We start from the raw sequence: 57,671 nt of genomic DNA on the forward strand, positions 1-57,671 counted from the left end.
CCCTCGCTGGAGGTGACGCCGCTGCCGAGGCTGAGCACGTCCAGCACCCGGGCCACGCCGCCGTGCCCGAACTTCGACGCGTGCGCGGCCCGTTCCAGGGTGCGCCGCGCCTGCCGGGCCGCCTCCGGATCGGCAGGATCGCCGACCAGCAGCGTCAGTGCGACGTCTCGTTTGAGCTGTCCGTCCCGTGCGCGCCAGAGGTGCGCGGCGGCTCGCTCGTCTACCCCGAACTGGGCAAGCAGGCGATACCGGCCGTCCCCTACGACGCGCCCGGGCGCGAGCGATCCGCCCCGGGCGCGTATGCCCGCGGCGTCCCCCGCCTGCTCGCTTCGTCTCGTGTCCACGCTCTCTCCCGCTTCGCTCCCGGCACCGAGGGTACCCGGATCATCAGCCGTAGAAGCGTCGCGAGTCGTGAATCAATCGTTACCCGCGCTTGATCAATCGGGTGAATCTCGATGTTACGGGCTTCAGCTCCTCCACCTTGAGGGCCATGAGCACGCCGAACGAGACCACGATTCCGACGATTCCCTGCAGGACAAGCTTGATCCAGGCGTGCGGAACCGGACTGAGCGACGAGGGCACGATGAGCCCGACGACCCACGCGGCGGCGACCCCGAGGACGCTCGCCACGACCGTGAACAGGATCACCCCGATCACCCGCTTGCTGCGCAGGTTGCCGAGCGTCACCCACAGCCAGACCTGGCCGAGCATCGCGCCGATGACGTAGGTCAGCGCGTTCACCATCATCACGCCGAGCACGATGTTCTCCGGGTTCAGCAGCACCGGGCACAGGAACAGCAGCGGCACCTTGACCAGCGTCATCACGATCATGATCAACGTCGGCGTGCGGGCGTCCTTCATCGCGTAGAACACCCGCATCTGGAGCATCACCAGCGCGTACGGCAGCAGCGCGAACGCCGTGATCGCCAGCGCCTGGCCCATCCGCTCGGCACCTCCCAGGGAGCCCTTGCCCAGCGCGAACAGCGCGACGCCCATCGACGAGCCAACGATGGTCATCACCGCGGAGATCGGCACGAGGGTCACCGTCGAGATCCGAGACGCGTAGGACAGGTCGCTGACCAGCTTCTTCGTGTCGCCATCGGCGGCGGCGCGGCTCAGCCGCGGCATGATCGCGGTCAGCAGCGAAACCCCGAGCACGCCGTAGGGAAGCTGGAACAGCAGCCACGCGTAGTTGTAAGCGGTGACCCCGCCCGAGGTGCCCTTGGTGAGCACGCGGGTCGTGATCGTGAGGCCGACCTGGCTGACCGCGACGTAGCCGACGACCCACAGCGCCAGACCACCGAATTCCTTCATCCGGCTGTCGAGGCCCCACCGCCAGCGGGGGCGGAAGCCCGACCGCAGCAGCGGCGGGATCAGCATGAGCGCCTGCGCGGCGATGCCGCCGGTGACGCCGAGGCCGAGCGTGAGCACCTTCGGGTCGGTGATCGACGGATGGCCGGTGTCGATCGAACCGGGCATCAGCCACACCACGAGGATGGTGAAGATGACCACCAGGTTGTTGATCACCGGGGCCCAGGCGGTCGGCCCGAACACATGCTTGGCGTTCAGCATCGCCGAGACCAGCGCGAACACGCCGTAGAAGAAGATCTCCGGCAGCAGCAGGTAGGCGAACGCCGTGGTCAGGCCCGCGCTCGCCTGTCCGGACGAATCGATGTACAGCGAAGTGAACGCCGGTGCCGCGAGCACCGCGATCACCGTGCCGATGAGCAGGACGGTGATGCCGGTGGTCAGCAGCCGTTGCGCGTAGGCCTGGCCGTGGTCCGGATCGTCCTGCGAACGCACCAGGAGCGGAACCACCACACTGGTGAGCACGCCGCCGAGCAGCAGTTCGAAGATGATGTTCGGCATCGTGTTCGCGACGTTGAACGAGTCGGTCGCGATCCCGTCGCCGATCGCCGCGACCAGCAGCACCTTCCACAGGAACCCGGTGATCCGGCTGATCAGCGACGCGATCGCCATCCGGCCGGACGCCTTGGCGACCGAGGGACCCTCGTCCTTCGGCTGCTCGGGAGCCTCGGCCGGACGCGCGAGCGGCGCGTCCTTGATCCGCGGCATGACCTGGGTGGCCAGCGCGTCGTACGGGCGCAGCACGTCCGGGTCGGCGGTCGGCCAGCGCGAGGGAGCCGCCAGCGGGACGCCCGCGGTGCGCGGGATGAACCGGGTGGCGTCCGGATCCCGCATCGCTTCTTCCTGCCACGGCCGGATCGGCGCGCCCGGACGCGGGCCGCGGCCGCGGTGCACCGGCGGCTGCGGCCCCGGCACGTTCGCGGGCGGCGGCGTCGGCTGCGGAAGCTGGCCGCGGTTGGGCGGCTGGTTCACCGGCGGGAGCGGCTGCGGACCTGACGGCGGAAGCGGTTGTGGACCCGAAGGCGGGAGTTGCTGTGGTCCGGACGGCGGCCCGGACGGCCTCGGCGGAGGCGGCCTGCGCACTGGCGGCATGGCAGCCCTGGTCGGGGCCGGACGCTGCTGGCCGTTCGGCGGCGGCACGCGGCGTGGCGCGCGCTCCCGGGGATCGCGAGGTTCCCCGCCGCGCGGATCGATCCGGCGCGGCTGGGCTCGATCGGCAGGCGCCCGGTCGGCGGGCGGCCGGTCGTCCGGCAACGGCATCCGGCGGGTGCCGTTGGGCGTGGGCGGCGGCTGCCTGCGGTCGGCGGGCGGCGGCGGAGGGGGCGGCTGCCGGCGGGCGTCCCGAACCGCGCGACGAGGCTGGTCGTTCCGCCTCGGCGCCGAGCCGTCCCGCCGAGGACGCCCCGCACGCTCGGGTGGTTGACCCGGCTCTTTGTCCAACGCGTGCCCAATCCTCAGCGGTCCCCTGGTCCCTGCCATTGTGGCAGCGCCGACCTAGGGTAATCGGGAACGGGCGCGAGCACCCGGCCCCTCGAGGATGTCAGGGCGTGCCGCCCCGGCTTTCCTTGATCCTCCGGTAGATCCGCCGGGACGCGAGCAGCAGCAGCGCGCAACCAGCGACGACGGTGATGATGATGGTGATCGGGCCGTATTCGGTCGAGGTCAGCTCGAATCGCGCGGTCGCGCCGAGATCAGTACCCGACGGGGTGGTCAACGACACATCGACCGACAGCCGTCCGGCCCGCAGCGCCTCGATCTGCACGTACCGGGTCTGCCCGCCCTTCGCCGAGAAGAGGTAGTTCTTGGCCTGTTCTCCCCGGATCCCCATGTTGTTCTTGAGCGCGATCTGCGCGGTGACCCCGACCGGCAGGTCGTTGTGCACGTACACCGGCAGCGGTGACGACCCGGATGCGAGCGCAATCGTTTGCTTCGGCTGTTCGACGGTCACCTGATCGCGGATCGCGGCGAGTTCGGCGGTCGCGTTCGCCGAGGCGGACGAGGGGGCCGAGGACGGTCCGAACGCGGTCGAGCTGCCGCGGACCACCGCGTCGCGGACCGGCCCGACGATCGCCTTCGGTTCGACCCGGTTCCTGGGGTCGATCTGCATCGCGGACAGCAGGCTGGCGGCGTCCTGGTCGAGACCGGACAGCTGGTCGGCGACCGCCGCGCCGCCGTCCGAGCGGGTGTTCGCGACGAGGGAAGCGCTGCCTTCGGGGGTGCTGGTCAGCAGGTCGTCGAGCGTCGAACCGGCCGTCACCCCGGCGTTGGTGAGCTTGCCGAGCCCGGACAGGAAGGCGTTCAGCTCGTCGGTGGTGGCGTCCCAGCGCCGCGGCGGAGCGACGAGCAGCGGCCCGCCGGTGGCTCCCTCGGTGCGGCCGAGTCCGGCCTCGAAGGCGATCGCGGCGAGGCCGTTCTGCGTGGAGACCGCGCGCTGCGACGCACCGCTGTAGGTGGTGGGCGTCTGCGGGCCCGGCACGAAGCCGGTGAGACCGGCGGTGGCCATGGAGTTGGTCGGCTGTGCGCGCAGGCCGTCGGAAAGCGTGGCCGCGCCGGTGACGGTCTCGTCGTCACCGCCCGCCCGCAGTTTCGCGCTGTCAGTGAGCACGGTCTGGAAGCCGCCCGACGAAATCGCCGACAGCGCCTTGTCGTCCGGCGTTCCGCCCGGCCACAACACGCCGCTCTTCGACTCGACGCCGAGCACCTGGCGGATCGTCGCGGTGCCGGTCAGCGCCGTGGTCATGAGACCGGCGTCGGGATTGCCGTCGGCGCCGCGGACCTTGCCCAGCGTGGTGAGGTCGGCGTCGGCGAACGGCATCGGGACCACGCATCGGCCGGTGACCAGCGCGCGCAGCGCCGCCAGCCAGTTCGACGCGGCGTCTGCGCCCTTGCCGGTGACCCCGCCGCTGACGCGGTAACCGTCCCGCATCGCGTCGACGGTGCGCAGCAGGTCCGGATCGAGGGCGAAGCACAGCGAGCCGCCGACCTTCGGATTCGTCTCCTGCGCCGCTCGCGCCGCCGAGACCAGGGAGTAAAGCCGTCCGCCCGGGCTCAGCTCGTCGGCGAGCGAATCGTCGGTGAGCGTCATCGGCACGCCGAACGGCGCGGACTGGATGTGCGGAGTGCTGTCGGTGATCGGCCACAGCACGGCCAGTTTCGAATGCCGCGGCGTCGCCTGGTTGCTCGCGTGTCCCGGCGTCGACAGCACCGGCATGAGCAAGCTCACCGCGGCGAGCCGGGCCGGGCCGCCGTACTCCGGGGTGCCGTTCACGTTCACCAGCAGCGGGTACACGCCCGGCCGCAGCGCCGAACCGCGCGATCCGGTCAGCGGCACCGTGATGTCCAGCCGCGCGCTCTGGCCTGGCTCCAGGTCTTCGGCGAGCAGCGTGAAGTCGGTGAGCGGGCTGTCCTGCACCGGGTTCCCGGCGAGCACCGCGTCCATCGCGCGCGGACTGGCGAGGCGTTCGCCGATCTGCAGCCGGGCCATCGGCTTGACGATCCGCCGGGACCCGGTGTTGGTCACCGTCCCGGTCACCGTGATCGCCTGGTCCGAGCTGGTGACCACACGCGGGGCCAGCTGGCCGAGGTCGAGCCGCAAGCGGGCCGGTTCCGGCGACGGGTTCTCCTGCGCGTCTGCCGGCGCACCGAACAACGCGGTGGCGGCGACGATCAGCAAGGACAGCAAGAAGGCGGCGGGCCGCTTCACTCGGGTGCTCCCTCTCAGCCGCGCTCGTCGGGCGCGAAAAGTTCCGCTGCCCCGCGAACCAGCTTGCGCTCGTCCGCGTAGGCGAGGGTGGTCTCCAGCTCGGCCAGCGGAACCCAGGCGACCTCGGTCACCTCGACGTCCTCGTCCGACAGTTCGCCGCCGGTGGCTTCGAGCAGGAAATGGTGCACGGTCTTGTGCACCCGGCGCTGCTGCGCGACGAACCAGTAGTCGATGGTGCCCAGCGGGTGCAGCACGCGCGCGGAGATGCCGGTTTCCTCCTTCACCTCGCGCACCGCGGTCTGCTCCACCGTTTCCCCGTCCTCGATGTGGCCCTTCGGCAACGACCACAGCAGTCTGCCGTGTCGGTCGAGCCGCCCGATCAGCACCGCGCGTTCCCGCTCCGGGTCGACGACCAGTCCGCCGGCCGAGGTCTCGTCGACCGTGGTCAGCCGCCTGCCGCGGTGGCGCCGTCGCCGCCGGCGCGGCGTCGGCGGTCCGGCGCGACCGGCAGATCCAGACATGCTGCGATGCTAGAGCAAACGGCCGCCCGGGTACTCTGGCTCTCCGTGTCCGTGTCCGTGTCCGGCGGCGCCGGCAGCGTTGGCGTCATTCTCGTGGTGGGATTCGAGTGAACAACCTGGTCGCCCAGCAGAACGCGGTGACGGAATTGATGCGAGTGTCCCCGCTGGCCGACGAGCTGGCCGAGCGCTTCGCGCGCGCTGGCCACAGCTTGTACCTGGTCGGCGGCAGCGTGCGAGACGCGCTGCTCGGCAGGCTGTCGAACGACCTCGACTTCACCACCGACGCGCGCCCGGACCGGGTGCTGCAGATCGTCAGCGAATGGGGCGACGCGGTCTGGGACGTCGGCATCGCGTTCGGCACCGTCGGCGTCACCAAGAACGGCACGACGCTGGAGATCACCACGTTCAGGGCGGACAGCTACGACCGCGTCGGCCGCAACCCCGAGGTCACCTTCGGCGACACCATCGAGGGCGACCTGCTGCGCCGTGACTTCACCGTCAACGCGATGGCGATCGACCTGGTCGGGAAGACGTTCATCGACCCGCACGACGGCATGGACGCGCTGCGGTTGAAGGTGCTCGACACCCCGGCGCTGCCGCAGGAGTCGTTCGCCGACGATCCGCTGCGGATGATGCGCGCGGCCCGGTTCTCCGCGCAGCTCGGCTTCACCGCCGCGCCGCGCGTGGTCGAGGCGATGACGTCGATGGCCGAGGAGATCGACCGGATCACCGCCGAGCGGGTGCAGACCGAGCTGTCGAAGCTGATGCTCGCCGCCGATCCGCGACCGGGCCTTGAGCTGCTGGTCGACACCGGGCTGGCCGACCGGGTGCTGCCGGAGCTGCCCGGGATGCGGCTGGCGATCGACGAGCACCACCAGCACAAGGACGTCTACCAGCATTCGCTCACCGTGCTCGAGCAGGCGATCGCACTGGAGAAGTCGCACGAACCGACCAGTGAGCCGGATCTCGTGCTGCGGCTGGCCGCGCTGCTGCACGACATCGGCAAGCCGGCCACCCGGGAGTTCCAGCCCGGCGGCGGGGTGAGCTTCCACCACCACGAGGTGGTCGGCGCGCGGATGGCCCGCAAGCGTTTGCGGGCGTTGAAGTACTCGAAGGAGATCGTCGAGCAGGTCTCCCAGCTAGTGTTCCTCCACCTGCGGTTTCACGGGTACGGCGGCGGCGAGTGGACCGATTCGGCGGTCCGCCGCTACGTCACCGACGCCGGCGACCTGCTGACCCGGCTGCACAAGCTCGTCCGCGCCGATTCGACCACGCGCAACAAGCGCAAGGCGGCCGCGCTGCAGGCGACCTACGACGATCTCGAGGCCCGCATCGCGCGGATCAAGGAGCAGGAGGACCTCGACCGCGTCCGGCCGGACCTCGACGGCAACGAGATCATGCGGCTGCTCGGCCTCCCGCCGGGCCCGCAGGTCGGCCGGGCCTGGAAGTTCCTCAAGGAACTGCGGCTCGACCGCGGTCCGCTGGAGCACGACGAGGCGGTCGCCGAGCTCAAGAAGTGGGCGGCGGCGGAGGGCCTCGGCTCGGGCGGATAGTCCCGGGAAGTGAACTCAGGATCGCGGGTTCGCCACGATCCCCCTTTGGCCTCTGGATCATCGACCGGGCAGCCGAGATACTCCCTTTCTTGAACGAACAGGGGGATCGATGACGCGGCAGCAGGACGGGGACCGGCGCGGCGCCAGCTTTCTCGTCATGTTGCTGCGGCGCGGCACGCCCGCGCTGGCCACCGCGACGACCGGGCTGACCGACGAGATCGCCGATCCCACCCCGGTGCGCGCGCTGCAGCGGATCTCGCGGATGGCCGGTCCGGTCGACGACCGCCACCACGACGGACTGCTGCTGCGCGCGGCCCGGTACGTGGTGCTGGTCCCGCTCGTCTACCGGCTGCTGGTGGTGCCGGCGACGTTCGGGTCGTACGCGGTCAAGCACGGTCCGGCCGGGCTGGCGTCGGTCGCGATCGTCACCGTGTGCTCGGTGGCGCTGAGCGCGTTCGGACTGTTCTGGATGATGCGCCGGGCGCCCTTCCGCAGTGACCTCGCGGGGCGGCTGCTGCTGGTCGACCTCGTGGCGACGATCGCGTTCGAGCTGTTCCTGGGCGCGACAGTGTCGCCCACGGTGTTCCACGACGCGGTCGGCGTCGCGGACAAACACCTGCTCGGCAGCGTCGCCCTGCTCACGCTCGCCGTCGGCATTCCGTCCGGGCTCGGCCTGGCGGTGCTCAGCCTGCCGGTGCGGCTGCTGTCCGACCTGCTCAACCACGGCACGGTCGATTTCGAACAGGCCGCGTCGCTGTATCCGACGATGTTCGGCGTCTTGTTCACCGCCGTCGGCGCGCTGATCCTGCTCGGGCTCGGCATCCGGCTGGCGCTGGCGTACGGGATCCGCAACGGTCGGCTCGCCGAACGCGCGCGGCAGCACCGGATGCTGCACGACACGGTGCTGCAGACGCTGGAAGCGATCGCGCTCGGCGGTCCCGGCGATTCGGATCAGCGGCTGGTCGAGGTGCAGCGGCTGGCCCGCGCGCAGGCGATCGAGCTGCGGCAGACGATAGAGACCGCCGCGGCGCAGCGGGCCGAGGAAGGCGCGCGGCCGCTCGGCGAAAAGCTCGCCGCGCTGGCCGCGGAGATGGCGCGCGACGGTCTGCGCGCGCAGCTGGTGATCGCCGAGCTGGACAACGACACGCTGTCGGAGGTCCGGCAGATCGCGATCCGCGACGCGGTGCGGGAAGCGATGCGCAACACGATGAAGCACGCGGAGACGGACAAGGTCGTGGTGCGGGTGGAGGAACGCAACGGCGGGATCGCGGTGATCACGCGGGACCACGGCACCGGGTTCAGTCCGCACGATCGGCCGGCCGGGTTCGGCATCAGCGAGTCAATCACCGCGCGACTGGCCGAGGTCGGCGGGACTTCGCTGGTGGAATCGAGTCCGGGAAGCGGGACGAGGGTGACGTTGTGGGTGCCGCTGTGAGCGGGGTGGCCGGTGCGCTGGCGGCGTATCGGGACGGCGATGCCGAACGGGCGGGTGCGCTCGCCGCCGAGGCGGGGACTCCGTTGGGTGCTGAGCTGGCGAGGTATCTCGCGGCGGGACCGAGCGGTCCGGTGTACGACCAGCCGGCCGCGTTCACGGCGTTCATTCGCGGCGGCGGGAACGTCGAGTTGTACCGGCGGTTGAGCGAAGAACTGGCGGTGCGGTACGACTCCTGGCGTCCGGCGGCGTTGCTGGATCTCGGCTGTGGCGACGGGTTGGCGATCGAACCGGCATTGGCGCGGGCCTCGTTCCAGCCGGAGCGGATCGACCTCGTGGAGCCGTCGGAGGCGTTGCTCGCGGACGTCGAAGTCCCTGACGCGCGCCGGTTTTCGTTGACCGCACAGGACTTTCTCGCCACGGATGGTTCCACGTGGAACCTGACACAGTCGACATTCGCGCTGCAGTCGATCGAGCCCGCCGCTCGGGCCGAAGTGCTGAAAGCGTTGCGGCCGCGGACGGAGCGGTTGGTGCTGGCCGAATTCGACGTGCCGGACACCGCCGACCTGGAGTCGCTCGCGCAGCGGTACGAACGGGGCGTCGCGGAGTATGGCGAGCAGGCTTCCCTGGTGGCGCAAGGGTTTCTACTGCCGGTGCTGCTCGGTGTCGCAGCCGGGACGGCGCGGACGAACTGGGAACATCCGGCCGCGCAGTGGACCCGGCAGCTCGAAGCCGCCGGGTTCGCCGACGTGACTGTGGAACCGCTCGCGGACTACTGGTGGTCGCCCGCCGTGCTGATCACCGCTTCACAACCGGGATAGCGCTCCCTGCTCGAGGTGCTGCGCGATCGGCCTCGGCAGCAGGTACGCGGTGGCTCCGCCCGGTTGTTGCCCCCACGGCGCGGTGACGCCGGTCAGCACCCGGATCGTGCGCTGCACGCGGTACTCGTGCCGGTCGCGTTCGCGGTCCGGCGTCAGCGAGGTTTCGAGGAACCGCACCGAATTCTGGTGCACCAGATTCCCGGCCTCGGGACCGAACCGGACCACCGTCGTGCCGGCGGGCAGCGCGACGATCCGCTTGCCGCGGAAGAACGACAGCGGCGGCTCGCCACGCATCGGCAGGATCGGCCAGTCCGCGGGCTGATCGGATTCGTCCGGGGCCTGCGGCGGCAGCATCAGCAGCGTGCCCAGGAGGAACCGGGCCGCGTCGGCGAGGTTGGCGAACGCCACCGGCTCGACCGACGGCGGACGCGACACCTCCCAGCGGTTTTCCGTGCGGCGCAACGTCCACACGCCTTCGGTGGGCACCTCGTCCGCGCCGATCCGGTACGCCGAAGACGGCACGCCGTGCTCGACGAGCCGTTGCTGCAGCAGCGCCAACGTCTCAGCCGCGCGCAGCCCGAGGATCGGCTCGCCGCGGATCGCGCGGGCGAGCGAACTGTCGTCCGGGATATCGGCCTCGGTACGCCCCGGGCGCGGTTTGCCGAGCACGTCGGCCTCGGCGGTCGCGCGCACCAGATCGCGCACGATCGGCGGCCGGAACCCGGCGGCGCGGATGTGCTCGACCAGCTCCGGCTCCGGCGGAACACCGTATTTGCGCAGGTAGTGCGGCACGGCGGCGGGCCAGATCCAGGTGCCGTCGGTGTGGAACGCCTGCGGCACGTCCGGCGGCGCGCCGGGCGCGAAGATGTCCGGCTGCGGCACCGGCCGATGGAGCACGACTGGCGAGCGGAACAGGTAGTCGAGCACGCCGCGGACCTGGTCCGGCGGCACCGGCGGGCGGTTCACCACGGGCCGCTCGCCCTCGTTGTGCATGTCGACCGGCCGCGCCTGGCGGAACCCGACGCTCAGCGGCAGCCCGGCTTTCGCGCCGAGCCAGTCCGGAAGATGCTTGTCCGGCCTCGGGAAACGGGTCAGCTCGACGAGGTAGGACTCGCGGGCGGGCTCGCCGGCGACGTTGGGCGGGAGCCGCCAGTCCGGCTCCTGGTCGGCGTCGAAGTCGAAATCGAACTGCGAATCGGCGTCGAGCGTGAAGGTGCCTTGGAACCAGGTGCCGGTCTCCGGGTGGTACATCGCCGCGCGCAGCTGGGAGAACAAAGTGCTCAGCTGCGGCGTGCCGGGCAGCGACACCGAAACCGGGCCGTTCTCGTCGCCGACCGCGCGGACCTCCAGCTCGGCGTAGTCGCCGACCTGCCGGAACTGCGCCGCGACCCGCGTCCAGCCGCCGGGCACCTGGCGCAGCGTGCGGCCGATCCCCCGCAGGATCCGGGTCTGGTCGCCGCCGTCGACCTCGGCCTTCGGCTCGCCGTAGTCGTGCCGGGTCAGCCACAGCCCGGTCAGCTGCTTGCCCGGGACGGTCACCGAGAAATCGGTGAGCCCGAGCTGGGCGGCGCGCACCGGATCGTGCCGCGTCCAGCGCAGGGTCAGGTTCGGCTGGTCTCCTGGCGCGACCTCGAACAGCTCGTCGTCGTATTCGACGTAGGTGCGCAGGTCGAACGTCGCGGGCACCTCGTTCGCGAGCACGACCCTCGCGGGTTTGCCCTCGTGCTCGCGGTCGAAGCCTTCGGGCGCTTCCTCGTCGCCGACGACCGTCAGCAGCAGCGTGCCGTCGGTGGTGGAGCGCTGTGCCGCGAAAGTCCGATCGTCGAGCGTCGCGTACAGGCCGTCTGGGCGTTCTCCCGATTCCACCCGATACCGCACGTCTGGTTCCTCCCCGAAATCCCCCGTGTAGCCGCCACGAACTTAGCCGACCGTGTCACGACCCGACCATCGGTCACCGGAGACGGGAGAAGATGCGCCCACAAATACCTGCTCGGGTGACCGATCAGTGCCGCGGGTAGCGCCGCACCCAGGCGTCGCCGAGTGCGTTCCGCGCGGAATGGCGGTCGAAATGCCACAGCGCGTCGGTCGCCACCTGTTCGATCAGGTGGTGCAATTCGAGCTGTTCGACCCACTTTCGGGGCAGTCCCGGAACACCCACCCGAGCGCCGAGCAGCGCACCGGTCAACGCGCCGGTGAGCGCGCTGCGCCCGGAGTGGTTGACCGCGCGCAGCATCGCCTGTTCCGGGTAGTTCTCGAATCCCGACAGCGCGGCGAACGAACGGCCGAGGACGGACAGCGTGCTGTGCCCGTCGCCGATCAGCTCCGGCATCCGCAGGTCGGGCAGGCCGTGCTCGCCGAAGAACGGCACCGATTCAGCCACGAGGTCGCGAACCGGTCCCCACTCCGGGCCGTCGTGCTCGTCGAGCACCTCGCGGGAGAGGTTCCACACCGGATAGCTGAACGAGTCCTTCGTGAGCGCCTTTTCGAACACCCACGCCAGGTAGGTCGCCGCGGCCACGTCGTCCGGCTGGTGCGTCACGCCGGCCAGATCGCGCACAACCTGGCCGATGCCGCCGCTGAACCCGGTGCCTGGTCCGGCCTCGGTCAGCACCGCGGGCAGCGCACCGAGCAGCGCGGCCGGACCCGACATCGGCGCGGCGTGCGGATCGCCGGTGACCAGCGCGAGATAGGCGTTGAGCTCGGCGTCCTCAATGGCGCGGCGGGCGTGCAGTTCGGGCACCTTGACGAGGAAACCGTCGGCGTTCTGGATCGCCGCGCCCTGCGTGTGCAGCCAGCGGCCCAGCGCGCCGCGGACGACGCCGGGGAACAGTTTTTCGACGTCGCGCGACTCCGGCTGTTCGCGATGCGGGCTGCGGATCACCGCCTCGGTCAGGAAAAGCAGCCGCTGCGTCATCGAGCCGATCCGGCCCGGCTGGTCGAACGCGAGCGGCAGGTCGCGGACCCCGTCCGGACCGTAGGTCGAGACGATCTCGTCCAGCCGCATCCGGTCGACGGCCGAGCCGAGCGCCTCGCCGAGCGCGAACCCGACCCACGCGCCGACGACCCGTTGCCAGCCGTACCGGAAGTTCTCCAGGCTGATCTCGGGGTACTTGCCGAAGGTGTCGAGCTTGGGGACGATCCGCCCGTCGTTGTCCCAGGAGGGCACGAGACCGTTGGCGCGCAAGTCGTTCGGCCGCGACCGGCTCGGCTCCGGCTGCTCGAACCGGCGCAGCCACGACCGGCCGAGGACGGTTTTGCGGCATTCGTCGGAGGTCAGCTCGAACCCGTGCCGCCGCGCGCGTTCCGCCGCCGCCTTCGGCACGTCGACCGGCTTCTCCAAGCCGATCCGGGCGGCGGTTTCGACGGCGAACTTCTCGAGGTCTTCTTCGATTTCCGGGCAGCGGCCGTTCTCGTCGACCCGCGGCTCGTGGCGGGGAAACCGCTTCGCGATCGCGGTCAGCTCGGCGCCGGCCACGTCCTCGAAGGTCGCCGGACCGCCGTTGATCACCAGGTTCGGCGGGTGCTCGAATTCGGCGAGGGTCGCCAGGTCGACCCGCCACCAAGCGTGTTCGCGGGCGGGCAGATGCCGGGTCGAGCTGAAAACGCGCAGCTCGTTGCGTTCCTCGGAGAAGTAGAAGCGGTCGGTCGCGCCGGTTTTGAGATCGAACGGCACGAAGACTTCGCAGCGCAGCAGCCCGATGAGCAGCTGTTCGCGCGAGAGCCAGCCGACGCTCGCGAAGGCGAGGAGTGTTTCCAGCGGGTTTTCCGGCTTGGGGTAGCCGCGGCGGATCGGACCGGCCTTGTACTCGGGGTTTTCGCGTTCGTCACCGGTCTGGTGGCCGTCGTTGTCGACCTTCACCCAGCCCGCGACCGCGGGCAGCGGCACGCCCAGTTCGCCCAGCCCGGCCTTCGCGTACTCCGGATCGACTACCTCGCGCCAGCTTTCCTGGCCCGGGTACGCGACCGGCGTGCTGAGCCCGCCCGGATGCGGATGCGCCTGGCGCAGCTCCCCGTCCGGCTCGCGCACGAGCACCGACGGGGCGGGGAACAGCTCTTTGTCCGGACGGCCGTCGTCGAGGAACGCGATGGTGTTGTACGGGATCGACCAGCCTTCGGGGACCCGCAGCACGCGGTCGTGGTCGACCCGGAGGCCGCCCGGTCCGGAGACCTCGGGGCCGTGCACGGCGCGCAACCACTTCCCGACCTTCTCCACCGCTTCCGCCGCTTCCACCTACTCGATCCTCTCCAGGCTTCCGTCGGACTCGTGTTCCGCGATCGGCTTGGGCAAGACGTACGCCACCGCGCCCCCGGGAAGGTTCGCCCAGGGCACCGTCACCCCGGTGATCACGTGGAGTGATCTTCGGAGGCGGAAAGTGCTGGTCGTCCCCTCCCGTTCGAGTGGCAGAGACGTCGTCGGGAACCGTACCGCCTGGTGGTGGACCAGGTTGCCGGGTTCTTCGCCGAACCGCAGAACGACGGTACCGTCCGCCAACCGAGTGAGTCTCTTGTTCCGCAGCAGCGTGAGGGGAGGGTCACCCGGTACCGGCTGGACCGGCCAGTCGGCGACCTCCCGCGCCGTTTCCAGCGGGGTTTCGCGGCCGCCGGTGGCGCGGGCGGGGTGCAGCAGCAACGCGCCGAGCAGCTGGTGAGCGGCGTCCTCGAGACGGCCGAAGGTCTGCTCGTGCCCGTCCGGCGCGACCACCACCCAACCGGATCTGACCTGGTAGAGGCTCCATTTCCCGGCTTCCCGGCCGCCGAGGCAACGGACGTCGGGCCATACGCCGAAGGAATCGAGCCGGTGGCCGAGGTGGGTCAGGAGTTCGGCGTCGGACAGGACCGGGTCCGGGTTGGTTTCCCGCTCGGCGGCGACGTCGGCTGCAGTTCGCTGGAGGTCGTCCGGCCTCGGTCGCGGACGAGGTTGCCCGGCGAGGTCGGCTTCCGCCGTACGGCGCACCAGATGGTCGACGTACGGCGGGTGAAAGCCCAGGTCGCGGATGTGCTGGAGCAGTTCCGGCTCGGGTGCGATTCCGAGTTCGCGCAGCTGCTCGGCCACCTCGACCGGCCAGATCCAAGTGCCGTCCGTGCGGTGCTTCGGGCCAGCCGCGGCCTCGCGTTCGAGGTATCGCAGCACGAGCGGCAGCTCTTCTTCTGACAGCGTTTCGCGGTTTTCGGGGTCGGCGGTGGCGTGCCGGAACACCACGCCGAGCGGGAGGCCGACGTGCAGCCGCCACCAGTCGGGGAGGTGCTCGTCGTCGCGGGGGAAGGTGGCGAGTTCGGCGAGGTAGGCGGACGAATCGGGCGGCGTCGTCCACGGGGGCTCGTCGTCGGTGAAGTAGTCGAAGTCGAAGGCACCGTCCGGGGTGAGGACGTAGCGCGCTTGGATCCAGGTGCCCCGGCCCTCGTGGTACATCTCGGCCCGCAACGCGGTGAGCCGCTGGACGATCTCGGAGGTGGCGACGGTATTGCGCGCCTGCACCTCGAAATGGTCGCCGAGCTGGGCGAATCCGAGGCCGGCCAGCGCGTCCGGATCGGCCCGGTGCGCCCGGATCAGGCGGCCGATCTCGACGAGTGCCTGCTGACCGGTACTCGTTGGTTCCACGTGAATCATTTCGTCCGGAGCGGACGACATCAGGACCCGCGACGGCGGTTCTGCGGCACGGGTCCGCGCGGACGGACCCGGCGTGGGGTCGGCCGCGGGGCGGGCATTTGCGCGGCGTGCGGCGGTTCAGGCGCGTCGGCCAGGTGCTGCACGAGTGCCTGGACGGTCGACGCGAGCTGTGCGGGCGTCGTGCGTTCGAAGGTGTCCGGGGCGAATTCGAGCCGACCGAGCGTGCCGGCCGGTCCGGCGGTCGCGCGGACGAGACCGTCGGGCGAGGTCAGGACTGCTGGAGCGGCGTCGAGACGGGCACGGTCGTCGCCGATGGTGCTCACGGTGGCCCCCCGTGTCGGTTGCGCGGGCCGAGATTAACTCGACCGGGTCACAAGTCACCCTAATGCCAGACGGTGAGTAACTACCCCCGTTTGGGTTCAACGGTTTGCGGCAGCGAATCGCCGCGCCGTCGGCCGGCCAGCAGATATCCGGCCCCGCCCAGCAGGTAGAGCACGGTCGCGCCGACCACCAGCTCAGGCGAGTACCCGTTGTCCTTGACGAAGATCGCCCCGATCGAGACCGCCACCACCTGGGTGATGTTGAACAGCGTGTCGTAAAGCGCGAAGACCCGGCCGCGAGCCTCGTCCGCGACATCGAGCTGCACCGAGGAATCCACAGACAGTTTCAGCACCTGCCCCGTCCCCATGACCAGGAACGACGCGACCAACGCCAACGGCAGCACCATCGGCAACCCCAGCCCGGCCTGCGCGACCGCGGCGAGCACCAATGTCGACAAAACCACTCGCGTCCGCCCGAACGCCCGAATCAGCCGAGCCGTCGCCAGCCCCGCGACGAGAATGCCCGCCCCCGCACATGCGACCAGCTGCCCCAGTCCGGGCAATCCGGCGCGGAAAATCCCGTCGTCGGTGAAGTAATTGCGCATCAGCAACACGCTGACCAGCAACGAAATCCCGAACGCCGCTCGATGCGCGAACAACGCGACGAACCCAGCCGTAACGCTAGGCGCCCGCCACGCATGCCGAGCCCCGTCGGCAAGCCCCCGCGCAACCGCCACCACCGGATTAACCGGCTCGTCAACCACAGCGGGTCCCAACGCCCCCTTGGCGAACCGATGCGCCAGAAACGCCGACAACAACGCCCCCGCCGCCGCAAACGCCGTGGTCTCCGCCGACCCGATGTTCCCAGGCCCGAACACCGCTCGAAGCCCGATCGCGCACCCGCCCCCGACCACCGCGATCGCCGACCCCAGCGTCGCCACCACCGCGTTGGCCGAAACCACTGACTGCGCTTCCACGACGTGCGGCAACGCAGCCGACAACCCAGACCCAATGAACCGGCTGATCCCCTCCGCAAGCAACGCGAGCGAAAACAACCCCATCCCGCCCGCGCCGGCAGCTACCGCCCCCACCGACGCCACGATCGCCACCGCCCGCACCAGATTCGCGAACACCAGCACGCGGCGCCGATCCCACCGATCAAGCAACGCCCCCGCGAACGGCCCCACCAGCGAATACGGCAGCAACAACGCGGCAAACCCCTCGGCAATAGCCAACGGATCCGCCGCCCGCTCCGGATTGAACAAAACGGCCCCAGCGAGCCCGGCCCGGAAAACCCCGTCCCCCCACTGCGCCGCGAACCGCGTGAACAGCAGCCGCCGAAACAACCGATCCCGAAAGACCAGCCCGAGAACCCCGCCCCGCTCCCCCGCACTCACCCAGCAACCCTACCGACCCCCCACGACAAAACGCCCCAAACAACCACCACCCACCCCGAACCACGCGGGGCAGCCCCACCAACGCCGCGCAACAACGCCGCAGCGAACACGCGCCAACCACCCTGCAGAACGCCAAGCCCCTCGCGAACGAACGAAGGCCGCAGAAACACCGGCAATGCCGCTGCGGCCTGCCAAGCGCGGAGCCGCAGGAATCCAAGCAAAGAACGCCGCAGCCCAGTCGAGCGCCGAAGTCGCGGCTACACCGACCAAGAAACCCGCAAAAACTCCAAGCGTGAAGACCGCAAGAACACCAGCCAAGAAGGCCTGCGACGCCCCCGAACGCCAAGGACCCAGCGAACGCCGAGCAAGGAAACCCAAGCCACCAGCCAAGAAGCCCGCAGACGGCTGAGCGCGGACCCCGAGGCAGCGGCCAAAGGTCTCCAGCAACCCCGCGCGAGAAAGCCCAGCGGATGCTGAACAAGGGGCTCGCGAGGAAACCGAGCGTGGAGATCACGCAGACGCCGAGCAAGGAAGCCGCAACAACACCGAGCGCGAAATCCCCGTGGACGCAGGGCGCTGAGCGTGGGGACAGGGACGCCGGACAAGGGTCCTCGGCAACGCCAGGTGTGAAAAGCCCCGCGGACGCTGGGCAATGGGCTCGCGGGGTGACTGAGCGTGGGGGGCGGGGACGCCGGACAAGGATCCTCGGCAACGCCGAGTGTGAAAAGCCCCGTGGATGGTGGGCAAGGGGTCTGCGGGGTGGCTGAGCGTGGGGGCGGGGACGCCGGACAAGGGTCTTCGGCAACGCCGAGAGGGAAAAGCCCTGTAGGCCGAGTGGGAAAAGCCCTGTGGATGGTGAGCAATGGCTCGCGGGGCGGCTGAGCGTGGGGCGCGGGGACGCCGAGCAAGGATCTCCGGCAACGCCGAGTGTGAAAAGCCCCGTGGATGGTGGGCAAGGGGCTTGGGGGTGGCTGACCGTGGGGCGCGGGGACGCCGGACAAGGGTCTTCGGCAACGCCGAGCGAGAAAGCTCCGTGGATGCTGGGCAAGAGGGCTGCGACGAAGCTGAGAGTGGAGGTCGCGGGACGCTAACCAAGGAAGCCGCGGCAACACCGAGTGCGAAAGCCCTGTGGATGCTGGACAAAGGGCCTACGAGGAAGCTGAGCGTGGTGCCCGCGGACGCCGAGCAAGGTCTTCGGCAACACCGCGCGTGAAAGCCCAAGGATGTTGGACAAGAAAGCCCGCTGGAAAAGAGGGCTGCGCGGAAGCCCCGAGAACCTGCGCGAGAAACCGACGCAACCGCCGAGAACGCACGGCAGGCCCCCGACCTCAAGTCGACAACCAAGAACGCACGCGCTACACACTCAACGCAAACAACCCCGGTACCAAACCCACACCAGCAAGCACCGACGCATCCCAAGACCCGCGCCCCACCCCCCAACCGCCACCCCCAAGCACCGCGGGGGTCCGGGGGGCTCGGCCCCCCGGGTACACGGCGCCGGTGACCCGAGGGAGGGTGCCGCCAGGCACCGAACAGGAGAAGCCGACACCGGCGCACTCGTTTCGCCTCTCGGCGGCTTGGCGCAGTGTGGCTCCGGCCGGGCCGGTATTCCACAAAGGCGGTTCTTCAGTGAGCCCGGGGGACACGAGTGCGCCGGCTCATTGTTCTCAACGGGGCGGGTGGTGCTGGTGTTCCCGTGCCGGGGGGATTTCCCGCGGCGGGTGATGGGATCATGGGTGGCGTGCCAGCGGACGCCGAGGTTGAACCGGGAACGCTCCTGGTCGCCGCACCCACGATGTTCGATCCGAACTTCAAGCGGACGGTGGTGTTCGTGATCGATCATCGGGCGGAGGGCACGCTCGGGGTGGTCTTGAACCGGCCGTCCGATGTTCCGGTGGACGACGTCCTGCCGGGGTGGGGTGCGCATGTCGCGGAGCCGCAGTCGGTCTTCGTCGGCGGGCCGGTGGACAAGAAGACCGCGTTGTGTCTCGCGGCGTTGCGGACTGGGGAGTCCGCTTCCAGCGTCCCGGGGGTCGTCGCGGTGCGGGGGCCGGTGGCGCTAGTCGATTTGGACAGCGATCCCGAGGTGCTGGTGTCGAAGGTGCGGGGCGTGCGCGTCTTCGCGGGCTACGCCGGGTGGGATTCGGGGCAGCTCGCGGGCGAGATCGAGCGCGAGGATTGGGTCATCGTCCCCGCGTTGCCCAGTGACATCCTCGCGCCGCCGAGCCGCGATCTGTGGGGGCAGGTGCTGCGCCGCCAGGGGGTGCCGCTCGCGTTGCTGGCCACCCATCCTGGCGATTTGCAGCGAAACTAGGCGTCGCTGGACTTCTGCAGGACTCCGCAGCCTCCGGCGCCGCACGCGCAGCCGCTGCAGCCGGCCGGGACCGGGGCCGGGGCGGGCACCGAGAGCGCGGCTCGCGCGCCCATCCGGGCTCCGGCGACGACCATCACCAGCAGGCCGAGCAGCCCGACGATCGCGGCGGCCACCAGGCCGGCGGTGGCGGGGATCGCGAGACCGGCGAGTCCGCAGACGACCGCGGCCGCGCCTCCGGCCAGGGTGGGGATTCCGGCCACCCGGTTGGCCAGCTGGAACGCCTCTTCGCTGCGCATCGAGGCTTCGGTCCGGACTCCGGCCCCGCCTGCCCTGGTCAGCCGTCCTCGCACGCCGAGGAAACCACCCCAGCCGACGACGACACCAAGGACGATCGGGACGAGCGCGATAGCGAACACCCCTTGAGGATAAGCGTGACCTCGCGGCAATGTCCCGGATACCCTCGTCGGCTGTGCTACGGGCCATGTCTTCGTCCACGCGACACCGGCTGCTCGCTGCCGCCGGGATCGTCACCTTGTCCTTGCTCGTCCCCGGCGCCGGGACTGCCACTGCCGCCGCGCCTCGGCCGGTCCGGCTGCTCGGCGAGCAGCTCGTACCGCACAACCTGCAGTTCCAGGGCACCACGGTCGGCGGGCTGTCGTCGGTCGACTTCGATCAGCGTGCCGGTGGTTACGTCTTCATCAGCGACGACCGGTCCGCGATCAACCCGGCCCGCTTCTACACCGCGAAGTTCGACGTCAGCGCCAACGGCGTGGGGCCGATCACCTTCACCGGCACGCATCCGCTGCTGCGCCCGGACGGCACGCCGTACCCGCCGCTCGCGAAGAACGATCCGGCCGCTCCGCAGAACGAGCAGACCATCGACCCCGAGGAACTGCGTGTCGACCCGTGGACCGGGCGTTACGTCTGGTCGCAGGAAGGCGACCGGCTCCCTGACCAGCACCTGATCCAGCCGTCGATCCGCGAAGCCACCCGCGACGGGCATTACGTCCGCGATCTGCCGCTGCCCGCCAACGAGCGGATGACGCCGGACGCCGGTCCGCGTCGCAACTACGTTCTCGAAGGCCTCGCCTACACCGGGTTCGGCACGCTGCTGGCCAGCGAGGTCGAGGCACCGCTGCTGCAGGACGGTCCGCCGCCCACGCCGACGTCGGGTGCGTTGTCGCGGATCACTCTGCAGAGCCGGTTCGGGCCGGTGCTCGCGCAGTACGCGTACCCGCAGGAGAAGCTTTTCGCCACACCGAAGCCCGCTACCGGATTCGCCGACACCGGTGTCTCGTCGATGCTCGCGGTGAACCAGGCGGATCCGACGAAATTCCTGATGATGGAACGGTCCTTCGTCACCGGGGTCGGCAACAAGGTGCGCATCTTCGAGATCGACACCACGGGCGCGACGAACGTCCTCCACACCCCGTCCCTGGCGGCCGCGAAGCACGTCAAACCGGTGAAGAAAAAGCTCCTCGCCGACCTTTCCGACCTCCCGCTTTCCACTGTGGACAACATCGAGGGAATGACCTGGGGCCCGGCGCTGCCCTCCGGCGAGCACAGCCTCGTGCTCGTGAGCGACAACAACTTCTCCGCGTCGCAGGTGACCCAGGTCGTCGCTTTGGCGGTCCCGTCGGAACGGCTTTGACCAGGGCGTTACGATGAGTGTATGAACACGGCTCGGCTGCTCCTTGGCCTGCCGCGCTGACCTGGCCCGATGACCGGCTCGGCGCGGCGACCCCTCATGCCTTCTGGCTGGGGGGTCGAGTTGTTTCTGGAGTGGCTCGACACGGAGGAAGACGGCGATGACAGGGTCTGACGAGGCCACCGGGGCCGCGGCGAAGAACGCCGCGGACGCTGAGCACGCCCCGCCGTTCCGCTACACCGCGGAGCTGGCCGGGCAGATCGAGCAGCGCTGGCAGGACCACTGGTCCGACCACGGCACCTACCACGCGCCGAACCCGGTCGGCCCGCTCGCGGAAGCGGGCGAGCCGGTGCCCTCGGACAAGCTGTTCGTGCAGGACATGTTCCCGTACCCGTCCGGTTCCGGCCTGCACGTCGGGCACCCGCTGGGCTACATCGGCACCGACGTCTACGCGCGGTATCACCGGATGATCGGCCGGAACGTGCTGCACACGCTGGGTTACGACGCGTTCGGCCTGCCCGCCGAGCAGTACGCGGTGCAGACCGGCACGCATCCGCGCATCACGACCGAGCAGAACATCGCCACGATGCGCCGCCAGCTGAAGCGGCTGGGGCTGGGCCACGACGAGCGCCGGTCGATCGAGACGATCGACCCGGACTACTACAAGTGGACCCAGTGGATCTTCCTGCAGATCTTCAACTCCTACTACGACGAGGACGCCCGCAAGGCGCGGCCGATCGAGGAGCTGGAGAAGGCCTACGCCGCGGGTGAGCGCGCGACGCCGGACGGCCGTCCGTGGGCAGAGCTGAGCACTGTCGAGCAGCGCAAGATCATCGACGACCACCGGCTGGTCTACATCTCCGAGGCTCCGGTGAACTGGGCCCCGGGCCTGGGCACCGTCGTGGCGAACGAGGAGGTGACCGCGGACGGCCGCAGCGACCGCGGCAACTTCCCGGTGTTCCGCAAGAGCCTGCGCCAGTGGATGATGCGGATCACCGCGTACGCCGACCGCCTGGTCGACGACCTGGATCTGCTGGACTGGCCGGAGAAGGTCAAGTCCATGCAGCGCAACTGGGTCGGCCGCTCGCAGGGCGCGCGGGTCTCGTTCGCCGCGGGTGACGAGAAAATCGAGGTCTTCACCACCCGTCCGGACACTCTGTTCGGGGCCACCTACATGGTGATCGCGCCGGAGCACCCGCTGGTCGAGAAGCTGACCGCGGCGCAGTGGCCGGGCGAGCACCCGGAGAGCTGGACCGGCGGCGCGAAGACGCCTGCCGAAGCCGTGGCCGCGTACCGGGCCGCCGCCTCCCGCAAGTCCGATCTGGACCGGCAGGAGAACAAGGAGAAGACCGGCGTCTTCACCGGCACCTACGCGGTGAACCCGGTCAACGGCAAGGAAATCCCGGTCTTCGTCGGCGACTACGTGCTGATGGGCTACGGCACCGGCGCGATCATGGCCGTGCCCGCGCAGGACCAGCGCGACTACGACTTCGCGAAGAAGTTCGAGCTGGAGATCGTCCGCACGGTCGACCCGGGCGAGGGCTTCGAGGGCGAGGCGTTCACCGGCGACGGTCCGGCGATCAACTCCGCCAACGACACCGTCGACCTGAACGGCATGGGCGTCGCGGACGCCAAGAAGACGATCATCGCCTGGCTGGAGGACCGCGGCGCGGGCGAGGGCACCGTGCAGTACAAGCTGCGCGACTGGCTGTTCGCCCGCCAGCGCTACTGGGGCGAGCCGTTCCCGATCGTCTACGACGAGAACAACCTGCCGATCGCGCTGCCCGAGGACCAGCTGCCGGTCGTGCTGCCGGAGGTCGACGACTACTCGCCGAAGACCTTCGACCCGGACGATGCCGACTCCGAGCCGTCGCCGCCGCTGTCGCGCGCGAAGGACTGGGTCGAGGTCACCCTGGACCTGGGCGACGGGCCGAAGAAGTACCGCCGCGACACCAACGTCATGCCGCAGTGGGCCGGTTCCTGCTGGTACCAGCTGCGTTATGTCGACCCGGCGAGCCAGGACGTGTTCTGCGCGCCGGAGAACGAGGCGTACTGGCTGGGCCCGCGCCCGGCCGAGCACGGCGTGGACGACCCGGGCGGCGTCGACCTGTATGTCGGCGGCGTCGAGCACGCGGTGCTGCACCTGCTGTACTCGCGCTTCTGGCACAAGGTGCTGTACGACCTGGGCCACGTCTCGTCGAAGGAGCCGTACCGCCGCCTGTTCAACCAGGGCTACATCGAGGCGTTCGCCTACACCGACAAGCGCGGTGTGTACGTGCCTGCTGAGGACGTCGTCGAGCGCGACGGCAAGTTCTTCTTCGGCGACGAAGAGGTCAAGCAGGAATACGGCAAGATGGGCAAGAGCCTGAAAAACGCCGTGACGCCGGACGAAATGTCGGACAGCTACGGCGCGGACACCTTCCGCGTGTACGAGATGTCGATGGGTCCGCTGGACATGTCGCGGCCGTGGGCGACCAAGGACGTCGTCGGCGCGCACCGGTTCCTGCAGCGGCTGTGGCGGCTGGTGGTCGACGAGCAGACCGGCGAGCTGCGGGTTTCGGCCGACGAGGCGACCGAGGCGGACCGGAAACTGTTGCACCGCACCATCGCCGGGGTTCGCGAGGACTACGCGGAGATGCGGTTTAACACCGCGGGCGCGAAGCTGATCGAGCTGAACAACCACCTGACCAAGGTGTACGGCTCGGCCGCGGCGACCCCGCGCGAACTGGCCGAACCGCTGGTGCTGCTGCTGGCTCCGCTGGCCCCGCACATCGCCGAGGAGCTGTGGCACCGGATGGGCCACGCCGACTCGCTGGTGCACGGGCCGTTCCCGGTCGTGGACGAGAAGTACCTGGTCGAGGACTCGGTCGAGTACCCGATCCAGGTCAACGGCAAGGTCCGCTCGCGGATCACCGTGCCCGCGGACGCGAAGAACGACGCGGTGCAGGCGGCCGCCTTGGCCGACGAGAAGATCGCCGCGCTGGTCGGCGGCAAGACGCCGCGCAAGGTGATCGTGGTGCCGGGCCGTCTGGTCAACATCGTGCTCTGAGCCAACGCCCTGAAACCGGCCCGGGAACTTCTCCCGGGCCGGTTTTTCGTTGTCCGCCAGCTCGCGGATCGTCACGACCGAAAGACGCCAGCTTCGTCCTCCTTCGCCCGCTTTTATTGGGGGGCAAGGGAAACACACCGGAAGGACGGACATGAACCTCGACGGCAAAGTGGCGCTGGTGACTGGCGGGAGCCGCGGAATCGGTGCGGCGACGGCACTGCGGCTCGCCGAGGCTGGGGCGGATGTGGTGCTCACCTACGCGGTGAACGCCGAGCAGGCGGCGGGAGTGGTCGACCGGATCAAGGCGCTCGGGCGGCGTGCGCTCGCGGTCGGTGCGGACAACGCGGATTCGGCCGCCGTGGAAGCCGCGGTGGAAGCGGCGGTCGCCGAGTTCGGGCGGCTGGACGTGCTGGTCAACAACGCGGGCGTCGGTTTCGTCGGGCCGCTGGAGCAGACCGGGATGGACGACGTCGACCGCGTGCTCGCGGTGAACGTGCGCGGCGTGCTGGCCGCGACCAAGGCGGCGGCCAAGCACCTCGGCGAAGGCGGCCGCGTGATCACGATCGGCAGCTGCGTGACCGATCGCGTGCCGGGCCCGGGAATGGTGCTGTACGCGGTCAGCAAGTCCGCGATGGTCGGGCTGACCAAGGCACTGGCCCGCGAATTGGCTCCGAACGGCGTGACGGTGAACCTGGTGCACCCGGGACCCACCGACACCGAGATGAACCCGGCCGATGGCCCGTACGCCGCGGACCAGGCGTCGGTGACCGCGGTCGGCCGGTACGGCAATCCGGCGGAAGTGGCGGACGCGGTGGCCTTCCTGGCGTCGCCGGACAGCGCGTACATCACCGCCGCGACCCTCTCGGTCGACGGCGGGCACGCGGCCTAATCGGAATACAGGCCGACGTCGCGGGCGAGGTCGGTCAGCATGGCCTCGAACAGCACGTCCGGTTTGGACACCGGGATCGGGTAGTTGCCGAACACCTCGAGGGTGACGTGGCCGTAGAGCCGCGCCCAGAAGGTGATCATCAGGTAGGTGAGCCCGAGGTCCAGCTTCTCCGGCGGGATTTCCCGCCCGGACTCCTTGAGCACCGTCAGCAGGTCCTGCTGGAACGCGGTGAGGTCGTCGCGGAGTTCGGGCGGGACCACGTCGTTCGGCGGCATGACCAGGTCGTGCTGGGCGAGCACGTGGCCCGCCGCGGCGAGGAAGATCCGGCCGAACGGCTCGTCGAGCCTGCGCAGCGCACTCCCGGTCGCGGTGCCGGTGGCCCCGGTCGGCGACGCGAACACCAGGGTGAATTCCTTGGTGTGGGTCAGTGCCCAGCGGCGGAACCCTTTGCAGATCTGGAACAGCTGCAGCAGGCCCTCGTCTTTCAGTTCCGCGATGTCCTCGGCGATTTCGGCGGCGAGGTCGGTGCAGACGTCGAGGCGGAGGTTTTCCAGCAGGTCGTCGCGGGATTCGTAGTAGCGGTACAGAGCCGGTGCGGTGATCCCCAGCTCCCGGGCGATGGCCCGCAGCGTGACGGCTTCCGGGCCCTGGCCGACCAGCAGGTTCCGCGCGGTCCGGCGGATGTCCGCTTCGGTAGCCGCTCGCGCGCGACCCCTGCGTGTGGGGCTGCTCATCTGGGCAGTCTAGGTGGTCTGGACACCGATTTCGCCGCCAGTCGCGCGAATCGGGGCGCCGCCGACGCCGATCACTCGGGGGGCTACGTGATCGGCGCCGGCGACCCGATGCCCTCTCCGGTGCGCTTCCGGTCGGGGCAACGTCATCGGCTCGAGGCCAGTGACGCTCGAAGAAGAGCGAAGCCCGGCGCAGAAGTGACGCCCGGGGGATACGGATCCCCCGATCGAGTGACGGGCTGACGCTGTTCCGCCTGATTGTCGCACTGAGCGCGGGGAAAGTTACAAAGGCTTTCACTTTCGGGCACGGATGGCGGAAAGGACGGGTCGTGGCAGAGTGGCGGCCATGAGTGCTGCGGTACTGGTGGTCGGGTCCGCGAATGCCGATTTGGTGGTGCCGGTCGACCGGCGTCCCGGCGGCGGCGAGACGGTGCTGGGCGGCGACACCGCGTTGTCCCCCGGCGGCAAGGGCGCGAATACCGCGGTCGCGGCGGGAAAACTCGGCGCGGACGTCGCGTTGCTCGGTGCGGTCGGCGATGATCCTTACGGTCGAATGCTGCGGGATTCGCTGGCTAATGCCGGTGTTGATACGCAATTCGTTCGCACTGTCGATCGGCCTACCGGAATCGCCTACATCACCGTGACGCCGGACGGGGAAAACTCGATCCTCGTCTCCCCCGGCGCGAACTCCGCGCTGGAACCCGGGGACGTCACCGACGAGGCGCTGGACGGGGTGCGCGTGCTCGTCGCTTCGCTGGAAGTGCCGCTGCCGACGATCGAACGCGCGGTGGTGCGGGCGCACGCGAACGGCGTGCGGGTGCTGCTCAACCTCTCCCCGGCGGCCGAGGTGTCGCCGGAAACGCTGGCCGCACTGGACGTCCTGCTGGTCAACGAGCACGAGGCCGCGTACCTGCTCGGTTCGGAAGGCGCGGATCCGCGCAAGCTGCTCGACCTCGGCCCGCGCGCGGCGGTCGTCACGCTCGGAGCCAAGGGCGCGGCGGTCATCGAGGGAGACAAGTCGACAACGGTCGAGTCGCCCAAGGTGAAGGCGGTCGACACCACCGGTGCGGGCGACGCGTTCGCCGGTGCGCTGGCGGCGGCCCTCGCTGACGGCGCTGACCTGGTCGAAGCCGCCGAACGGGCGGTGAAGGTGGCCGCGGTGACCGTGACCCGTCATGGTGCCCAGCCGTCGTATCCGACGGCCGCTGAACTGGAATGAGCCACGTCCGGCCGTGTTGCGGGTCGCGTGGGTAACGCGCTGCCCGGCGCTGGTGGACCTGCCGTCGGATTCGGGCTCGCGGACTCGGCGGAGACCTGGGGTTTCCGGCAGACTTTGCGGGGCCGGGTGCTGCGGAACTGGCCCGCGCGTGGTGGCACGAGGAGGTAGGTCCGGTGGTCGAACGGATGCGAAATCGGGAAAGGGACGCGGCGCCCCGGCGGAACGCCCTCTCCGTGAGCTATGGTCTAGACCATGTCTGAGAGTGCTGCCGCTCCGGCCGAGTCCGCTGTCGGTTCCTCGCTGACCGGGGTCGCGGTGAGCCCCGGACGCGCGAGCGGACCCGTCGTGCGGGTCGCCGAGCCGCTCGGGGAACCCGCCAGCACGCCCGCGCCGGAGGATCCGGCGGCGGAGGCGGCGCGGATCGAACCCGCTGCCCGCGCGGTCGCCGCCCGCCTGGAAGCGCAGGCCGAGGCCGCGACCGGCGAGGCGGCGACGATCCTCGTCACGACCGCCGCGATGGCCGCCGACCCGGCGCTGGCGGCTCAGGCTCAACAGCTGGTGACGGCGCGGAACCTACCCGCGGCCCGCGCCGTCTACCAGGCCGCCGAAGGATTCGCGGAAGCGCTCGCGGCCGCGGGCGGATACATGGCCGAGCGGGTCCGCGACGTCCGGGACGTGCGCGACCGGCTCGTCGCCGAACTGCTCGGCGTCGCCCCGCCCGGGGTGCCGGAGCTGGCGTCGCCGAGCGTGCTCGTCGCCCGCGACCTCGCGCCCGCCGACACCGCGGGGCTCGACCCGGCGAAGGTGCTCGCGCTGGTCACCGAGGAGGGCGGCCCGACGAGCCATACCGCGATTCTCGCGCGGGCGCTGGGAATTCCGGCGGTCGTCGCGGTGCGCGGGCTGCTGGCGTCCGACGCCAAGGCGTTGTCGGTCGACGGCGACACCGGCGTGATCGAGGCGGTCGACGCGTCCGCGCCGATCGTCACCGCGGCTGCTTCCGGTCCGGCCGAATGGAACGGCGTCGGCGAGCTGTCCGACGGACACCGGGTGAAGGTGTACGGCAACGTCGGCTCGCCAGCCGACGCGCAGGCCGCCGCGGACGCGGGCTCCGAGGGCGTCGGGCTGTTCCGCACCGAGTTCTGCTACCTCGACGCTCCGGCCGAGCCGTCCGTCGACGAACAGCGAAAAGCTTATGCCGCAGTGCTTTCGCCGTTCCGCGGCAAGCCGGTCATCGTGCGCACGCTGGACGCGGGCGCGGACAAACCGCTCGCGTTCCTGTCCCCGGACGACGAGCCCAACCCGGCACTCGGCGTCCGCGGCCTGCGGATCGCGTTCGACCGGCCGGAGGTGCTCGACCGGCAGCTCGAAGCCATCGCGGGCGCGGCGGAGGATTCCGGCGCGGAAGTTTCGGTGATGGCCCCGATGGTCGGCACCGTCGAGGAAGCCGCCTGGTTCGCCGAGCGCGTTCGCGCCGCCGGAATCGCGCGGGCGGGCGTGATGATCGAGATTCCCGCTGCCGCGTTGCTGGCGCGGGAAATCCTGGGAGTGGTCGACTTCGTGTCCGTCGGCACCAACGACCTCGCCCAGTACACCTTCGCCGCCGACCGCCAGCTCGGCGCAGTCGCGAAGCTGAACGACCCGTGGCAGCCCGGTTTGCTGCGCCTGCTGAAACTGATCGGCGACGCGGCGGAAGCGACCGGCAAACCGGCGGGCGTGTGCGGCGAGGCCGCGGCCGACCCGCGGCTCGCGCTGGTGCTGGCCGGCCTCGGCCTGACGAGTCTGTCGATGAACGCCCCGGCGGTGCGGGCGGTCGGCGCGAGCCTGGCGACCGTGTCGCGGGAACAGGCGCGCGAAATCGCGGCGGCGGCGCTGGCCACCGCCGATCCGGTCGCGGCCCGCAAGGCAGTCGCGGACGCGGTCTCCCGGTAAGGGGACGCCGGATCCGGGTGAGAGATGGGGTAACCGGATCCGGCGCCGGACGCTGGTCAGCCGAAAATGCCCCGCCGAGGGTGGCGGATGACCAGCGAGCCTCCATGGACACGGCCGGTCAGCACGTAGCGCGGGGTGCCCGCGCGGCCGTTGCTGCCGGTCTTGTCGTCGAGCGAGCCGAACTTGATCTCGGTGATCGAGTTGTAGTCCACCGCCGCGTGCGGCGGGATGATCAGCTCGACCGAACCCCACTTCGCGTCGAGTTCGATCTGCACCACCGGGGTGGCGACGCGGGCCTCGGTGAAGTCGAGCCTGGTGCTGCCGTACTTGTTGCGCACCACCATCGCGGCCGGGACCTGCCACGGGCCGCTGCGCTGCAGTGACGAGTACTTGGCGTTGAGTTCGAGCCGCTGGCCCAGCCCGTAGTTCGGCCCGTAGCCGGGCGGTTCAGGCAGCGGCGCGTACTGCGGAGCCGCGCCGGGGTGCACCAGCCCGGGCAGGTCGGCGAGGACGGCGTTGAGATCGCCCCGGGTGCGCGCCGCGAGCGCCTGGTCGGTGCGTTCAGTGAACTCGTCGAGGGTGAGCATCCCCTGCCCGATGGCTTTCTGCAGCACGCCGACGACGTGCTCGCGTTCGTCGTCGGACACCCGGATGTCGCGCGCGGTCAACGGCTTGGTCTCGGTCGCGGGCTGCGCACCGGTCGTCTCTTCCTCGGCCATGGCATCGATGGTAGAACTCGATTTCCGCTGGCAGATCGGGGAAAAACCCTGAACGGACCCGTACTCCGCGCAACAGTCGCGCTAGCCGCGGCCTGGTGCCTGCTGACCTCCTGCACGGCGAGCGCTCCGGTGCCCGCCCCGGTGAGTTCGGCACGCCCGACGCCCACCACGCCACCGCCGACCGGCCTCGACGGACAGGTTGCCACCGGTGGCATCGGCGTCGAGTTGCTGCTGGCCAGCTCGCCGCCGACGGTGTTCGACGCCGACTCAGGCGTGCGCGGCACCCTGCCCGGCGTGCCCGGCGGACAGCGGGTGGTGTCGGTGCTGCGGGCTGGCCACACCCCGGTCGTGCTGACCGCGCCAACCTGTCAGCAGGACAGTTGCGCCCCCGCCGATGTGTACGTCTACCTGGGACTTTCGCGCCCGCGGTCGCTCGGCAAAGCGGTGAGCGCGGCCCCGGGCGCGGACGGCACCAGCCTGTGGCTGATCCGCGAGGACAGTCCGGACGTCTGCCGGTTGGAACACGTCGCGCTCACCGGTGTCTCCTTCGGCCAGGGCACGGTGGCGTCCTGCCGCACGCTCGTCCGGGTGGAGACGGCGCACGGGTTGCTGATCACCGTCGGCAGCGGCACCGCGGAGACAGTCGACGTCCTGATCGACCCGGCCACCGGACGCACCGTGCAGCAGTCGCCGCGCATCCTCGCCGCGGCCGGCGACCGGCTCGTCCTCGGCGGCCTCACCGACCTGGCCGTGCTCGACCTGCGCACCGGAGCACGGAAACCGGTGCCACTGCCGGTGCCGCGGCCGAATCCGTCCGTGCTGCCCAGCCGGGACGGCACCGTCGCCGCGGTCGATTTCGGCACCCCGTCGTTTCCCGGAACCGGCACGCAGACCCGGGACCTGTGGCTGCTGAACCTGCGCGACGGCACCTGGCAGCAAGCGCCGTCGATGCCGTACTCGACGGAGAACCTGAAACGCTCCGGCCTGGAGTGGACGGAGGCCGGCGACCTGATCGTGGCCGACGGGGTGGTCGCGGCGTGGCATCCGGGCGAACCGGCTTGGCGGCTGGGAAAGGCGAAACTCGCCGCGGCGCAGCAGGCCGCCGGGGTCGCGACCTCCTGAACTCAGTCCTCGTCCAGCCCGTGTTCGATCGCGTACCGCGCCAGCTCGACCCGGTTGTGCAGCTGCAGCTTCCGCAACGTCGACTGCACGTGGTTTTCGACCGTCCGATGCGACAGCACGAGCCGCTCCGCGATCTGCCGCGCGGTCAGCCCCTTCGCGACCAGCCGGAGCACGTCGGTCTCCCGGTCGGTGAGCCGCGGCGGTTCCGGCACGCCGTCCGGGGCGTCGGCCATCCGCCGGTATTCGCCGAGCACCAGGCCCGCCAGACCGGCGGTGAACACCGGATCGCCGTCGGCCGTACGCCGCACCGCGTCCACCAGTTCTGCCGCGGACGCCGATTTCACCAGGTAGCCCGACGCGCCCGCCTTCACCGCTTCCAGCACGTCGCTGTGCTCGCCGCTGGCCGAGAGCACCAGCACGCGCGTGTCCGGCGCCGCCGCGGTGATCTCGCGGGTCGCCTCGACGCCCGACGTGCCGCCGAGGTTCAGGTCCATCAGCACCACGTCGGGCCGCACCGTGCGCGCGATCCGGATCGCCGCCGGGGCGTCCGGCGCGGTCGCGGCCACCTCGAACCCGTTCTCGGACAGGTCGCGGGCCACGCCGTCGCGCCAGATCGGGTGGTCGTCGACCACCATCACGGAGATCGTCCGTTCCGTCATCGCCCGTCCCTCATCGTGGCTGGCACCCGCACCTCCCACTCCGTGCCCCGGCCGGGAGCGCTGTCCAGCACCGCGGTCCCGCCGAGGTCGGCCACCCGGCCGCGAATCGACTTCACTACTCCGAGACGGCCCTCGGCCGCCGCTCGTTCCAGCCTGCCGCCCTCGATTCCCGGTCCGTCGTCGCGGATGCTCACCACGACCTCGCCGCCGAGGTCTTCCAGCAGCACCCAGGCGTGCGCGTCCGGACCAGCGTGTTTCTCCACGTTAGCCAGTGCTTCGCGGGTGATCGCGACGAGTTCCTCGGTGACGTGCGCGGGCAGGTCCACCGTCCCGGCCGGCGTCGACACCTGCACCGACGTGGTCGCCAGCAGCTGCAACGCCGAACGGAGATCCGCGGTGTCGCCGGACCGCGTCGGCTCGCTGCTCACCAGTGCGCGCAACGCGATCTCCTGCTCTCCCGCGAGACGCGCCAGCTCCGCTGCTTCACCGCCTACTTCGAGACCGCGACGTCGTACGCGCGCGAGCACTTGAAGCACGCTGTCGTGAATCGAGCGCGCGAGCCGTTCACGCTCGGCCGTCGCCGCTTCGGTGCGGAGTGCGCGCGCGAGCGCTTCGGCGGACGTACGGGCGAGCGTCGCCGCCATGCCGACAAGGAGACCGCTCGCGCACAACAGCACTCCGTCGCGGACAACGTCGAGATCGATCTTCTCGCGCGCGATGCCCGTGCCCACTGCGACGACAAGGCCCGCCACTACGCCGCCGCGCGCACCGAAGCGCGTAGCCGCCGCGAGGGGACCGACCGCTGCCCACACCGTGGTGATCAACGGCGAAGCCGCTTCGTACTGCGCGTCCGAGAGAATCCACGGCGACGTGAGCATGAGGCCCGTGGTGAGGGCGACGTCGAAAATCACCAGCCAGCGGTGCCGTCCGCTCTCGCGCGCGTACGCGAGACTTGACGCGGCAGACCACGCGCCCATCACCCCGACGACCAGCCACGCCAGCCATGGCCGTTGAAAGTCGGTGTGGTGCGCGATCACCACCGCCAGCGCGAACAGCCACGTGACGACACGCAACACGACAACGCCGCGCCACAGCGGCGTCGCCGGATCTCGGGTGGAACGAACGCTCACTTCTTGTCTTCTGTGCTCTCTTCGGTCCCGGCGTCCTTGTCGTCGGCGCCTTCTTCGGGATCGTCGTTCGGATTCGCGGCTTGGCTGTGCAGCGCGTCGACCGTCGCCGGATCGGGATCGTGTTCGTGCAGCAGCGACCGGACCCCGGCGTTGAGCACGGCCAGCAGCGGCACCGCGAGCAGCGCGCCCGCGATCCCCGCGGCGACCAGGCCGGTGGCGATGGCCAGCACCACCGCGAGCGGGTGCAGCCGCACCGCGCGGCCGAGCAGCAGCGGCTGCAGCACGTGGCTTTCCAGCTGCATCACGCCGACCACGATGGCCAGCACGATCACCGCGCCGATGATGCCCTTCGACACGAGCGCGATCAGCACCGCGACGCCGCCGGTGATCAGCGCGCCGATGATCGGGATGAACGCGCCGAGGAACACCAGCGTCGCCAGCGGGATCACCAGCGGCACGCCGACGATCCACAGGCCGATGCCGATGCCGACCGCGTCGACCACGGCCACCGCGGCGGTCGCGCGGATGTAGCTGACCAGCGACGCGAAACCGCGCCGTCCCGCCACGTTCACCCGGTTGCGCACCCGCTGCGGCACGCCGCGCACCAGGAACGTCCAGATGTTGTCGCCGCCGGCGAGGAAGAAGATCGTGACGAACAGCGTCAGCACGAAGCCGGTGAGGATCTCGCCGACGGTGCCCGCGGTGGTCAGCGCGGTGGTGGTGAGCGACGCCTGGTTGTTCTGCAGGAAACCGATGGCCTGGTTGATGAAGTCCTGGATCTGCTCCTGGCGCAGGTGCAGCGGACCGTTGATGAGCCAGTCCTTGATCTGGTTGAGGCTCGTGGTCAGCTGCTGCTGCAGTTCGGGAAGGCCGCTGGAGAACTGGGTGATCACGAAGGTCAGCAGGCCGCCCAGCACGGCGAGCCCGGCCACGAGCACGATCGCCGTCGCGAGCCCGCGCGGGAAGCGGATCTGGACGAGCCTCGACACCGCCGGGGCCAGCAGTGCCGACAGCAGCAGCGCGATCGACACCGGCACCACGACCGACGCGAGGTAGCCCAGCAGCCACACCACCGCGTACAGCGCGGCGACCACCACGATGAACCGCCACGACAGCGCGGCGGATACGCGCAGACCGCGCGGGATGAAGCCGGTGACATCGGCGACTGGTTCGGAAAGGGACGGTTGTTCGCGTTGTCCGCGCCCTGGCTGGCTCACAGGGTCAACCGTATCGGCCCGGCCGACGAAAACCGGGTGGATCGCCCAGCGGTCGGGCGAATCACCGCTTCGGCGGGGCCGGTGAACCGACTCCGGAGTAACCGGCCTCCTTCTCTGGGAATGACCCATCGTGAGACCCGGCCACACTCTGTGTTGTTCACACGATGGTGGCATCAAGTCGTGTCGAGGATGCGCGGCGGGCACGAAATTTGGTTGTCTCGGTTTTGCGCCACCGCGGAACTGTGCCGTTCCGCCAAAAAACCGGAATCAATTCTTGCCCGAGGAGTATTCACCTGTGACGAACGACGCTGTGCACGAGAGGCGGGGCGCGACGCGCTTCGGCCGTCTCGCGTCGCGTGCGTTGTTCGTCGTCGGCGGCGCGCTTGCGGCCACCGCGGCCGCGTGGGCCGTCTCCTCTGCCGCCGCTTCGGCGGACACCGCCGACGCGAGCGTCACGCCGGTCACCGACGCGACAGTCGCCGGGATCAGCGACGTCACCGACGGCGCGTCCCGGTTCGCCGGCGAGGTCGCCGGTGCGGTGCAAGGACTTTCGTCGTGCGGCCAGGGTGCCACCACGTGGTCTGAACCAGGCACGTCGCGGCCCACGTGCTCGCTCGCCCAGTTCAGCGGGGCGCACCGCGACGACCTCGCCGAGGGCCAGGAGGCCGCCGGAAAGGTCAGCGGCGCGGTGAGCGACCTCGGCCAGCACGCGGTGGTCAAGCCGGTGCAGCGCACGCTCGGCTCGCTCGAGCACATCGCGCGCAAGCCGGAGGACGCGCGCCAGGTGATCGCCGACGCGACCACCCCGCCGCCCGCCGCGCAGGATTTCGGCCGGAAGCTGTGGGATCTGCTCGACCCGAGCGCTCCCGCGAACCTGGTCGACCTGCCGAAACTGCCGACCGCGCCGGAACCCGCGTCCGACCAGGCTCCCGCGCCCAGCCTTCCCGAGCAGCCCGCCGAGACCGGGCAAAACCTCGGCGCCGCCTCGATGACCACGTCCGACGCACTGCAGTCGGTCTTCTCGGCGATGGACACGCAGTCCATCCATCCGGTGCAGGACGTCGAACTGCCGTCGCGGCACCACGGTGACGACGGTCTGCCCGGCGTGCCGTTCTCTCCGGCGCAGCTTCCCGCCGCGCCGCTTTCCATCCCGAACTCCCCGGCCGGTGGCAGCACCGCACCCGGAGGACACCTCGACGGCCTGCACTTCGGCGTTCCCTCCTGGGTCGTCGCCGCCGTCGACAACGCCGTGGCGGGTTCCACCCGCACCGGCCTCGCGCACACGCCGCGCACCCCGGGCGAGCAGCCCGGCGTCACTCCTGACTGATCCCCTCCACCCGCGGGGTCTTTGACGCACCGTCCGCACGCCTTTCGCGTGCCGTGGCCGTCATCGACACATATCCCGCGGGTTTTTCGCGCGCTGCGCAATTTCCGCGCACGCATTCCCCGGTGCATTCCTCAGCGACAGGAAGCACCGCCACAAACCCGCAAGGGACCCCGATATGAAGGAGAAAAACCCCATGCAGACCTGGGCAAAGCGCGGACTCCAGACCGCGTTGGTCACGGGTGGGTTGCTGATGCTGGGCACCGGCATCGCCTCGGCCGACGAGAACGTCAACCCGGACACCCCGGCCTCACCGCTGGATCTCAACGTCACCGTCCCGATCGACGAGGCCAACAACGCGATCGGCACCCCGCTCGGGCAGGTCGACCTCCCGGCGCACCACAACGAGATCAGCACCAAGCCCGTCACCTCCGCCGTCAAGGGAGCGCTCGCTTCGGCGAAGACGCCCGGCGGCTCCGCGGGCAGCCTGACCGGCAGCCTCCCCAAGGCTGACAAGCCGCGCCAGCAGCTCGAGCCGACCCAAGACGCGTTCAAGGGCAACAAGGTCAGCGGCGACCTCGTCGTCCCGATCCAGATCGTGGACAACGCCGTCGGCGTCATCGGCGACGCCCACGTGCAGGGCACCGACCACGACCAGACCTACAACCACAACCAGGACGTCGCGACCAACGGCAAGTACTCCGGCATCGCCGGAAACGTCGTGGCGCTCGACTGGGCGCTGCCGGTGCAGATCGCGGGCAACGGCGTCGGCCTGGCCGGCGGCAGCGGTGCGGTCAAGGGCGGTTCGGCGCACCAGAGCACCAGCGAGACCGGGAACATCGACACCACCGGCGAGGGCTCCGGCCTGTCCGGCAACGTCGTCGGCGGCCAGTTCGCGACCCCGGTCCAGGTGACCGGCAACGCCGCGTCCTGGATCCTCGGCAACGCCTACAGCGACTACAACGCTGACACCACCGCCACCTCCGGCGGTTCGATGAAGTCGAACGGCCAGGGCGCCTCGGGCAGCGGCAACGTGGTCGGCGCTCCGATCGCGCTGCCGGTCAAGTTCAACGGCAACGCCGGCGGCGTGTGGGGCTCGGACGCGGACTCCGTCTCCAGCTCCTCGGCCGACGCCAAGGCGGGCAACACCCGTCCGGGCAGCCTCAAGGGCATCCCGACCTACATCGAGACCGACGGGGACCACTCGTTCCTGTCCGGCAACGCCGCCGCCGCGCAGGCCAGCCCGGTCGCGAACGTCGCGTCCGTCGCCGCCTCGTGGATCGGCAACGCCGACACCGGCCTGCTCGGCCGCCAGGCCTCCTCCTCCACCCACGAGACCACGGCCACCTCCGGCGGTTTCGTGAAGACCAGCGGCAACGACGCCGCCGGCTCGGCCAACGTGGTCGACCCGGCGGTGGCGCTCCCGGTCGAGGCGTGCGGCGTGGGCGGTACCTACATCGGCCGCGCGGCCGCGAACTGCGACAACACCACCACCGCCACCTCCGGCGACGGCAGCTACACCCGCGGCAACGGCTCGACGCTGACCGGCAACATCGTCAACACCCAGATCGCTGGCGCCCCCGAGGTGCACGGCATCGGCGGCAGCCACATCGGCAACGCCACGGGCACCTCGACCGAGACCAAGACCGTCACCGCGGGCAACTACGACGGCAGCCAGGGCAACGACTCGTCCGGCTCGGGCAACATCGTGCAGGTCCCGGTGGCCGCGCCGGCCGAGGTGTTCGGCGTGGGCGGCTCGTTCATCGGGCAGGGCTCGGGCGACGGCTCCGAGACCAAGGTCGTGAAGGCGGGCGGCGGCGGCAACACCGCTGACGACTACGGCTTCCTCAGCTCGAACCTCGGCACCGTCCCGGTGTCGACTCCGGTGCAGTTGTTCGGCATCGGCGGCTCGTTCGTCGGCCAGGGCCACGGCAAGGCCAGCAACGACACCACCTCCACCGCGGGCCAGGACGTGCACGCCACCGGCGCGAAGGGCGCGGGTGCGGGCAACCTTGTCGAGGCCCCGGTTTCGCTGCCGGTTCAGGGCCACGGCGTCGGCGGCTCGGTGGCCGGCATCGGCACCGGCATGTCGGACAACCTGACCGACTCGAAGGCGGGCGGCAACGCCAGCGCCGACGGCAAGGACGGCGCGCTCGCCGGCAACATCGTCAAGGCTCCGATCGCCGGTGCGGGCACGATCTTCGGCGACGGAGTCGCCGGGGGCGCGATCGGCCACGGCACGGCCACCAACGACATCACCTCGACCGCGGGCGGCACCGCCCTCACCGATGGCGACGGCGGCGCGGTCGCGGGCGACATCGTCGGCGCGGACGCCGCTCCGGTGGCGCAGGTCTTCGGCGACGCGGTTTCCGCGGCGGGCGTGTCCTCGGGCGACGCCATGAACAACACCGTCGTCACCGACGCCGGCAAGGACACCACCTCGGGCACCGAGGGCTCGATCTCGGGCGACATCCTCGACCTCCCGGTTCCGGCTGTCGCGCAGGTCTTCGGCGACGGCGTGGCCGTGGGCGGCGTGGCGCACGCGATCGGCGACAACGTCACCGACGTGACCGACGGCGACGACGCGACCAGCACCCACGGCAGCGGCGAGGCCCTGTCCGGCTTCGACTACTACCACCCGCTGGGTGCGCTGGTGCAGGTCTTCGGCGTGCCGCTGGAGGTCCTCGGCGTGGCCACCGCCGAGGCCCCCAACTCGACCGACGTCGAGGAGCCGCCCGCGATCGACGTGCCGATCGGCGGCGAGATGGGCGCCAGCGAGCTCCCCGCGCTGCCCGCCGTTCCGGGTCTGCCGGGCCGTTCGGCCGCTCCGTCGCTGCCCGCCGCTCCGGCTCTGCCGTCGCTGCCGGGCCTGTCCGGCCTGCCCACCGCCACGACGCTGCCCGCCCCGGCGCTGCCGGGTGCCGAGCGTGCCGACGTGCCGCAGGTCAGCGGCCTGTCCACGCTGGGTCAGCTGAACCAGCTGAAGGGTGCTTCGGCGCTGCCGTCGGTGTCCGGGCTGCAGAACGGCGTCCACCTGCCGTCGGCCCCGGCCGTGCCGTCGCTGCCGGGCGTTCCGGCCCTGAAGGGCATTCCGGCCCTGCCGGGTGCGGGTGCGCAGCGTGCGGACGTGCCGGCGCTTCCCGCTCAGCTGCCGGTGAAGACCTCGCTGCCGACGCTGAACCAGCTGCCGGCCGTCACCGCGCTGCCCGCCCTGCCGGGTGCGCCGACGACCCTGCCGACCACGCTGCCGACCGCTCCGGCGATCGGTGACGCGACCGGCCCGCTGGGTGCGTTCCAGAAGCTGGCCGCGAAGCTGACCGGCATCTTCAAGAAGTGAACCGTTTCGCCTGAAACGGCCCGGGGATAACCCGGACGGGCCCGGAAGCCGCGTGCTTCCGGGCCCGTTTCGCGTGCTGGGTCAGAAAAATTCGAGCGAACGTTTCGCCAGTCCGTGCCAGAATCCGTCGATCACCGTGCGGCCCTCGCCTTCGGCCGAGCTGGCCCCGAGCGACACGAACAGCGGCGCGAAGTGCTCGATCCGCGGATGCGCCATCGCGGCGGCGGGGGCCTTGTGCTGGAAATCGAGCAACGCGTCGAGGTCACGGGCGCGCAATGCCTCGTCGCCCCAGTGGTCGAACTCCGCCGACCATCCCGGCGGGGTTCCGTTGGTGCCGTTGACCTCCTGCATCGCGCGGAGGTTGTGGGTGAAGAATCCGCTGCCGATGATCAGCACGCCCTCGTCGCGCAGCGGCGCGAGCTTGCGGCCGAGGTCGTAGAGCGCCCGCGGGTCGAGCGAGGGCATGGAAATCTGCAGCACCGGAACGTCGGCCTCGGGGAACATCTCCACGAGCGGGACGTAGGCGCCGTGGTCGAGGCCGCGGTCCGGGGCGTCGTGCACGGGGGTTTCAGTCGAATGCAGCAGCTTGCGCACCCGCGCGGCCAGCTCCGGAGCACCGGGTGCGGCGTATTTGACCTGATAGTAGCGCTCGGGGAAGCCCCAGAAGTCGTAGACCAGCGGGACCGTCGTGGTCGCCCCGAGGGTCAGCGGCGCTTCCTCCCAGTGCGCTGAAACGACCAGGATCGCGCGAGGTTTCGCCAGGTCAGCGGACCACTGGGCGAGCTGGCGGGTCCACGTCGCGTCATCGGCGAGCGGCGGCGCACCGTGGCTCAGGTACAGGACCGGGGTGCGGGTCGCCATGACTGCCTCCAAGTATTTGAAACTTCAACTACCACCGTACGCCTCGTTCGCGGTCTTGGCGAATACGCGCTCGGACGCCGGGAGAGTGCGCCAGACTCGTCCGGTGAAGTTCTTCTGCTACCACCGCGACCGCCCCGGCTCCGCCGCGTTGCGTGCCGAACTGCTTGAAGCTCATTGGTCCTATATGGACGGTTTCGCCGCCGAACTGATCGCCCGCGGCCCGACTCTGGACGGCGACGTCCCGACCGGCAGCGTGCACATCGTCGACCTGCCGGACGCCGCTGCGGCGCGCGAATTCGCTTTCGCGGAACCGAATTACCAGGCCGGTGCCTACCGGGATGTCCTGATCCGCCGTTGGGACAACGCTCTCGGTCGCACCATGTGGGACTTCCCCGGCGATCCGGAGGCGGCCAACCTGTATCTGGTGCTGGGCTTGGGTTCCGGCCCCGCCGTCGATCTCGAACCGTCCGCCGGTGACACCTTGATCGCCTACGGCCCGCTGTGGTCCGACGACGGCACCGCCTGGCTCGGCACGTCAGCGCTGGTGCAAGCCGCCGATGCCGACACCGCCCGCGCACTCCTCACCGCGGAGCACTACGCCGCGATCGAGGTGCACAACTGGGCACCCGGTGGCCGTTCCTGATCCGTCAGAGAGCCAAACGCCACACGATTCCGCCAGCCATGAGCGCCGCGAGGGCGAGAAGTGCAGCGAAAACCGTTGTCCCAGTGGTGATTCCGAGTGCGTCGCTGAGGTAGCCGGTGCCGACGGGCAGCAGCGCGGCCGGAAGGTAGCCACCGAAATTGAGCAGCGCGTTGGCCTCGGCGCGCCGTCGCTCGGGCACGTGCGTGCTGATCAGGGTGAGCCCGCCCAGCTGGCCAAGCCCCTGCGCGACCCCCGCGAGCACGGCGGTCACGACGATGGCCGCGATCCACTGCGCGTGCACCGCGACGAGCAAGGCGGCCATGCAGGCGACCCCCGCAGCGGCCCCGGCGAGCAGAATGGCGCGCACCTCAAGCCGTTTCGCCGTGAACTGAACCGCGGTCGCCGCCCCGAACATCACGAACGCGGTCACCCCGGCGAGCAGGCGATTGCTGGTGCCGAGCACGCTGGCCAGCAGCGCCGGTCCCAGCGAAAGCACGAACGACGTCGACGTGATCCCCGGCGCGAAAACCGCGATCCCGAGCGCGACGTACTTGCGCTGCGCTCGCGGCACAGCGGGAACCCGCACCCAGCCGCCCGCTCCAGGATCGACCGGACGTCGAAGCGGCAGCCGTGCCACCACGACGACCGCGCTGAGCAGTAGCACCGCCGAAACCACGAAGATCGTCACAGTCGGCCCGGGAAGGGTTTCCGACAACGCCCCGGCCAGCAGCGGCCCGAGTCCGGCCCCGAAGACCATCGCGGTGGACGCGGCGAGCGTCGCGGTACGGGCGCGTTCCGGCCCGCCGACGTCAACGACCGCCGCCATCCCCGCCGACACCGTGATGCCGACCGCGATCCCCGCGAGCAACCGTGCGACCGCCAAGGCGAGTACCGAGGTCGCGACCGCGAACAACCCGCACGCGACCAGTGCGAGCAAAACCCCAGGCAGTACCACAGGTTTCCGCCCCACCCGATCCGAAGTACGGCCCGCCACGAGCAGCGCGGCCAGCAGTCCAGCGATGTACGCCGCGAAGACCACCGTGAGCGTGCCGGCGGAGAACCCGAGCCGGTGCTGCCACAGCACATACAGCGGAGTGGGCGCGTTGGAAAGCACGAACACCGCCGTGACCGGCCACGCGGCGAGCCAGGGACTACCGGCCCGCGAGGGCGCTATGACGGCCATGGATCCTCCAGTACGAGATTATTCGAACTAGTACGAGCGAGCTCGAACATAGCAGTAGTTCGACTAAACTCGTACTGGAGTGGTTGAATGAGGACATGCGCTCGTCCTCAGTGACCGACCCGGATGCCCCGCCCGCCGAACTCCCCCCGCCCCTGCCCGAACCGGCCCGCGAAAACCTGCGGCTGGAGAGCGTCCTCGGCGCGCTGAGCGACCCGCTGCGGCTGACGATCGTGCGAAAACTGCTGCTGGAACGCGAGGCCTACGACCATCCGTGCGGCTGGTTCGGGTTCGACCGCCCGAAGTCGTCGCTGACCCACCACTTCAAGGCACTGCGAGAGGCGGGCGTCCTGCGGCAGCGGCAGTACGGGCTGGAACGCCGCAGCCGGGTGCGCGACGAGGACCTCAACACCCGCTTCCCCGGATTGCTGGATTTGGTCGCGAACTGGCAGCCCAGCGACGGTTGACCGCTGTATCCCGCCTCGCCGACCGGTCGATCTTGTGCGACGGCGGGAAAGCTCTCAACACCTGGGGGGCCGGATGAGAAGGCATGCGCCCACCTGGGCTGGGGTGGGCGTCGTAGCGGTCCTCGACATCCTTGTCGCCAATAACGGCGACTCTGTCGTTCGGGGAGTGAAGATCGACATCCGGGCGAAGGTGGGATCCCCGCACGGCTCAACAACAACCGGCCCGCTCACCCACCCGGAGGACAGGAACGGGGCACCCGACGTGCTGCCAGGGCATACGACACCGTGGACTATCGCCGTCGATGTGCCGGGCAAGGCCGTCGGCCTCGTCACCCAGGCGACGACGGACAGTCCCGCCGGGACTGTCTATTTCTCAGGCCCGCTTAGCTGAGCGAGCTTCCGCCCGGCACTGTGGCGCCACTGCGGATTCACTGCCCGTGATCGTCGGTGGCTGCCCTGAGCCGTTCCGCGGTATCGAACGACTTGGCTTGCAGTCGCTCCGTCTGATTTCGGTACCACTCCAACCAAGGGCTTTCGGCCGCTCGCCGCGTCACGAGGAGCTCCGCTCCTGCGTCGTCATCGGTTGTCACTACCTCGTAGCCGATTGAGGTCAGGATCGTCGCGATCGAGGTCCGCATCGCGGTGTCGATGGTCTTCTTCCACTGCCCGGCCGGATTGTCTGGACCGGTACGGCCCTCACTCCACCCCTCCAGCGACGCGGACCTCAAGATCGAATGGCTCACCCAATTGATAAACACACCACGATGCCCGAGGTTGTCGGCGAAGACATGCGCGCCGACCGGGCCAAGGGGATGGCCGCCGTGCAGGTAATCGGGAACCAGTGGTATCCCGGCGACTGCCAGGTCGGAGCTGACGAGATTGGCCAACAGGTACAACCTGGCGAGTTGATCTTCGGGCTCGTGCTGGTCTGGCATGTCCGCTCGTGCTCCTGGTTCCGAGTGACGCCCAGCCTCATCTCCACTTCATCAAGGAAGCGGCGATGAAGTGACCGATGAGAATAGGAAATGAGTTTTGAGACCCTGCAGGTCCGACGATCAGTCGTGGGCCAGATCGGCGAACCGGCTGTAGTGCAGCTGGTGTGCCACCACGATCGTGCTCGTCGGTCCCGCACGGTGCTTCGCCAGGATCAGGTCCGCTTCCCCGGCGCGCGGGTCGTCGCGTTCCCAGGCGTCCGGGCGGTTGATCAGGATGACGATGTCCGCGTCCTGCTCCAGGGAGCCGGATTCACGCAGGTCCGACAGCATCGGCTTCTTGTCGGTGCGCTGTTCCGGACCACGGTTCAGCTGCGAGATCGCGATCACCGGCACCTCGATCTCCTTCGCCAGCAGCTTCAGCTGACGGGAGAACTCCGAAACCTCCTGCTGTCGCGATTCGACGCGCTTGCCGGACGTCATCAGCTGCAGATAGTCGACGACCACGAGTTTCAGGTCGTGCCGCTGCTTGAGCCGGCGGGCTTTCGCGCGGATCTCCATCATCGTCATGTTCGGCGAGTCGTCGACGAACAGAGGCGCCTCCGACACCTCGCTCATCCGCCGGGCCAGCCGCGTCCAGTCGTCGTCGGACATCTTGCCGCCGCGCATGTCGGCCAGGCGGATTTTCGCCTCGGCCGACAGCATGCGCATCACGATCTCGGTCCGGCTCATTTCCAGCGAGAAGATGACGCTGGTCAGGCCGTGTTTGATGGACGCCGAGCGGACGAAGTCCAGTCCCAAAGTCGACTTGCCGACACCGGGACGGGCCGCGACGATGATCATCTGGCCGGGGTGCAGGCCGTTGGTCAGCTCGTCGAAGTCGGCGAATCCGGTCGGGATGCCCTGGGACTGGCCGCCGCGCGAGGCGATCGCGTCGATCTCGTCCATGGTCGGCTGGAGCAGGTCTTCCAGCGCGACGTAGTCCTCGCTCGTCCGGCGTTCGGTGACGTCGTAGATCGCGGCCTGTGCGCGGTCGACGACCTCGTCGATGTTCGCGCCGTCCGCCGCGGCCGCGCCGTAGCCGTACTGGACGATGCGCGTGCCCGCTTCCACGAGCCGGCGCAGCACCGCCTTCTCGGACACGATCTCCGCGTAATAGCCCGCGTTGGCCGCGGTGGGCACGGTCGCGATGAGCGTGTGCAGATACGGCGCGCCGCCGACGCGGCCGAGTTCGCCGCGCCGCTCCAGTTCGGCCGCCACGGTGATCGGGTCGGCCGGCTCGCCGCGGCCGTAGAGGTCGAGGATGCAGTCGTACACCGCCTGGTGCGCGGGCCGGTAGAAATCGCCGGGGCCGAGCGCCTCGATGACGTCGGCGACCGCGTCCTTCGACAGCAGCATGCCGCCGAGCACCGACTGCTCGGCCGCGATGTCCTGCGGCGGCTGGCGGTCGAACCCGCCGGGACCGGGGTCGCTGGGACCCGGATCGGACTCCGCGTACGCCGGACCGCGGTCATCGGTCACCGCCACTGCCCGGACACCTCCCTTGCTCAGCCGTCGTTCCGGCCTGCCCCGTCGTCTCGCGTGCGCCTGTGCTGTGCCGAACCGTGTTCGCCGCCCGCCGCACGAAGAAGCCAGTGCGATCGAACACAAGTTCGAGTATGCCGGAATCGGCCCGGCTTTCCCACTCGTCCGTCCGGTCCTCTTCGATGATGGACCGGGCGGTTCCCCGCGCCGGTGATCGCCACGCGGAGCCACCGGGCGTACTGGGTGCGATCGCACGCTAGATCCCTCGAAAGGACGAGCGCAATTCCGGGTGTTGACGGCTCTGTGGACAACCTGTGGATGACTGGGGGCAACGAATCACAGGTGCCGGTGAGCCTGTGGACAAAGTGGGGACAGTGCAGATCGGCTTCGCTAAACCCGCAGGTCAAGGCCTGTGTAGAGACTGTGGAGAACTCCGCGAAAACTCGTCCGGCGTGTCGTGTCGAACTGGCTCTTCGGCGTGTCGCACCCGCCTCGGTTCACCGCCCTGTGGATGGTTGCTACGCACGGTAGATCACCGACCCGATGGGCTGAATGAAGGAGAATTCCCCACCTGGCTCAGCCGATCGCTGCGGACAGTGAGTAACTCGGGAAAAGCGCAGGTGAACCGGGTGCGAACACGAAACCGGGTGGGGTTCACCGGGCGGCCACCTCGCGGTGCCGTGCCGGGAACCCCACCCGGAGTAACGCTCGGGACGCTCAGCCCAAGGCGCTCTGCGCTTGGCGCAGCCGTTCGGAAATCGCCTGCGGAGTGCCGGGGGTGAACACGATCAGCGAGTCCTGCCCCGGCCGCTCCTCCATCAGCCACCGGCCCTCGCTGGTGTCGATGAAGTTCACCGGCTTCGGGATGCGCCGCCGCCGTCCGCCGTTCGGGCGGGTCGCGACGTACAGCGCGCCGCTGCCGGTGCGCGGCAGCTTGAGGATCCGCTGGATCTCCTTGAGCGGCGAAAGCTGCTCGGTGCGCTGCCCGGTCTGCATGATCGAGCCCTGCGAAACGTCCTCCGACCCGGCGGACCGGCCGCTCTGGTACTCGCTGCGGCTGGTGACGAGCGGTTGCCCGCTCGCCGCCCGGCCCGCGGGCATGAGGTCGAGGAACGTCTGCAGCAGCAGGTCCGGCCGCTGGCGGGACACCGTGACGGTGTTCTCGCCGATGATCCGGAGCAGCCCGAAGCCGCCGCCGTTCCCGCTGCCGCACAGCACCGAGTAGTTCCCGGGGCTGCCGTCTTCGAAGGTGCCGTCGAACCAGCCGTAGAACTCCAGTTGCGGATGCGAGATGGACTCGATCAGCGCGAGCAGATCGCGGTCCATTCCGCGCGGGCCCATCAGGCCGGATTCGGTCAGCGCCTCGTTGACCTGCTGGTCGAGCTTGCGTTCGGCGTCCGGGTCGTGGAACACCGGGGTCTCGGCGATGGCCTGATGGGGCTCACCGCCCCGACGCCGGATCAGGTTGTACAGCGTCGGGAGGGTGAACTTGGTGGGTCGGTCGAGCGTGATCACGTCGGCTGGCCTCATTCACCGATGACCGGCGGAACGGTCAGCTGGTCGGAGCCGAAGAGCTCGTTGGCGTCTTCTTCCACCAGGTACTTCGTCTGGTGTTCCTCGTCCTCCTGGCCCTTGCCGCCCTTCGCGCCGCCGCCCATGCCGCCCATTCCGGCCGCACCGGCCTTGCCCGCCGCGCCGCCGCGCATGCCCGCACCGGCGCCCATGCCGCCGGCTCCGGCACCGCCGGCCATGCCGCCCGCGGCCGCACCGGAACCGGTGCCGCCGGGACCGAAGCCCGCGCCCGCGCCGAACGCGCCCGGACCGAAGGCCGCGCCCGCGCCGGAACCCGCGCCGCCACCGCCGCCGGGACCGAACTGGCTGGAACCGCCGGGACCGAACGTGCTCGGGCTGAACTTGCTCGGATCGGTCGTCGGAGGCGTCCAGCCCGAGGTCGTCGTGCCGTCACCGCTGCCCGGGTACTGGCCGATCGGGTCGGTGACGTGGTGTCCAGGACCGCCCGGGCCGCCGGGGAACGTCGTGTTCGGCGGAGGGGTGTACGGCGGAGTGGTGTGCGGCGGGGTGGTCGGAGGGGTGAACTTGGGCGGATCCATCTTCGGCGGGGTGAAGCCGCCGCCACCGCCGCCAGGGCCGCCGCCGAAGTTGCCGCCCGTACCGCCGGGGCCGCCGCCGAAGTCGCCGGGGCCGCCGCCGGGGTTGGAGATGTTGTTGCCCTGCCAGGCGCTGTACTGCGGCAGCTGGCTCGCGTTCTGCCCGCTGGCGTTGAAGTAGTTGGTGTAGGCCTGGACGTTCGCCTTGCCGGTCTCGTTGTACTGGTTGATCTCGTCGTCTTTGTCGCTGAACGGGTTGATCCCGTCGACGAAGCCGGCGTGCGGCGGGTCCTTGGCGATCTCCTGGACCTTGCCCTTGACCGTGGAGAAACAGTCGACCTGCGTGTTCAGGTACGTGTGGCTCTTGCCAAGGTTGTTGACCGAATCCTGCAGCCAGACGCCGAGCGGGTGTGCGCCCGCCTGCGCCGCGGTGGCACCGCCGCCCTGCCAGGCGGCGTCCATCTTCTTGTTCAGGTTGTCGATCTGGGTGATCCGGTCGTTGTGCACGGTCTTGAGGCTGTTGGCCGCGTTGACGCCGCCCTGCAGCGACGAGCTGTCGCCGACGTGGATCTTCTCCCAGATCGTGCGCGCGTCGATCGACCGGCCGCCGAGATCCGCCTCGGCGAGCTTCGCGTCCGGACCGCCGCTGAACAAGCCGACGAGGCTGCCGACCAGCGCACCGCCCGCCGCACCGACAGCGGTGCCGACGACCGGCACGACGGAACCGACCGCGGCGCCGACGCCAGCGCCGGCCGCCGCGTACTTCAATTCCTTGCCTACGGTATTGGCGTCATTCCCCATGATGAGCCATTCCTTCCGTGCTGAGCGCCAGCTGACTGCTGGTCATCACGCAGCCTTGAGATGTTTGATCACTGCGCCCGCGAACTTCTGCGCGAGGCCACAGGGGTTGCTCTTGTTCGGACCGGCCCCGATCGCTGGCGTGATGGTGATGGCGAGCTGGTCGGTGACCCCGAGCCAGAGCTGGCAGTTGCCGCTGGGCCGCAGGTCGGCCTTGGACGTGAAGACGCCCGGATAGCCGTCGACGCTCACCGGCTCGAAGTAGGCTTGCTGCGCCTTCTGGTCATAGATGTCGCTGATGCCGTTCTTGTTCTGCGGCACCACCCGGAGGCCGATGGAGTTCACGCTGTTGCCGGACGAGGTCCACTCACAGCCGCTGAGCTCTCCGCTCGTCTTCTTCCCCGGAACGACGAGCCCGAAATCAGTTGTCTCGGCATCGGTGAGGACCTTGCACGGGTTGTCGCCGAGCAGTTCCTGCGTGGGCAGCGGGGCGGGAACCTTCGGACCCGACCCGCCTCCAGCCGAGCTGGAACTCGCGGGTGCCTGCGAGGGGGTGTTTCCACCGCCGTTGTTACCTCCTCCGCTGCACGCGGTCAGGAGACCGAGAGCGGCGACGGCAGCGGCGGCGATCCGGATGGTGCGGTGCGGCATGAGCAGCTCAGACCTTCGTCTTGCTTGCGGCGTCGCGCGCTTCCTGCTCGGCGACGGTGATTTTGTTTTTGGCGGCCTTCAACGCGATGATGAAGTTGGTGACGTAGTCAACCATGCGCTGGTGCTGCTGGAGCAGGGTCTGCCCGGACGGGTTCGCGCCCTTGTCGACGAAGTCGTTGCTGGCGAACTCGTCAGCCGGGCGCTTGACGTTGGCGATCGTCTGCGCGTCGTTGAGGTCCGTCTTCAGGTTGCCGAGCAGGTCTTCCCACTGCTTGATGACCGAGTCGACCTCGTCCTCGCTGAACTTGTACCCGCCTGCCGTTCCGTAACCGCCGACCATGATCGGCGCTGGCGGTGGTACGTCGGACATCCGGTGACCCCCTTTGGCACAGTTCTCGCTCCCCAAGCGGCGAGATCAGCAAGTTGGATGGTAACGCACGCCAGTTGGTTCCCGCTTCGCCTTGAGTTGTTTCGAGAGTGGGCGCGAGCTGCGGGAAGACCGCCGAAACGAAACCGCCCCCGGGAGCGTCTCCCGGGGGCGGTTCGCGGAAAAAAGGACGCGAGCGTCAGTTCGCGGCCACGGCCTTGACCTCGAGCCGGAGGTCCACCTTCACGTTCGGGTGCAGGCGGGCGTTGACCGAGTGCTTGCCGACCGTCTTGATGTGGTCGCGCAGGTCGAGGACGCGCTTGTCGAGCAGCGGGCCGCCCTGTGCCTTGATCGCGTCGACGATCTCGCCCGCGGTGATCGAGCCGAAGAGCTTCTTCGACCCGGCCGCGGCCTTGCCGGTCAGCTGGATCGCGCCGAGACCCTCGAGCGTCGCCTTGATCTCCTTGGCGTGGTCGAGGTCGCGGATGCGGCGGGATTCCTGCGCGCGCTGGATCGTGCGCACGTTCTTTTCCGCGCCCTTGCTGGCCACGATGGCGTAGCCGCGCGGAAGCAGGTAGTTGCGGGCGTAGCCGTCCTTGACCTCGACGATGTCGCCGGGGCCGCCGAGGTTCGCCACGTCGGTGGTGAGAATGATCTTCGCCATGACTAGTGCTCCCCTCAGCGCGCGGTGGACGTGTAGGGCAGCAGCGCCATCTCGCGCGAGTTCTTCACCGCGATGGCGATGTCGCGCTGGTGCTGGCTGCAGTTGCCGGTGACGCGACGGGCACGGATCTTGCCGCGGTCGGAAATGTACTTCCGCAGCAGGTTGGTGTCCTTGTAGTCGATCGTTTCCGGGCGGCCCTTCTTCTCGGCCTTGCAGAACACGCAGACCTTCTTCTTGGGCTTGCGAATGGGTGGCTTGGCCACTGTTGTACTCCTGGAATTCTAGAAAGAAATTGAGATCAGAACGGGGGTTCGTCGGAGAAGCCTCCGCCGCCACCGCCCGCGGGCGGGGCCGAGCCCCACGGGTCGTCGGCGGGCGCGCTGGTGCCGCCGCCGCGATTGCCGCCGCCTCCGTTGAAGCCGCCTCCGCCGCCGAAGTCACCACCGCCGCCGCCACCGCGGCTGACCTTGTTGACCTTCGCCGTCGCGTACCGCAGCGACGGGCCGATCTCGTCGACCTCGAGCTCGACGACGGTGCGCTTCTCGCCTTCCTTGGTCTCGAACGACCGCTGCTTCAGCCGCCCCTGCACCACCACGCGGGCGCCCCGCGTGAGCGACTCGGCGACGTTTTCCGCCGCCTGCCGCCAGATGTTGCAGCGCAGGAACAGCGCCTCGCCGTCCTTCCACTCGCCGCTCTGGCGGTCGAGCGTGCGCGGGGTGGACGCGACGGTGAAGTTCGCGACCGCCGCACCGGACGGGGTGAAGCGCAGCTCCGGGTCGGACGTCAGGTTCCCGACCACGGTGATGACGGTGTCTCCAGCCACGGATGGCGTCCCTTCGGATCGGGCTCGGATCAGGCCTTGGCGGGCGCGGGCTTGGCCGCGGCCTTGACCTCGCGGCGCATGACCTTGGTGCGCAGCACGGTTTCCTGCAGCGACAGCTGGCGGTCCAGTTCCTTGACGGCGTCGGCCGTCGAGTTCAGGTCCAGCAGCGCGTAGATGCCCTCGGCGTTCTTCTTGATCTCGTACGCCAAGCGACGGCGGCCCCAGACGTCGACCTTCTCGACGCTTCCGCCCGAAGTGCGGATCACGTTGAGGAAGTTGTCCAGCGTGGGCGCGACCGTACGCTCGTCGAGCGTGGGGTCCAGGATGACCATTACCTCGTAATGGCGTGACATAACCACTCACCTCCTATGGTCTCGCGGTCACGGCGGATTCCGTGACAGGAGGGTTTGTCCAGGTAAGCGTACCCGGCGGGTCCGACAGTCCGGTCCGGCGGGTCAGCTGACGCGGCGCAGCACCCAGGTGCGCACCAGCCCGGCGGTGACCCCGGCCAGCACGATCACCGCGAGCAGCATCGGCAGCTGGACGTCCGAGGCTCCGCCCTGGCTCGCCAGCGCTTCGGCGTTGCCCGCGTTGCGGATGTCCGGGCTCTGCTGGCCCTGCGGGTCCTGGCCCGCCGACGGCTGCTGCGGCAGCGCGCCGGAACCGGGCAGGGTGCCGTAGCGCGCGCCGGGGGCGATCGCGGTGCCCAGCGCGCCCGGCGCGCCCGGCGCGCCCGGGGTCGCGGTCGGGATGTTGCCGTAGTCGCGCGGCGGGGCGATGCCGGTCGAGCCCGGCTGGTAGTTGCCGAGCGGGTTGCCGCCGCCGTTCTGCGCGGGCGCGTTCCCGTTCGACTGGGTGCCGCCGTTCGCCGGGGAGCTGGAGGACGACGGCGCCTGGTAGTTGTTCGCCACCGTGGTGAGCCCGCACGCGGACGCGACCCCGGTGCGGATCCCGTTCAGCACTTTGGTCTTGGTGTCCGGCAGGACGCCGAGGCCCCACTCGTCCTTCAGCGCGTTCGAGACGACCTGGCCGATCGCGTCGCCGCCGATCGTGCCGCCCGCGGCGTTCGGGATCGCGCCGACCTGCAGGTTGCCCTTGTTCGCGATGGCGTTGGCCAGCGAATCCGGCCACACGGTGAGCAGCCGCCAGAAGTTGACCTGGTCCTGCGCCGACTTGCGGACGATCTCCTTGACCGCAGAGCCGGGCACGACGACCGCGTCGCCCATGCCGCCGGTGACCGAGCCCTTGCACTGGTTCGCGAGCGTGGTCGCGGACGCGGTGCCGGTGCCCAGGAACGCGCCGCCGGTGAAGAGAGCGGCGAGAGCGGTGACGGTGAGTGCTCGACGGGTTCGCTTCCAGGTGGGGATTTTCCGCACGAGCACTATCCTCCGGGGTCCGTGGGCATGATTCGTCGCATCAGGATCAACGAATGGACTCCGGCAAAGATACTGGTGAGTTGGCCTAACTTGCAGCGGCCATTCGGCGGAGCACCCAGGTGCGGACCAGGCCCGCACTGACTCCGGAGAGTGCCAAAACTGCCACCAGAACTGGCCAGTCCAACCCGTTCGTGTGGTTCCCGCCGGTGCCCGGCAGTGCCTCGGCGTTACCCGCGTTCTGGATCGTGCGGTCGCCGCCGGTCGAACCATCCGGGTTGGCGACGCCGTATTGCGGTGCGTAACCCGGGATCTGGCTGCCGTACCGCAGCGAAGGCGACGGGCTGAACAATCCGGCCATCGCCATCGGGATGCCGCTGTAATCGCGCATCGGCGCGTACCCGGTGCTGTAGCCGTAGGACAAATTGCCGAAGTTCGGCAAAAACGCCGAGAACGGCGCGGCTCCGCCGCCGGCACCGCCGAAATCGCCGAGGATTGGGCTGGTCGAGCCGGGCATCTGGGACTGCTGGCCTCCCGGCGAACCGCCCTGCTGCGGGCTGCCCCCGTTGCCGCCGGACGGCGGTTGCTGCGGGTTCGGACCCGGATTCTGCTTGCCCGGCTGGCTGCCGCTGAACGCCTGGCCGGCGGCGGCGACGCCCTGCTGGACGGTGTTCGTGGTCCCCGCGACCGCGCCGTTGACCGCGCTCGCGACGGGCGCGCCGACCACGGGGACCGGCGAGACGACGGTGTTGACCACGTTCACCGTGACCCGGCAGACCGTGCCGAGGACCGCGTTGATGGTGCCGGTAAGCACGCCGGAGACCTGGCCGACGATGCCGAGGTCGATCGGGATGCCGAGCAACGGGGTCGTCGCCTTGACGTGGTCGCCGGGTTTGGCGGTGATGGTCGAGCCGCAGGTCGCGGTCAGCGTGCTCGCCGACGCGGTGCCTGGTGCGGCGAGTGCGGCTGAGCCGGCCAGGACGAAAGCGGCGGCGCCCACCGCGGTGGCCCTCCGTGCCCGGTGCTGCTGCATGGCCGTCGACCCCTTCGCCGAGTCCCGTCGTACCTGCCTTGCTGTGGACAACGACGGTAACGAAGACGAGTGACGCCCGCCTCCCCTCCGAGGTCAGGCATTCGGGTGGAAGCGGGCGCTACGCAGAGTCAGAGCAAGAGTCAGGCGGGCGTGCGGCGCAGCCAGGCGCGCACCAGCGCAGCGGCCACCAGAGCGAGTGCCAGTACGGCGATCAGCAGCGGCAGCCGGGCGGGCGGGTTGGCCGCGGGCAGGGCCTCGGCGGTGCCGGACTTCTTCGCGTCGACCGTCGGCACCTGGTTTTGCGGCAGCTGACCGGGCATGACCTGGGTGACGATCGGGGCCTGGACGAAGGTCGCCGGGAGCATCGCGGCCCCGGTGAAGATGCCGGACACCGCGTCGAGGCTGGACGGTCCGGACAGGCCGCCGCCGGAGACCACCGGACCGAGCGTGTCGCCGCCGGGGACGGGCTGGCCGGGGCCGCCGGGGCCGGGAGCCAGGGGCGGCGGAGCAGGCGGGTTGGGCGTGGGGCCCGGCGGTGGCTTCGGCGTCGGCGACGGGACGTTCGGCAGACCGCCGACCAGGCCCTGGGTCGCGTCGCCGACCGCGTTCACCGTCTTCTGCGCGGCCGGGCAGAGACCGTTCGCGGCGAGGTCGCCAGCCGCCGGGGCCTCGCCGACGCCCAGGGCCCGGACGGTGTCGCCGACGGGAAGCGTGAGCAACGGGTTGCGGCCGTCGGTCTGTTTCGCCTTCGAATCGAGGCCGACGGTGAGCCGGTTCGGCGCGTTGAGCGGAGCGCCCGCGTCGAGCGCTAGGCCGTTGCCGTCCTTGCCGTTCTGCAGCGTGGCCTGGCAGTCGCCGGTGAGTGTCGGGTTCGGGTCCGCGGACGCGGCGGCGGGGAACGCGAGAACCACCGGCAGCAGCGGTGCCGCGAGCGCGACGCCGAGCGCGATCGTCCGTCCAGCGCGTTTCCGCATGTCTTCCTCCCCCGACTGGATCACGGAACGCGCTCACGGTACTCCACGAGAGTCACCAACTGGGCCGGAAGGGCGAGATTCGCCCGGTAGTAGCGTCAAGGCATGCAGATTGGCGCCCATGTCCGCGACGACGATCCGCTGGCCGCCGTCGCCGAGCGAGAAGCCGACGTCGTCCAGTTCTTCCTCTCCGACCCGCAGGGGTGGAAGGCACCGAAACCGCATCCGCACGGCGAGGAGATCAAGACCTCCCCGGTCGAGGTGTTCATCCACGCGCCGTACCTGATCAACGTCGCGTCCAAGAACAACCGGATCCGCATCCCGTCCCGCAAGAACGTCACCCAGCACGCCGACGGGGCCGCCGCGATCGGCGCGAAGGGCCTGATCGTGCACGGCGGGCACGTCGGCGCGGGCGACGACGTCGAGGAGGGCTTGCTCAACTGGCGCAAGCTGTTCGAGCGCGAAGCGGAAAAGGGCGGCTTCGCGGTGCCGATCCTGATCGAGAACACCGCGGGCGGCGACAACGCGATGACCCGCGAACTCGACGTGATCGCCCGGCTGTGGGACAAGGTCGGCGAGTTCGGCGCGGGCTTCTGCCTCGACACCTGCCACGCCTACGCGGCGGGCTGGGACCTCGCGACCGCGGTGGAGAAGGTCAAGGCCATCACCGGCCGGATCGACCTGGTGCACTGCAACAACTCCCGCGACGAGCACGGCTCCAACCGCGACCGGCACGCCTCAGTGGTCGACGGCGACGGCACGATCGATCCGGAGCTGCTCGCCGAGGTCGTGCGCCAGGCGGGCGCGCCGGTGGTCGTCGAGACGCCGGGCGATGGCCAAGCCGCCGACATCGCGTACCTGCGCAAACAACTCGCCTGAACCCCGTGCGGGAACCCTGCTCCGGGTTCCCGCACGGCGGGTCAGGAGACCGGCTGCTGAGCGTCAGCGCGGGAGCGGCGGAAGGGCGCGAAGGTGACCTTGTCGCGCGCCCGCTCCAGCACGCCGCCCGCCGGGTCGTCGTCGCCGGAGAGCCGGACCAGGTCGGTGCGCGGACGGTAGATCTCGCGAAGCACCAGCACGCACAGCCCGACGACGGCGAGGTCGCGGATGACCACCCCGCCGAGGAACCAGCCCGCGGGCAGTCCTTTGTGGTCGACGCCGAGGTAATAGAACATGCGCGGGGCCCACACCGCCGCGTCGATGACCATCCAGGCCAGCAACGGCCGCCAGCGCGGGATCGCCAGCACCGCCAGCGGGACGAGCCACAGCGAGTACTGCGGGCTCCACACCTTGTTCGTCAGCAGGAACGCCGCTACGACAAGGAAAGCCAGCTGCCCGAACCGCGGCCGCCGCGGCGCGGTGAGCGCGACGTACGCGATTCCCGCGCAGCAGGCCAGGAACAGCACCGCCACGACGATGTTCAGCACGGTCGGCGTCTGTCCTTTTTGGAGCACGCCGTCGAAGCCCACCCAGCCGGTGGCGTAGGAGACCACGTTGTAGAGCGAATCGGGGTCCATCGGGCGCAACGTGTTGAGCCGGAAGAACTCCCACCAGCCGCGCGGCGCGGCCACGATGAACGGGACGTTCACGACTAGCCAGGCCAGCACGGTGAACCCCGCGGTCCGGCTCCACGCGCGCAGTTTCCCGGCACGCAGGCACAACAGGAAAAGCACGCCGAGCAAAAGCAGCGGATACAGCTTCGTCGCGACCCCGAGTCCGAACAGGACTCCGGCGACCTCCGGGCGTTTGCGCGACCAGGCCAGGATCCCGGCCGCGGTGGCCGCGGTGGCGAGCGCGTCGAAGTTCGTAAAGGTATGGACCAGGACGAGCGGGGAAATGGCGACGAGCACCGCGTCCCACGGCCGGCGTTTCGTCGTCCGCCCGGTGGCCCACACGGTGACGAGCCAGGCGAGCGCGAGCCAGAACGCGGAGATGTTGAAGTAGATCGCCACCGGCAGCGCGCCGGGAAGCCAGCCCGCGTTCGCGACCGAGGTCCAGCCTGCCGCGAGCTTCGCGTTGATCCACTGGAACAGGCCAGTGACCACCGGGTACTCCATGTACCGGGTCTGGTTCTCCGCGGTCTGCGAATCCTCCTGCCACGACGTGACGTAGGGGAAGGTGCGCGCGTCGTCGAGCTTTTCCGAACTGTAGAGCGGGACGATGTCGGAGTAGCACATGGCGACGAACGGACGGCCGGACCGCCAGTCGAGCTGGTGCACTCCGTTGGAGTCGCTGTACTGCTGGATGCAGGAGGCCTTGCCGAACCAGCACACCACCAGCGCGAGCACGGCCATCGCGAGCCCGACGCGCTGCGGCGACCAGAACCACTGCCTGCCGACCGCGGCGTGCGCGCCGATCGGACCGCCGATGGGTCTCGTCGCCGCGGCCACCAGCGGGTCGTGCCGGCTGGGGGCGATCCGCTCCGCCGGGGTGAGCGTACGGGGAGCCGAATCCGGCTCTTCGGCGGCGGCGGGCTGGGAGACGCGGGACACGTCGGGAGATGCTATCGGTCCGCGAGTGGGCTGCCGGTCATTTCGGATCCTCGTAAAACCCGGCAAGCACCTCGAAAGCGGCACCGAGGGCCACCGCCTCCTCGTCGAGGTCGCTCAGTTCGACGTCGATGCGCTGCCAGTACGGCACCGGAAGCAGGTCGCGCAGCTGCCCGGCGACAGTTTCGCGGTAGACGTCGGGCGCGCCGCGCACCGTCCGTCCGAACAGGACGATCCGTTCGAGATCGAGCACCTGCACCAGGTCGGCGAGTCCGATGCCGAGCAGCCGGGCGGCGTCGTGCGGGGTGCCGGCCGCGCGGTGCATGACCTCGACGCAGCCGCGGCGTCCGCATGCGCAGCGCGGCCCGGCGTAGGCGATGGTGGTGTGGCCGAACTCACCCGCGTTGGTGCGCGGACCTCGGTAGACGCGTCCGTCGATCAGCAGGCCGACCCCGATTCCGGTGCCGACGAGCACGACAGCCGTCGCCGCCGCGGTCTCTTCCGGCCAGGCGTGGGCGAAGGCGGCGGAGTTGGTGTTTTTGTCCAGCGTGACTGGCAGACCGGTGCGTTCGGCGAGCAGATCGCGCAGCGGGACGTCGTGCCAGCCGGGCATGTTCGTGGCGTCGCGGACGCGGCCCGCGTGGTGGTCGAGCGGACCCACCGCGCCGACGCCGAGCCCGAGCACTCGGGCCGGATCGACGTCAGCGAGCAGTTTGCGTACGCCGTCGCTGATCGCGGTGACCGCGATCTCCGGACTGAACCCGATCGGCAGCGGTCCTTCCACGATTTCCTCGACCTCGCCGGTCAGGCCGGTGCGCAGCACGAGAAAGCCGTCCCGGTCGAGCTGCGCGCCGAGGGCGCAGCGGGCCTCGGGGCGCAGCCGCAGCATCGTGCGTGGTTTGCCGACCCCAGCCGCGGGTGCGCGTTCGACGTCCAGCAGCCCTTCCGGAAGCAGGTCGGACACGATTTTCGACACCGCCTGCTGGGTCAGTCCGGTCCGTTGCGCCAGCTCGACCCGGCTCAGCCCGCCCGCGCGCAGGATGTGCCCGAGCAGCAGCGCGCGGTTGTGGCGGCGCAGCCCACGCAGGTTGACGCCGGTTTCCGCCATCGGCCGATCATGGCGGACGGGTAGCCTATTACGCAACAGTGTTGTTTAATGGCGGTCATGGCTGATGACGCGCGGGTCGGCATCCTCGGATACGGGATCGGCGGCCGGATCTTCCACGCGCCGCTGGTCGCGGCGACGCCCGGCCTGGTCCCGGCCGTGCTGGTGACTGCGAACCCGGAACGGGCCGCGCAGGCGCGCGCCGAGCATCCCGGCGCCGAAGTGGTCCCGGACGCGGACGCGCTTTTCGCCCGCGCGGGTGATCTTGATTTGATCGTGGTGACCACGCCGAACCGCACGCACGTGCCGCTCGCCCTGCGCGCGATCGAGGCCGGGATTCCGGTGGTCGTGGACAAGCCGTTCGCGCCGACCGCGGCCGAAGCGCAGCGGGTGGTGGACGCGGCCAAGGCCAAGGGCGTCGGCCTCACGGTTTTCCAGAACCGCCGCTGGGACTCGGATTTCCGCACGGTCGGCAAGGTGCTCGAGTCCGGCCGTCTCGGCACCGTGTTCCGCTTCGAGTCCCGCTACGACCGCTGGGTGCCGAAGATCAAGGACAACTGGCGCGAGTTCGGCGACCCGGCTGAGGCCGGTGGTCTGCTTTACGACCTCGGCGCGCACATCGTCGACCAGGCGCTCCAGCTGTTCGGCCCGGTCACCCAGGTGTACGCGGAGGTCGACCGCCGCCGCCCCGGCGTGCAGGTGGACGACGACGTGTTCGTGGCCCTGCACCACGCGAACGGCGTGCGGTCGCACCTGTGGTCGTCCGCGCTCGCCGGTACCCGCAACCCGCGTTTCCGCGTGCTCGGCGATCAGGCGACTTTCACCAAATACGGCCTCGATGTCCAGGAACCGCAGATCAAAGCCGGTCTTCGCCCGGGCGACGACGGCTGGGGCGTGGAACCGGAAAGCGACGCCGGGCGGCTCGGCGTGAACGACGACACCGAAGTGGTGCCGACCGAAACCGGTTGCTACGAAGCGTTTTACGCCCAGGTCCGGGACGCACTGCGCGGCGAGGCGGACTTCCCGGTGGACCCGGCGAGCGCGGTCGAGGCGTTGCGGGTGATCGAAGCCGCGCACCGCTCGGGCGCTGAAGGCCGCGTGCTCACGCTCGGCGGCTGACGCCGCCCTCTGAACGGCTGTGGCCGCGACGGCCTCCCCCCACCGTCGCGGCCACAGCCTTTTTCGTTATTCCTGCGGCGGATCCTCGCCCGTCGACGGACCGCCGCTGGGCGGGTTGTGCGACGAGGGCCGGCCCGACGGCCAGTGCGGAAGCCCGGTCGGCCAATGCGGCTGGCTCGGCCCGCCGCTGATCGGCCCGCCGTGGTCGTTGCCGTCGCCGTCCGGGTTGTCCGGCTGGTTGCCGTTGGTCTGCTGCGGCGGCTGCTGATCGTCGCCCGCGTTCTGGTCGCCCTGCGCGGGCGGGGCCTGCACGCCGATCAGCGGCACCTGGTCGAATTTCTCCGCGGGCTTCCCCTTGAGGTAGCCGTCGAGGAACTTCGCCCACAGCGGACCCGCGATCGTCGACCCGTAGATCGGCGAGGTGCCCGAGCCGTGCAGCGCCTGGTCGCCGTCCGCGCCGACCCAGGCCGCGACCGAAACCGACGGCGTGTAGCCGACCATCCAGGTCTGCGCGTTCGCGTTCGCCGCCCAGCTCGGCTCGCCGGGGCGCACC

Annotated in this window: 50 protein-coding genes (2 of these 50 cut by a window edge); 17 read left to right on the top strand and 33 right to left on the bottom strand. The window is 70.0% G+C overall.

Annotation, left to right across the window (positions count from 1 at the left end; genetic code table 11):
• The 4 genes from ACZ63D_RS15650 to ACZ63D_RS15665 form a co-directional block, all read right to left on the bottom strand.
• Positions 1-344, bottom strand: the 5' end (the start) of a protein-coding gene (locus ACZ63D_RS15650; RefSeq protein ID WP_465354995.1) for a hypothetical protein. It extends 1,258 nt beyond the left edge of the window; 344 of the gene's 1,602 nt are visible here — the first part of the coding sequence; it begins with the start codon at positions 342-344; the stop codon falls past the left edge of the window.
• Positions 345-423: 79 nt separating this feature from the next.
• Positions 424-2,202, bottom strand: a complete 1,779-nt coding sequence (murJ, locus tag ACZ63D_RS15655) for a murein biosynthesis integral membrane protein MurJ (protein WP_465355554.1) — start codon at positions 2,200-2,202, stop codon at positions 424-426.
• Between the two features lie 706 nt (positions 2,203-2,908).
• The gene (locus tag ACZ63D_RS15660) at positions 2,909-5,071 is read right to left on the bottom strand and encodes a DUF6049 family protein (RefSeq protein WP_465354996.1); all 2,163 of its coding nucleotides are present in this window, start codon (positions 5,069-5,071) and stop codon (positions 2,909-2,911) included.
• Positions 5,072-5,085: 14 nt separating this feature from the next.
• Positions 5,086-5,592, bottom strand: coding sequence for an NUDIX hydrolase (locus ACZ63D_RS15665; RefSeq protein ID WP_009085315.1), 507 nt, complete (start codon positions 5,590-5,592; stop codon positions 5,086-5,088).
• A 107-nt stretch (positions 5,593-5,699) separates the two neighbouring features.
• On the opposite strand from ACZ63D_RS15665, the gene ACZ63D_RS15670 reads away from it, so the two are divergent.
• The 3 genes from ACZ63D_RS15670 to ACZ63D_RS15680 all read left to right on the top strand — a co-directional run bounded on the left by ACZ63D_RS15670 (position 5,700) and on the right by ACZ63D_RS15680 (position 9,398).
• The gene (locus ACZ63D_RS15670) at positions 5,700-7,145 is read left to right on the top strand and encodes a CCA tRNA nucleotidyltransferase (RefSeq protein ID WP_465354997.1); all 1,446 of its coding nucleotides are present in this window, start codon (positions 5,700-5,702) and stop codon (positions 7,143-7,145) included.
• A gap of 109 nt (positions 7,146-7,254) precedes the next feature.
• On the top strand, positions 7,255-8,580 hold the full coding sequence (locus ACZ63D_RS15675) for a sensor histidine kinase (protein WP_465354998.1): 1,326 nt from the start codon (positions 7,255-7,257) through the stop codon (positions 8,578-8,580).
• The gene (locus tag ACZ63D_RS15680; protein ID WP_465354999.1) at positions 8,565-9,398 is read left to right on the top strand and encodes a class I SAM-dependent methyltransferase; all 834 of its coding nucleotides are present in this window, start codon (positions 8,565-8,567) and stop codon (positions 9,396-9,398) included. The genes ACZ63D_RS15675 and ACZ63D_RS15680 overlap by 16 nt, the downstream gene beginning before the upstream one ends.
• On the opposite strand, the gene ACZ63D_RS15685 is transcribed toward ACZ63D_RS15680, so the two are convergent.
• The 5 genes from ACZ63D_RS15685 to ACZ63D_RS15705 form a co-directional block, all read right to left on the bottom strand.
• Positions 9,384-11,276, bottom strand: a complete 1,893-nt coding sequence (locus ACZ63D_RS15685) for a TNT domain-containing protein (RefSeq protein WP_465355000.1) — start codon at positions 11,274-11,276, stop codon at positions 9,384-9,386. The two genes, ACZ63D_RS15680 and ACZ63D_RS15685, sit on opposite strands and share 15 nt — an antisense overlap.
• Before the next feature lie 124 nt (positions 11,277-11,400).
• A complete protein-coding gene (locus ACZ63D_RS15690; protein WP_465355001.1) occupies positions 11,401-13,629 on the bottom strand; it encodes an ADP-ribosylglycohydrolase family protein in 2,229 nt (742 codons plus the stop codon).
• Positions 13,630-15,006 carry a TNT domain-containing protein gene (locus ACZ63D_RS15695; protein ID WP_465355002.1) on the bottom strand — a complete coding sequence of 459 codons (1,377 nt, stop codon included), beginning with the start codon at positions 15,004-15,006 and terminating at the stop codon, positions 13,630-13,632.
• A 20-nt stretch (positions 15,007-15,026) separates the two neighbouring features.
• On the bottom strand, positions 15,027-15,329 hold the full coding sequence (locus ACZ63D_RS15700) for a hypothetical protein (protein ID WP_465355003.1): 303 nt from the start codon (positions 15,327-15,329) through the stop codon (positions 15,027-15,029).
• A gap of 80 nt (positions 15,330-15,409) precedes the next feature.
• Positions 15,410-16,723, bottom strand: a complete 1,314-nt coding sequence (locus ACZ63D_RS15705; protein WP_465355004.1) for an MFS transporter — start codon at positions 16,721-16,723, stop codon at positions 15,410-15,412.
• 1,732 nt (positions 16,724-18,455) lie between these two features.
• Here ACZ63D_RS15705 and ACZ63D_RS15710 point away from each other — a divergent pair.
• On the top strand, positions 18,456-19,037 hold the full coding sequence (locus ACZ63D_RS15710) for a YqgE/AlgH family protein (protein ID WP_465355005.1): 582 nt from the start codon (positions 18,456-18,458) through the stop codon (positions 19,035-19,037).
• On the opposite strand, the gene ACZ63D_RS15715 is transcribed toward ACZ63D_RS15710, so the two are convergent.
• Complete coding sequence (locus tag ACZ63D_RS15715; RefSeq protein WP_465355006.1) at positions 19,034-19,453, bottom strand: SdpI family protein; 420 nt, start codon at positions 19,451-19,453, stop codon at positions 19,034-19,036. The two genes, ACZ63D_RS15710 and ACZ63D_RS15715, sit on opposite strands and share 4 nt — an antisense overlap.
• Positions 19,454-19,518: 65 nt before the next feature.
• Between ACZ63D_RS15715 and ACZ63D_RS15720 the strand changes: the two genes are divergently transcribed.
• The 3 genes from ACZ63D_RS15720 (at position 19,519) to ACZ63D_RS15730 (ending at position 24,623) form a co-directional block, all read left to right on the top strand.
• Positions 19,519-20,688, top strand: a complete 1,170-nt coding sequence (locus tag ACZ63D_RS15720; protein WP_465355007.1) for an esterase-like activity of phytase family protein — start codon at positions 19,519-19,521, stop codon at positions 20,686-20,688.
• A 157-nt stretch (positions 20,689-20,845) separates the two neighbouring features.
• Positions 20,846-23,734, top strand: a complete 2,889-nt coding sequence (gene leuS, locus ACZ63D_RS15725; protein ID WP_465355008.1) for a leucine--tRNA ligase — start codon at positions 20,846-20,848, stop codon at positions 23,732-23,734.
• A gap of 151 nt (positions 23,735-23,885) precedes the next feature.
• On the top strand, positions 23,886-24,623 hold the full coding sequence (locus ACZ63D_RS15730; protein WP_465355009.1) for a 3-oxoacyl-ACP reductase family protein: 738 nt from the start codon (positions 23,886-23,888) through the stop codon (positions 24,621-24,623).
• Here ACZ63D_RS15730 and ACZ63D_RS15735 read toward each other — a convergent pair.
• Positions 24,620-25,357 (bottom strand): TetR/AcrR family transcriptional regulator, encoded by a 738-nt coding sequence (locus ACZ63D_RS15735; protein ID WP_465355010.1) that lies wholly within the window; start codon positions 25,355-25,357, stop codon positions 24,620-24,622. The genes ACZ63D_RS15730 and ACZ63D_RS15735 overlap by 4 nt on opposite strands.
• 343 nt (positions 25,358-25,700) lie before the next feature.
• Between ACZ63D_RS15735 and ACZ63D_RS15740 the strand changes: the two genes are divergently transcribed.
• Positions 25,701-26,573, top strand: coding sequence for a ribokinase (locus ACZ63D_RS15740; protein ID WP_465355011.1), 873 nt, complete (start codon positions 25,701-25,703; stop codon positions 26,571-26,573).
• Between the two features lie 252 nt (positions 26,574-26,825).
• Positions 26,826-28,502 (top strand): phosphoenolpyruvate--protein phosphotransferase, encoded by a 1,677-nt coding sequence (gene ptsP, locus ACZ63D_RS15745; protein WP_465355012.1) that lies wholly within the window; start codon positions 26,826-26,828, stop codon positions 28,500-28,502.
• A 56-nt stretch (positions 28,503-28,558) separates the two neighbouring features.
• Here ptsP and ACZ63D_RS15750 read toward each other — a convergent pair whose 3' ends face one another.
• Positions 28,559-29,221 carry a DUF1707 SHOCT-like domain-containing protein gene (locus ACZ63D_RS15750; RefSeq protein ID WP_465355013.1) on the bottom strand — a complete coding sequence of 221 codons (663 nt, stop codon included), beginning with the start codon at positions 29,219-29,221 and terminating at the stop codon, positions 28,559-28,561.
• A 141-nt stretch (positions 29,222-29,362) separates the two neighbouring features.
• Here ACZ63D_RS15750 and ACZ63D_RS15755 point away from each other — a divergent pair, with 141 nt between their 5' ends.
• The gene (locus ACZ63D_RS15755) at positions 29,363-30,343 is read left to right on the top strand and encodes a hypothetical protein (protein WP_465355014.1); all 981 of its coding nucleotides are present in this window, start codon (positions 29,363-29,365) and stop codon (positions 30,341-30,343) included.
• A 2-nt stretch (positions 30,344-30,345) separates the two neighbouring features.
• Here ACZ63D_RS15755 and ACZ63D_RS15760 read toward each other — a convergent pair whose 3' ends face one another.
• The 3 genes from ACZ63D_RS15760 to ACZ63D_RS15770 are packed head-to-tail and all read right to left on the bottom strand — an operon-like array spanning position 30,346 to position 33,349.
• A complete protein-coding gene (locus ACZ63D_RS15760; protein WP_465355015.1) occupies positions 30,346-31,002 on the bottom strand; it encodes a response regulator in 657 nt (218 codons plus the stop codon).
• Positions 30,999-32,132 carry a MacS family sensor histidine kinase gene (macS, locus tag ACZ63D_RS15765; RefSeq protein ID WP_465355016.1) on the bottom strand — a complete coding sequence of 378 codons (1,134 nt, stop codon included), beginning with the start codon at positions 32,130-32,132 and terminating at the stop codon, positions 30,999-31,001. Before macS ends, ACZ63D_RS15760 begins: the two co-directional genes overlap by 4 nt.
• Positions 32,129-33,349: an AI-2E family transporter gene (locus ACZ63D_RS15770; RefSeq protein ID WP_465355017.1), complete on the bottom strand. Its 1,221-nt coding sequence runs from the start codon at positions 33,347-33,349 to the stop codon at positions 32,129-32,131. Before ACZ63D_RS15770 ends, macS begins: the two co-directional genes overlap by 4 nt.
• A gap of 295 nt (positions 33,350-33,644) precedes the next feature.
• Here ACZ63D_RS15770 and ACZ63D_RS15775 point away from each other — a divergent pair, with 295 nt between their 5' ends.
• Both ACZ63D_RS15775 and ACZ63D_RS15780 read left to right on the top strand, forming a co-directional pair.
• Positions 33,645-34,676 carry a hypothetical protein gene (locus ACZ63D_RS15775; RefSeq protein ID WP_465355018.1) on the top strand — a complete coding sequence of 344 codons (1,032 nt, stop codon included), beginning with the start codon at positions 33,645-33,647 and terminating at the stop codon, positions 34,674-34,676.
• 193 nt (positions 34,677-34,869) lie between these two features.
• Entirely contained in the window at positions 34,870-38,010 is a 3,141-nt protein-coding gene (locus tag ACZ63D_RS15780; protein WP_465355019.1) for a beta strand repeat-containing protein, read from the top strand.
• A gap of 81 nt (positions 38,011-38,091) precedes the next feature.
• On the opposite strand, the gene ACZ63D_RS15785 is transcribed toward ACZ63D_RS15780, so the two are convergent.
• Positions 38,092-38,871, bottom strand: coding sequence for a dioxygenase family protein (locus tag ACZ63D_RS15785; protein ID WP_465355020.1), 780 nt, complete (start codon positions 38,869-38,871; stop codon positions 38,092-38,094).
• A gap of 103 nt (positions 38,872-38,974) precedes the next feature.
• Between ACZ63D_RS15785 and ACZ63D_RS15790 the strand changes: the two genes are divergently transcribed.
• Positions 38,975-39,514, top strand: coding sequence for a YciI family protein (locus ACZ63D_RS15790; protein WP_465355021.1), 540 nt, complete (start codon positions 38,975-38,977; stop codon positions 39,512-39,514).
• Positions 39,515-39,518: 4 nt separating this feature from the next.
• Here the strand turns inward: ACZ63D_RS15790 and ACZ63D_RS15795 are convergent, their stop codons facing one another.
• Positions 39,519-40,697 (bottom strand): MFS transporter, encoded by a 1,179-nt coding sequence (locus ACZ63D_RS15795; protein ID WP_465355022.1) that lies wholly within the window; start codon positions 40,695-40,697, stop codon positions 39,519-39,521.
• Between the two features lie 95 nt (positions 40,698-40,792).
• On the opposite strand from ACZ63D_RS15795, the gene ACZ63D_RS15800 reads away from it, so the two are divergent.
• Both ACZ63D_RS15800 and ACZ63D_RS15805 read left to right on the top strand, forming a co-directional pair.
• Positions 40,793-41,161, top strand: coding sequence for an ArsR/SmtB family transcription factor (locus ACZ63D_RS15800; protein WP_465355023.1), 369 nt, complete (start codon positions 40,793-40,795; stop codon positions 41,159-41,161).
• Between the two features lie 166 nt (positions 41,162-41,327).
• Positions 41,328-41,552 (top strand): hypothetical protein, encoded by a 225-nt coding sequence (locus ACZ63D_RS15805; protein WP_465355024.1) that lies wholly within the window; start codon positions 41,328-41,330, stop codon positions 41,550-41,552.
• Between the two features lie 37 nt (positions 41,553-41,589).
• Here ACZ63D_RS15805 and ACZ63D_RS15810 read toward each other — a convergent pair whose 3' ends face one another.
• From ACZ63D_RS15810 to ACZ63D_RS15870, 13 genes are all read right to left on the bottom strand, one after another.
• Positions 41,590-42,096 carry a hypothetical protein gene (locus ACZ63D_RS15810; RefSeq protein WP_465355025.1) on the bottom strand — a complete coding sequence of 169 codons (507 nt, stop codon included), beginning with the start codon at positions 42,094-42,096 and terminating at the stop codon, positions 41,590-41,592.
• 120 nt (positions 42,097-42,216) lie between these two features.
• Complete coding sequence (gene dnaB, locus ACZ63D_RS15815; RefSeq protein WP_037809085.1) at positions 42,217-43,620, bottom strand: replicative DNA helicase; 1,404 nt, start codon at positions 43,618-43,620, stop codon at positions 42,217-42,219.
• Positions 43,621-44,334: 714 nt separating this feature from the next.
• Entirely contained in the window at positions 44,335-45,132 is a 798-nt protein-coding gene (locus ACZ63D_RS15820) for an ESX secretion-associated protein EspG (protein ID WP_465355026.1), read from the bottom strand.
• 11 nt (positions 45,133-45,143) lie between these two features.
• Positions 45,144-46,526, bottom strand: a complete 1,383-nt coding sequence (locus tag ACZ63D_RS15825) for a hypothetical protein (protein WP_465355027.1) — start codon at positions 46,524-46,526, stop codon at positions 45,144-45,146.
• Between the two features lie 45 nt (positions 46,527-46,571).
• The gene (locus ACZ63D_RS15830) at positions 46,572-47,174 is read right to left on the bottom strand and encodes a DUF3558 domain-containing protein (RefSeq protein WP_465355028.1); all 603 of its coding nucleotides are present in this window, start codon (positions 47,172-47,174) and stop codon (positions 46,572-46,574) included.
• A 7-nt stretch (positions 47,175-47,181) separates the two neighbouring features.
• A complete protein-coding gene (locus ACZ63D_RS15835) occupies positions 47,182-47,544 on the bottom strand; it encodes a hypothetical protein (RefSeq protein WP_465355029.1) in 363 nt (120 codons plus the stop codon).
• Between the two features lie 196 nt (positions 47,545-47,740).
• Entirely contained in the window at positions 47,741-48,205 is a 465-nt protein-coding gene (rplI, locus tag ACZ63D_RS15840) for a 50S ribosomal protein L9 (RefSeq protein ID WP_009085244.1), read from the bottom strand.
• Positions 48,206-48,219: 14 nt separating this feature from the next.
• Positions 48,220-48,468 carry a 30S ribosomal protein S18 gene (gene rpsR / locus ACZ63D_RS15845; RefSeq protein ID WP_009085242.1) on the bottom strand — a complete coding sequence of 83 codons (249 nt, stop codon included), beginning with the start codon at positions 48,466-48,468 and terminating at the stop codon, positions 48,220-48,222.
• 35 nt (positions 48,469-48,503) lie between these two features.
• On the bottom strand, positions 48,504-49,028 hold the full coding sequence (locus ACZ63D_RS15850) for a single-stranded DNA-binding protein (RefSeq protein ID WP_465355030.1): 525 nt from the start codon (positions 49,026-49,028) through the stop codon (positions 48,504-48,506).
• Positions 49,029-49,057: 29 nt separating this feature from the next.
• Positions 49,058-49,381, bottom strand: a complete 324-nt coding sequence (gene rpsF, locus ACZ63D_RS15855) for a 30S ribosomal protein S6 (RefSeq protein WP_116206072.1) — start codon at positions 49,379-49,381, stop codon at positions 49,058-49,060.
• A 102-nt stretch (positions 49,382-49,483) separates the two neighbouring features.
• On the bottom strand, positions 49,484-50,410 hold the full coding sequence (locus ACZ63D_RS15860) for a hypothetical protein (RefSeq protein ID WP_465355031.1): 927 nt from the start codon (positions 50,408-50,410) through the stop codon (positions 49,484-49,486).
• Positions 50,411-50,489: 79 nt separating this feature from the next.
• Positions 50,490-51,401 carry a hypothetical protein gene (locus ACZ63D_RS15865; protein ID WP_465355032.1) on the bottom strand — a complete coding sequence of 304 codons (912 nt, stop codon included), beginning with the start codon at positions 51,399-51,401 and terminating at the stop codon, positions 50,490-50,492.
• A 173-nt stretch (positions 51,402-51,574) separates the two neighbouring features.
• Positions 51,575-52,408 (bottom strand): hypothetical protein, encoded by an 834-nt coding sequence (locus ACZ63D_RS15870; RefSeq protein WP_465355033.1) that lies wholly within the window; start codon positions 52,406-52,408, stop codon positions 51,575-51,577.
• Positions 52,409-52,510: 102 nt separating this feature from the next.
• Between ACZ63D_RS15870 and ACZ63D_RS15875 the strand changes: the two genes are divergently transcribed.
• Positions 52,511-53,284 carry a deoxyribonuclease IV gene (locus ACZ63D_RS15875; RefSeq protein WP_465355034.1) on the top strand — a complete coding sequence of 258 codons (774 nt, stop codon included), beginning with the start codon at positions 52,511-52,513 and terminating at the stop codon, positions 53,282-53,284.
• Positions 53,285-53,325: 41 nt separating this feature from the next.
• Here ACZ63D_RS15875 and ACZ63D_RS15880 read toward each other — a convergent pair whose 3' ends face one another.
• Positions 53,326-54,897, bottom strand: coding sequence for a glycosyltransferase family 87 protein (locus ACZ63D_RS15880; RefSeq protein WP_465355035.1), 1,572 nt, complete (start codon positions 54,895-54,897; stop codon positions 53,326-53,328).
• A 37-nt stretch (positions 54,898-54,934) separates the two neighbouring features.
• Positions 54,935-56,002, bottom strand: coding sequence for an ROK family transcriptional regulator (locus ACZ63D_RS15885; RefSeq protein WP_465355036.1), 1,068 nt, complete (start codon positions 56,000-56,002; stop codon positions 54,935-54,937).
• A 57-nt stretch (positions 56,003-56,059) separates the two neighbouring features.
• Here ACZ63D_RS15885 and ACZ63D_RS15890 point away from each other — a divergent pair, with 57 nt between their 5' ends.
• A complete protein-coding gene (locus ACZ63D_RS15890) occupies positions 56,060-57,118 on the top strand; it encodes a Gfo/Idh/MocA family oxidoreductase (protein ID WP_465355037.1) in 1,059 nt (352 codons plus the stop codon).
• A gap of 66 nt (positions 57,119-57,184) precedes the next feature.
• Here ACZ63D_RS15890 and ACZ63D_RS15895 read toward each other — a convergent pair whose 3' ends face one another.
• Positions 57,185-57,671, bottom strand: partial view of a transglycosylase domain-containing protein gene (locus ACZ63D_RS15895; protein ID WP_465355038.1) — the final stretch only. 2,069 nt of this gene lie beyond the right edge of the window; the window shows 487 of its 2,556 coding nt (coding positions 2,070-2,556); the start codon falls outside the window, past its right edge; its stop codon occupies positions 57,185-57,187.

This window comes from Amycolatopsis sp. NPDC104775 (assembly GCF_055583325.1).

What these genes read in the sequence shown, in the direction of transcription:
- murJ (WP_465355554.1), bottom strand. Translation starts at nt 2,202, where the DNA reads ATGCGGGATCCGGACGCCACCCGGTTCATCCCGCGCACCGCGGGCGTC.
- ACZ63D_RS15665 (WP_009085315.1), bottom strand. Translation starts at nt 5,592, where the DNA reads ATGTCTGGATCTGCCGGTCGCGCCGGACCGCCGACGCCGCGCCGGCGG.
- ACZ63D_RS15675 (WP_465354998.1), top strand. Translation starts at nt 7,255, where the DNA reads ATGACGCGGCAGCAGGACGGGGACCGGCGCGGCGCCAGCTTTCTCGTC.
- ACZ63D_RS15695 (WP_465355002.1), bottom strand. Translation starts at nt 15,006, where the DNA reads ATGATTCACGTGGAACCAACGAGTACCGGTCAGCAGGCACTCGTCGAG.
- ACZ63D_RS15710 (WP_465355005.1), top strand. Translation starts at nt 18,456, where the DNA reads ATGGGTGGCGTGCCAGCGGACGCCGAGGTTGAACCGGGAACGCTCCTG.
- ACZ63D_RS15720 (WP_465355007.1), top strand. Translation starts at nt 19,519, where the DNA reads ATGTCTTCGTCCACGCGACACCGGCTGCTCGCTGCCGCCGGGATCGTC.
- leuS (WP_465355008.1), top strand. Translation starts at nt 20,846, where the DNA reads ATGACAGGGTCTGACGAGGCCACCGGGGCCGCGGCGAAGAACGCCGCG.
- ACZ63D_RS15730 (WP_465355009.1), top strand. Translation starts at nt 23,886, where the DNA reads ATGAACCTCGACGGCAAAGTGGCGCTGGTGACTGGCGGGAGCCGCGGA.
- ACZ63D_RS15735 (WP_465355010.1), bottom strand. Translation starts at nt 25,357, where the DNA reads ATGAGCAGCCCCACACGCAGGGGTCGCGCGCGAGCGGCTACCGAAGCG.
- ACZ63D_RS15740 (WP_465355011.1), top strand. Translation starts at nt 25,701, where the DNA reads ATGAGTGCTGCGGTACTGGTGGTCGGGTCCGCGAATGCCGATTTGGTG.
- ptsP (WP_465355012.1), top strand. Translation starts at nt 26,826, where the DNA reads ATGTCTGAGAGTGCTGCCGCTCCGGCCGAGTCCGCTGTCGGTTCCTCG.
- ACZ63D_RS15750 (WP_465355013.1), bottom strand. Translation starts at nt 29,221, where the DNA reads ATGGCCGAGGAAGAGACGACCGGTGCGCAGCCCGCGACCGAGACCAAG.
- ACZ63D_RS15760 (WP_465355015.1), bottom strand. Translation starts at nt 31,002, where the DNA reads ATGACGGAACGGACGATCTCCGTGATGGTGGTCGACGACCACCCGATC.
- ACZ63D_RS15780 (WP_465355019.1), top strand. Translation starts at nt 34,870, where the DNA reads ATGCAGACCTGGGCAAAGCGCGGACTCCAGACCGCGTTGGTCACGGGT.
- ACZ63D_RS15785 (WP_465355020.1), bottom strand. Translation starts at nt 38,871, where the DNA reads ATGGCGACCCGCACCCCGGTCCTGTACCTGAGCCACGGTGCGCCGCCG.
- ACZ63D_RS15795 (WP_465355022.1), bottom strand. Translation starts at nt 40,697, where the DNA reads ATGGCCGTCATAGCGCCCTCGCGGGCCGGTAGTCCCTGGCTCGCCGCG.
- ACZ63D_RS15800 (WP_465355023.1), top strand. Translation starts at nt 40,793, where the DNA reads ATGCGCTCGTCCTCAGTGACCGACCCGGATGCCCCGCCCGCCGAACTC.
- ACZ63D_RS15810 (WP_465355025.1), bottom strand. Translation starts at nt 42,096, where the DNA reads ATGCCAGACCAGCACGAGCCCGAAGATCAACTCGCCAGGTTGTACCTG.
- ACZ63D_RS15825 (WP_465355027.1), bottom strand. Translation starts at nt 46,526, where the DNA reads ATGGGGAATGACGCCAATACCGTAGGCAAGGAATTGAAGTACGCGGCG.
- ACZ63D_RS15830 (WP_465355028.1), bottom strand. Translation starts at nt 47,174, where the DNA reads ATGCCGCACCGCACCATCCGGATCGCCGCCGCTGCCGTCGCCGCTCTC.
- ACZ63D_RS15835 (WP_465355029.1), bottom strand. Translation starts at nt 47,544, where the DNA reads ATGTCCGACGTACCACCGCCAGCGCCGATCATGGTCGGCGGTTACGGA.
- rplI (WP_009085244.1), bottom strand. Translation starts at nt 48,205, where the DNA reads ATGGCGAAGATCATTCTCACCACCGACGTGGCGAACCTCGGCGGCCCC.
- rpsF (WP_116206072.1), bottom strand. Translation starts at nt 49,381, where the DNA reads ATGTCACGCCATTACGAGGTAATGGTCATCCTGGACCCCACGCTCGAC.
- ACZ63D_RS15870 (WP_465355033.1), bottom strand. Translation starts at nt 52,408, where the DNA reads ATGCGGAAACGCGCTGGACGGACGATCGCGCTCGGCGTCGCGCTCGCG.
- ACZ63D_RS15875 (WP_465355034.1), top strand. Translation starts at nt 52,511, where the DNA reads ATGCAGATTGGCGCCCATGTCCGCGACGACGATCCGCTGGCCGCCGTC.
- ACZ63D_RS15885 (WP_465355036.1), bottom strand. Translation starts at nt 56,002, where the DNA reads ATGGCGGAAACCGGCGTCAACCTGCGTGGGCTGCGCCGCCACAACCGC.
- ACZ63D_RS15890 (WP_465355037.1), top strand. Translation starts at nt 56,060, where the DNA reads ATGGCTGATGACGCGCGGGTCGGCATCCTCGGATACGGGATCGGCGGC.